This is a genomic window from Candidatus Hydrothermales bacterium, assembly GCA_039630235.1.
Classification (GTDB): Bacteria; Hydrothermota; Hydrothermia; order Hydrothermales; family JAJRUZ01; genus JBCNVI01.
This window is the reverse complement of sequence record JBCNVI010000007.1, coordinates 1-57,671: the sequence shown is the minus strand read 5'-3', so window position 1 is coordinate 57,671 and position 57,671 is coordinate 1. Positions and strand designations below refer to the sequence as shown.

The following is a 57,671-nucleotide window of genomic DNA, read 5'->3' as shown; positions in this document are numbered from 1 at the left end:
TGGGCAAACTTCTACACAGGCTGTATCTTTTACACCAATACAGGGTTCACAGATGATATAGGCCATTTTTTCCTCCTTATTTGTGCCGGAGGAGGGACTTGAACCCTCACCTCCCTTTGAAGGAGAGCGGATTTTGAGTCCGCCGCGTCTTCCATTCCGCCACTCCGGCCTAAGCTTTGAATAAAAATTATAACTTTTTGAACAAACTTTGTGCAATTTTATCTAATTTTTCATGGAACAGATATTGTATTAATTTTTAATAGAAAAGGAGTTTAAAAATGGGAAGGACTAAAAAAATAGCAATAATGATAATACTCTCTCTATCCTTAGGATGTATAATCAACGAATATCATACTCCATATAAGGATAACATACCTCCAGCTCCACCAAGAGGAGTATACTCTGTAACAGGCAACAAAAGAGTGTACCTTTATTGGCTCCCAAATACTGAAAGAGATCTTGCCGGGTATATTGTCTGGAGAGGTTTCTCCTATGAAGGACCTTATAATAAAATTGAAATCTTACCACCAAATATAACAAATTTTATAGATTATAACGTCCAAAACGGAATAACATATTACTACGCTGTATCAGCCTATGATACAGCAGGTAACGAATCTGATCTTTCACCTGAAAAAGTATTTGATACACCAAGACCTGACGGTGAAGATGTTGTTTTTAGCTATCTTATAAATCCAAATTTCTCAGGTTTCGATTTTGAACATCAAATAGTATGTCCCTATATTTCACCAAACTGTGATTTTTACTTTAAATACGATACCTCTACTCACATAGGATATATAATAGTGCCTGATACACTTACATTTGTTCAAGATATGGGTTATGCTGAAAATTTTGATGAGATAAGTTATGCACCTTTAGAGGGTTGGTCTAAACTCGGCATTTTAGAGGCAATTGAAGGACACATCTATGTTTTTTGGACTAAACATAATCATTTTGCAAAAATAAGAATTTTAAAAATTTTAAATAATAGTATGTACTTTGAATGGGCCTATCAATTAGATGAGGGAAACCCTGAACTTTCTAAACCTTCAAAGGGGTTTAAATCCCCTAAAACAGAATAAGGAGGTTAATATGAAAAAATTAATCTTTTTAACCATAGTATCCTTTGCCTTACTTCAGGCAAGAATGGTGGAACTCTGGGTTGAAGGGGGTCATAAGTCAGTCTATACAGCAGGTGAAAAGATAAAAGTTAATCTTATTTCTAAGGTCGATGGCTACCTTTACTTATTTAACATTGATCCCTCAGGAAAGTCAAAATTGATCTTCCCTGTAGGAAAACCAGTATATATAAAAGCTGGAGTTCACTACGTTTTGCCTGACGATTTTTACGATGATGTAGAGTGGTTCCCTTCTTACGAACAAGGTATCGAATACATTTACGCAGTAGTTGTACCTTATCCTATATATGATATTCCAGATGAATGCTTTGAACCTTTACCTCCCCATTCCTTTATTTATTACGACTACGATGATGTAGATTTTGTCTTAGTTTTCAAATTCAGGCCACCTTTTTGGTTTCCCAAAATTTATTTTGGTGCTTGGACGTGCTACTACGTTATTCCCAGGTATTACATCTATCATCCAGCACCCTGGTTTTGTTATGACTGCCACTACCCGCGCATCTTCTTCTACTTTTACTTTGACTTCTGTCCTATATACGAAATTAGAGTCTATGAATATAGGTATGTTTATATTCCTCGTTATGTAAAATCTATTCCAGAAAGATACAGAGTAAGGACAAGATGGGAATTTTCTAAAGAAATTACACGTGAAAGAAAAATTCGCTTGCAAGAAATTGAAAAGAATGTGAGATTAAGAGTAAAAGAAGCAGGACTTGTTGAAGGTAAAGAAGTTAGAGAAATAATTAAGATCAGAGAAAAATTACAACTTCCGGAAATAGAAGATATAAAAGAAGTGAGAAACTTTGAAAGAGAAGTTAAAACCATACGAAAAATAGAAACTGAACCTTCCGAAAAAAGAAGAATCTCTGAGGTGAAAAGAGAAAGGTTAAAATTTGAAAAAGAAAGGCCTCAGGAAAAAACTTTTGAGGATACAGAAAAAATAAGGGATTTTGAAAGAGAATCCTCTGAAAAAAGAAGAGTCCCCATAATGGAAGAGGAAAGGTTAAAATTTGAAGAAAGAACTTTTGAGGAAAAAAGAGAACTGAATAGATCTTATAGAGAAAATTCTGAATATGAAAGGCAAAGGAAAATTGAAAAGCAGAGACCCATTAAAATTCCTGGCTCTATAGAGAAGATTAATTTGAAAGGCAGGGGAGTAATACCAGAAAATAGAATTGAAAATAGAAGGTCAAGAAAATGAAAAAACTCCTTTTTCTTTTTATACCGGTTTATTTATTCTCCATAGAAGTAAGGGTAAAACCAGGTAGTGAAAAATCTTATGAAAAATATCATGAGAAGAGGATAAAAAGTGAAAGAATCTATAAAATTAAAGGAGATACTTTGGATAGAGATGGCGATGGAATAGTTGATAACTTCCTAAAGAAAATGAGAGAAAACGAAAGAAAACAGGGTACCTCTCTTAAAGACAAAAGGCAAATTAAAATTCCTGAGAAGGGTTTAAGATTAAACTACAAGTAAGAAATTTGTTTGGCGGTTATAGAGGGTCCCCTATAATAAGGGGGCTCTCTTTTTCTCTAAATGAAAGATCAATCTTAGCTATATTTGGGAAAAACGGTTCTGGTAAAACAACTCTTCTTAGAACTATTTCGGGAATACTCAAACCTCTAAGTGGTGAGGTGCTTATTGACGGTGAAAATATATTTAAAATGGATGCATTGTCAAGATCAAAAAAAATTTCCTATCTTCCACAATTTTACGAATCTGAGGTTCCCTTTACAGTCTACGAGATGGTTGAACTTGGTTTATACCCCTATAGAAACGTTAAAGAAGATAGGATAAATTCAGTTTTAAATCTATTTGATCTTTATAAAATTAGGAATAAAAAATTTACTGAAATTTCAGGGGGTCAAAAACAAAAGGTTTTATTGGCACGCTCCTTAATTAAGGATCCAGAGGTTTTTATTCTTGATGAGCCTAATTTACACCTTGATTTTGAAAATACCCTATATATTTTTGAAACAATCGTAAATAAAGTTAAAAGGGAAAACAAAATTTTAATCTTTGTTCTTCACGATTTAAATATCATATTAAGGTTTTGTGACTACCTCCTTTTAATGAAAGAAGGTAGCAATTCTCTTTTCATAGAAAAGCATAAAATTTTTGAAACGCCTGAACTCCTAAAAGATTTCATAGATGTAGATTTTGAGCTTCTTAACTTTAAAGGAAGAAATTATTTTTTTATAAAATAATTAGATGGGACTATACCTTGTAACAGGTGGAGCTGGATTTATCGGTTCAAACTTTATAAGATATCTTATAAATGAAGAAAAAAACTCAAAATTCATCGTATACGACTCCCTCACATACTCAGGCTTACCCTTTAACTTATCTCCTTTTCTAAAAGAGGATAACATTGTTGTGGTGTTGTTCGGAAAAGACTATTTTAAATTTGAAAGATCTAAAATAAAAAGTTATAAAAAGATTTATAGTAAAAAAGAACTAGAAGATCTAATAAAAAAGTTTATATCAAAAGAAGATAGATTACTTTTGATTGTAGCATCAATTACTAACTTAGAACCACTAAAAGTGGTTATGACTTTCATAGACAATTTATTTCATTTTGCCGCCGAAACCCACGTAGATAGGTCAATCATGTACCCTCATAGATTTGTGTTCACAGATGTAGTAGGTACATACTTTTTGCTTTATGCCTTTAAAGAAATAAATGGACAAAGAGGAAAATTTATACATATTTCAACTGACGAGATATACGGTGAAATCATAGAGGGAAAAGCTAAGGAAGATTCACCCCTTTATCCATCAAGTCCCTATTCCGCTTCAAAGGCTGGCGCTGACAGGTTAGTCTACTCATTTTATAAAACTTACGGTCTCCCAGTGATAATTGTAAGACCTTCAAACGTCTTTGGAGAAAGACAATTTCCCGAAAAATTTATTCCCCTTTCTATTATGAAAGTTTTGATGAAAGAAAAGATTCCTATATACGGCGACGGAAAACAAATAAGAAGCTGGATTTATCAAGAGGATGCTGTGAGAGGAATTTATTTAATCTTTAAAAAAGGAAAAATAGGAGAGGAATACAACTTGCCAGGAAATACTGAGTTAGAAAACATAAAAGTTGCAGAAATTATATGTGATCTTGCTGGAGTCGAAAAAGAAAAATTTATTGAATTTTTAAAGGATAGACCTGCTCACGACAGAAGATACTCACTCGATGGAACTAAACTGTTCTCCTTAGGTTTTAAATATAGCTGGAACTTTAATGACGCAATCAAAAAAACCTTTGAATTTTATAAGCAAAATTTTAGATTTTACAAAAAACTTCTAAAAGAAAAAAAGGTTAAAAAATTTATGGATGTTTGGTACAGTAAATTAAAGGGGGTAGATGAGGTATAATAAATTTTCTCAGCACCTTAAGGAAATCTTTAAAGAAAAAGTTTGGAAAATTTCGGTAGACGCAGGATTTAAGTGTCCACCCCAAGCTAAATGTATATATTGCTATAATCCTTCCTTTGTTCCTGAAACTGCAAGAAGATTCATTCCTTTAAAAGATCAGATAATTAAAGGGATAGAAATATTAAGAGAAAGAAAAAAAGTAAACAAATTTATCGTTTATTTTCAAGCTTATACAAACACTTATGGAGATGTTAATTATATGCGAAAAGTATACTATGAAGCTTTGAATACTCACCCTGATATAGTAGGAATATCAATAGGAACCCGCTGTGATTGTCTTCCTGATGATGTTTTAGATCTTCTCTCTGAGCTAAATGAAATTACCTACCTATGGGTAGAGCTTGGACTTCAATCTGCAAATGAAAAGAGTATGATATTAACAAAAAGAGGTCATGACCTAAAGTGTTTTGAAGAATCGGTCTTAAAACTAAAGGAAAGAAAAATAAGAATAATGGCTCATGTTATAATTGGCCTTCCCGGTGATACATACAAAGACTATATTAATACAGCCCATTTCTTAAATAAGTTAAAAATCAATGGAGTTAAAATTCACCCACTCCATGTTGTTAAATACACAGAACTTGAGAGAGAGTTTATAGAGGGTAGATACAGGCCTCTTGAGTTGGAAGAATATGTGAATATCGTATGTGATTTTATAGAAAGATTAGATAAAAATATTTTAATTGCAAGACTAACAGGCGAAGCTCCTGAGGATTTACTTATTGCACCTTTATGGTGTAAAAATAAACTAAAGTTAATTAATGATATAGAAAAAGAACTTGAAAGGAGAGACAGTTATCAAGGTAAATTCGTCTCAAAAGACTAAATGACTTGAAATTTTCAAAAAGTTAAGTTATAATACTATAACGTCGGGCTACCATACCGGAGGGGAAACACCTGTTCCCATTCCGAACACAGAAGTTAAGCCCTCCAGGGCCGATGGTACTATACCCGCAAGGGTATGGGAGAGTAGGTCGTAGCCCGGCGTTTTAATTTTTAAAAATCAGGAGGGGGGAGTAAGAAAACTATAAACCCCAGCTCCTGTTAAAACCCAAAAAATCTCAGCTGGAAGTCTACCAAGAAGTAAAGCCAAAATAAAATCTTTTATCCTTACTCCAATAAATCCGGCGAAATAACATAAAAGGTCTTTTGGTATACCAGGTAAAGGAAGTAGAAAAAGTATTGAAAGCCAAAGAAAACTCTTTGATTTTATTTTTTCTTTATACTTCTCTAATTTTTCAAATTTTTTTAATTTTAAAAATTTTTTTCCTCCCATTCTACCGAGAAGAAATCCTAAGGATGATCCTAAAAAGTTCCCAAGAATTGCAAGAAAAATTCCAGGTATAAAACCATAAAAAAAACCTATAAGAAAGGGAAATACGTGGCCAGGTAAAGGTGCAACTATTACTTGAAAAGAATGAAAAAAAACCAGTAGCAGGGGACCCCAAACCCCAACTCGATTTACTATCTCTATTACCCTCGCCTTATTGTAAGGATATAACAAAATTAAAAGTGAAACTACAAAAATTATAAATAGTATAACTATAAAAAAAGTAAAAATTTTTTTTAACATCTTTGAAAAAAAAAGCTAAAATTTTTGTTATAATTATTATACTCCAAAATATACAAAATGAGCTTTATAAAGTGGGATGAAAAATTCGCTATAGGCATAAGGGAAATTGATGAACAGCATAAGAAATTTTTTGAGATTCTCAATGAACTACATAGCGCAATGTGGCAAGGAAAAGGCAAAGAAATCATTGATAAGGTTTTAAATGAACTTAAAAACTACTCGGAATATCATTTTAACACCGAAGAAAATTTCATGAATAGATATAACTATCAAGAATTTCAGAAACATAAAGATGAACACGAATTTTTCAAAACTAAAATTAAAGAAGTATTAGATAAACATGAAAAAAGGCTTCTTGGAATTAGCATTGAGGTTTTGTACTTTATGAAAAATTGGCTAACAAATCATATACTTAACACAGATAAAAAGCTATCTACTTTGTTACAAAAATCGGATCAATAAGACTCTCTTGTAAAAGAAGGCAAAATACCAAAAGAATAAAGGATCCCAAAAAGCTTTTAAGAATTCAAGAAAAATTCCAAGTTTAAAACCATAAAAAACTACAAGAAAGGAAAATATTTGACTATTCTAGGAACAAAGCACGATTTATTATCTCTATCACCCTCGCTTTAAAAAGGATCTGTTTTGAAAATAGTTAAAATTTTAGTTATAATCATTACTGAGTTTCATAAATTGGGATGAAAAATATGCCTTAGGTGTTAAGATAATTGATGAACAACACAAAAGATTTTTTGAAATTATGAATGAACTACATAGTGCAATGAAACAAGGAAAAGAAATTATATTAATGAGATTCTAAATGAACTTAAAAGCTACTCAGAATATCATTTTAATACTGAAGAAGATTTAATGACTAGATATAAATATCAGGAATTTCAGGAACATAAAATGCTCATGAATTTTTCAAAACTAAAGTTAAAGAATTATTAGACAAACATGAAAAGGGGCTTCTTGGAATTAGCATTGAAACTATGAATTTTATGAAAAATTGGTTTACAAATCATATACTTACCATAGATAAAAAGCTAGCTACTTTCTTATTACAAAAGATTAATAAGACTTCCTTGTAAAAGAAAGCGAAACTCCAAGAAGAATACTGTTTATGATAAAATTAGTTCCACCATAAGAGAAAAATGTAAGAGGGATACCTGTTATTGGTAAAAGACCTAACACACCTCCAATATTTACAAAAAAGGCGTAAAAAATAGAGGAAAAAGTCCCAAGAATAAAGAAAGTTTCAAAACCCTCTTTCTCTTTACTCAAATTTAAAAGTGAAATAAGTAAAAAAAAGTAAAGTAAAATCAAAAAGAGGGAACCCAAGAAACCAAACTCCTCAGCAAAGGAAGCAAAGGCAAAATCAGAATAAGCCTGCGGTAAAAAAGCAAGGGACTTATGAGAACCCTTTAAAAAACCTTTACCAAAAACACCACCTGAACCAATAGCAAGTTGACCCTGCAAAACCTGCCAACCTGCACCCTTTGGATCGTCCGCCGGATTTAAAAAATACTTGAGCCTCTTTCTCTGATACTCCTTTAAAACATTGTTGTATATAAATGGAACAGTTAAACCCGGCATCAAAATTGCAAGAGAAAGTAAAATCCTATCAGAAGCTTTAAAACTTTTAATTAAAAAAACTAATAAAAACGACACAACAGAAAAAACAAAGAAACTAATAAAATTAAAAGAAAAAATCATTGATAGAAAAGAAAATATAAAAAAGAGTTTAACTCCAAGAGTAAAATTCAAAACAAGAACATATACTCCAAAAAGAAAAAGATAAAAAAGGGCAGAACCAAGATCAGGCTCAAATAAAATCAGAAAAAAGGGAATTAAGTAAAGAGTAAAAGTTTTAAACGACTTAAAATAATTACCATTTTTTATAAATGAACAGTTCATAGAATAAAAATAAATAAAAAGGGGCTTAACTGCATCAGAAACCTGAAAGGAAAAATTTCCTATGTAAAGCCACCTTTTAATACCTTCCTCCTTAATAAGAACAAGAAGAAGTAAAAAAGTACCAGCTAAAAAAAATAGATAATAAAACTCTCTCCACCTCGGTATACTTATTCTGCTAAAAATAATCAATAAAAAAAATCCAATTCCAAAATAAATTAGATGCCTTATAAAAAGATAACTTCCAAAAGAACGTGAGACTGAAAAAATATTTAATATACCTAAAAAAGAAATAAGTAAATAAATTATTAAGATTCTATTTTGAACCCTTAATATATCTTTCATTGAGCCAACTAACAAGCCTTCCAGCTATCGGAGCGGCTATCTCACCACCTTTACCTGCATTCTCCACAATTACATAAACTGTAAACCTGGGATTATCAAAAGGGAAAAAACAGGCAAACTGAGCATGATCCTCACCAAATGGATTTTGAGCTGTTCCTGTTTTTCCACCGATTTTTAAACCTGCAACATAACTTAACCTACCTGTCCCATTTTCTCCATGAACTACTCTTAAAAGAGCCCTTTTTAAAGTTCTTATATTTTCCTTTTTAAAGGGCAATTCGATCTCCTGCACCTTTAAATCCTTCAAAAGATGAGGAGTTTTTGTTTTACCCTCACATGCAATCAAAGAAAATAAGAGTGCTAACTGCAAGGGAGTCATAAGAATCTCTCCTTGACCAATTCCAAGATTTAAAACATTTCCCTCACCAAACCCATACTTTCCATATTTCCTTGTGTAAAACTCAAGATTTGGTCTAAATCCCCTTTTTTCCTCATATAGATCAATTCCCGTTTTTTCAAAAATACTTAACTTCTCCAGGTAATCTAAAAATCTCTTTAAGCCAATCCTTTTTGAAAGTTCATAAAAATAAACATCACAGGAAACTTCTATAGCTTTATAAAAATTTACATAACCATGACCCTCCTCTTTCCAATCTTTAAAAACTCTGTTTCCAAACTTATAGAATCCCTCACAGTATATAACCTTATTTGTATCTATTAAATTCTCTTCTAAAGCTATTAAAGCCGTGATAACTTTAAAGATACTACCGGGTGGGTATAAACCTTGAATACATCTATTTAAAAGTGGATTAGAAGAATCATTCACCACCTTAGCTAGCTCTTCTTTTTCAGTTTTTCCCGTAAGATAATTTAGATTATAAGAGGGTTTTGAATATAACGCTAAAACTTCACCTGTCTGAGACTCCATTACAACACAAGCACCTCTACCGTAAGGTTTAAAAATAGAATCTATATATTTTCCAAGTTCCATATCAAGGTTAACAGTTATATCTTTACCGTCAATTGGCTCAAGTGGGGGTCTTGTTTCTCTGTTATAAATTTTCCCCTTTACATCCATCAAAAGAAATTTAAAACCATCAGTACCTCTTAAAATATCATCATAAAATTTTTCTAAACCAGTTTTCCCTATTCTTAAAAGTGGATCAATCCCTCTTTTAACCTCTATCTTATCAGGGAGACCTGTGTAGCCAATAGTTTGAGCAAAAATATTCTCGTGGGGATAATACCTATATAATAAAGCGTAGACATTAAAAATCTTTGAAGAGTCTGGATCTTCTAAATACTTAACGACTTCCTCCATTTGAACATCCTCTTTATATAAGGAGTCGCCTTTTAATAATCTGAAACCTGTGCGCCAATACGCTACTTCTAATCCATTTCTATCTAAAATTTTTCCTCTCTTAGAAGGTATCCTTATCTTTTTAGACTTAAACTCAATAGCCTTTTTTTCAAAAAATTCTCCTTTTATAACTTGATAATCAAAAATTTTTAGAAAGAACAAAAGAACTGAAAGAATTAAAAAGGATTTTAAAATTTTAATTCCAAAATTCTCCTCCATGGTATAATTTCAATCAAAGAGAAAAAAACAAAAGTTAGAAAAAAGAAAGAAAAACCCTTTACAAGAGTGAGAGGGATAAATATAAAGGCATTCCTAAAAATCTTCAAAACAAAAAGTGAAAAGTTAAGTTTATTCTTAAGGTAATAATAAACCATGAAAGTTACTATCAAAAAGAAAGTGATAGGAACCTTTGAAAAATAATCGTAGAAAATTCCAAAAATAAAGAGATACAAAAAACTTAAGGGTTTTAGATTATTTACAACTATAAGAAACATAAAAATCAAAGATATATCAATGGGTAGGTCTGGAAAAAAAATTTTTGATACTGGGAGTATAAAAGATAGATTAAAAACAAAAATTAAAAAATTGTTCATCGTGAAGGTGGGACAACATAATATAAACAATACTTCTCTGGTTTCCACAAAGGAGAAACGTATAACTCAAAAAAGATATCGCTTCTTTTTTTTATTATACTGTCTACTATAAAGGCAGGGATACCCTTAGGAAAATTTTCAGTTATGCCACTTGTATATAAAGTATCACCCTTTTTTATTTCACCCCAAGTGGGATAAAAATTAACAATTCCAAATCTTCCACCGGTTCCTTGATAAATAGATAAAAGATTATACTTTGAAATTAAAGAACACTTAAATTCCTCATTAAAAACAGTTTTAACCTTTAAAAAGTTCTTTTTAACCTCTATAACTTTACCAACCAGTGCATTTTCAGTTACAACTACATCTCCCTTTTTTCCTTCTCCTTTTAAAATTAGAATTTTTGGATAAGGAAATTCATCATAATATACAGGAAAACTAACAAAGAGAGGAACCTCCTCCTTTTTCAGTTTAAACTTTAAACCTTCAAGCTTTTTACTCCTTATATAAAAAAAAGAATGTATTTCATTATAAGCAAAAAAATAAGGATAATAAACATAACTTTCAATTTTCTCATCAATAAATCCTCTAACCTTCTTACTGAATGTTAAAAGCGAAAAAAAAATTAAAAGAAAAAAATAAAGTAATTTACTCAAATATTTTTTTTCTTTCTTTTAAAAGAACCTTCTCATACATTTCAAAGTTATCAAGTATTTTTCCAGCTCCTCTTACTACACAAGTCCTTGGATCATCAGCAACTCTCACAGGAAGACCTGTAGCTTCCTGAATCAAAACATCCAAATTTCTAAGTAAAGCTCCACCTCCTGTCAAATAGATACCTCTATCTATAATATCTGAGGAAAGTTCTGGAGGTGTCTTATCAAGAGCCTTCTTTGTAGAGTCTATTATCTGAGCAAGAGGTTCTCTTAGAGCTTCCCTCACTTCCTGTGAAGTTATCTTAATTGTTCTGGGAACACCCCTTACTAAATCCCTTCCTCTAACTTCCATCTCCCTTTCATCCCCAATTGGCAAACAGTTCCCAATTTCAATCTTAATCCTTTCAGCAGTCTGATCCCCTATTAAAACGTTATACTTCCTTTTAATATACTCTATAATTGCTTCATCTAACTCATCACCAGCAACACGTATAGAGACACTTGAAACAATTCCGTTTAGTGCAATCACTGCAATTTCAGTAGTTCCACCGCCGATATCTATTACCATGTTTCCAACGGGTTCTGAAATAGGAAGACCTATTCCAACTGCTGCAGCTATAGGCTCTGAAACAAGATAGACTTCTCTTGCTCCTGCCTGAATTGCTGAATCCCTTACGGCTCTAATTTCTACATCTGTTATTCCTGAGGGAACACATATTAAAATTTTTGGATGTACAAATAAGGACTTTTTAGTTACTTTTGTAATGAAATAGTGAAGCATTTCTTGAACTAGAGCAAAATCAGCTATAACACCGTCTTTCATTGGCCTCTTTGCCACAATCTCACCTGGAGTTTTACCTAACATTTTCTTAGCCTCGTTTCCCACTGCTATAACCTTTCCAGACTCTCTTTCTACAGCAACTACTGAGGGTTCATCAAGTACAATTCCCTTTTCTTTTAGATAAATCAAAGTCGTCGCCGTTCCTAAATCTATCGCAATCTCATTACCAAGAAAGAATTCAAAAAATTTTAAAATTTTTTTCACATTTATAAATAATTTCTAATAATTCTTTCCAAATTTTTCTCTTAGAACTGTTTTGACTCTCGCAATATCCCTCTTAACTTTTCTAATATCAGTAGGTTTCTCAAGACTACCTAAAACTTTCTTAGTTCTTAGCTCAAATAATTTTTCATTTAATTCTTTTAGAATTCTTAAAAGTTCATCCTGATCAAGTTCTCTTAGTTCAGATGCCTTCACCATCCTCCCTCCTTTTGAGTCACAAATCTTGTTTTTATTGGTAACTTGTGAGAGGCTAACTCAAGAGCTCTCCTTGCAACATCTTCTGAAACACCAGCAAGTTCAAAAAGAATTCTACCTCTTTTAACAACAGCCACATAATGATCAACATTTCCCTTACCCTTTCCCATTCTCGTTTCTGCAGGCTTTTTAGTAACAGGTTTATCAGGGAAAATCCTTATCCATAACTTACCACCCTTTTTTAAATATCTTCCAATAGCTAACCTGCAAGCCTCTATCTGATTTGCCTTAATCCAGGCTGACTCAAGTGCCTTTAAACCATACTCACCAAAAGCAAGATAACACCCATCAATAGCTTTTCCTTTCCTTCTTCCCCTATGTTGTTTTCTATATTTCATTCTTTTTGGCTGAAGCATATTTAGACCTCCTCGATTTCTGGTTTTTCAAGAATATCACCTTTATATATCCAAACCTTAACTCCTATTGTTCCATACCTTGTAAAGGCAGTCGAAAAACCGTAATCAATATCTGCCCTTATAGTCTGTAAAGGAACTCTACCTTGCATATACCCTTCTTTCCTTGCAAGCTCAGCTCCTTGAAGTCTTCCCTTGCATTGAACTTTTATACCCTTTGCTCCCATCCTTAGAGCTTGGGAAACTGCTCTTTTCATTGCCCTCCTATGAGATACCTGCTGTTCTATCCTTCTTGCAATACCATCAGCAACAAGCTGAGCATCAAGTTCTGGAACTCTTATCTCTTGAACATGTATAGTAATGTTCTCATTTTTTATAAACGTAGAAAGTTCTTTTTTAACAAGTTCTATTTCTTTCCCCTTTTGACCTATAACCATACCAGGAGAAGCAGTATGAATCGTCACAGTTATCTGCTCTCCAGCTCTATCAATAACAATATCAGATACCCTTGCATCTTTATATCTTTCCCTCAGATAAGATCTAATTTTATTATCTTCCTCGAAATACTTTACATATTCAGACTTCCTATCAGCAAACCAATGAGCCTTCCAATCCTTATGTATACCGAGTCTAAAACCATAAGGATGAACTTTTTGTCCCATATTACTTTACCTCCTCTACCACAACTGTAAAATGAGCTGTGTGTCTTCTTGCAATACGCGGTACCCCTCTAAATCCAGGTCTTAAAATTCTCCAAGTTGGACCCTTATCTACTTTACAAATCTTAACCCTTAAATTTTTTAAATCAACTTCATCAAACTTAATTCCCTTTTTTACAGCATAAGAATTACATGCAGATTTTACAGCCTTATATAACAATTTAGCAGGTTTTTTCGTAAGGAAATATAAAATATCTAAGGCTTCTTTTACAGTTTTACCTCTTATTGCCTCACAAACTCTCTTAGACTTTTTAAAAGAAGTTCTTAAATACTTTATCCTTGCAACTCCCTCAACCATTTTACCCCTCTTTTTTTGTTTCTTTTGCTGCTTCCTTTTCTCTTTTACTCTTGTGTCCTCTAAAGGTTCTTGTTGGTGAAAACTCACCAAGCTTATGCCCTACCATAAGCTCTGTTATATAAACCGGAATAAACTTTCTACCGTTGTGTACCTGTATCGTTAGTCCCACCATTTCAGGGATAATGGTGCTCCTTCGTGAATAAGTCTTTATGGGCGTTGTGTCTCCACTTTGTTTTGCCTTTAAAACTTTTTTTAAAAGCTTAAGATCTACATAAACTCCTTTTTTACTTGACCTTGCCATAGTTTATTTTCTCCTTTTAATTATAAATCTACTTGAAACTTTTCTGGGATTTCTTGTTTTTTTACCCTTTGTTATTTTCCCCCATGGAGTTTTAGGAATTTTACCTTTTGTTCTCCCTTCTCCACCCCCATGAGGATGATCACATGGGTTCATTGCTGTACCTCTTACATGAGGCCTTCTACCCATCCATCTTTTTCTTCCTGCCTTTCCTATAACTATGTTCTCGTGGTCAACATTTGAAACTCTTCCTAAGGTTGCCAAGCACTTCTGGTTTATAAGTCTTATTTCACCCGATGGAAGCTGAACATGAGCATAATTTCCCTCTTTTGCCAAAATAACAGCAGCAGATCCTGCAGCTTTTACTAATTTACCACCTCTACCAGGAACAAGTTCTATATTATGAATTTCCATTCCTTCAGGGATTTCTGAAAGTGGTAAGGCATTTCCAACTTTTAAGGGAGAGCCAGGACCAGAAACAACCTCATCACCTACCTTTAAACCCTCTGGAGCAAGTATATATCTTTTTTCGCCATCTTTATAACACAAAAGGGCTATTCTTGCTGTTCTGTTTGGATCGTACTCAATACTTAAAACCTCTGCAGGTATACCAAACTTATCTCTTTTAAAATCAATGATCCTATATAGTCTTTTGTGACCCCCGCCCCTAAACCTTATAGTTATCCTACCTTGGTTGTTTCTACCAGCCTTCTTTTTTAGCGGTACAACTAAGCTTTTCTCAGGTTCTGTCTTTGTAATCTCTTCAAAGGTATATCCTGTCATAAACCTTCTTGATGGCGTATAGGGCTTATATCTTTTTATACCCATGTTATCTCCTTTTTAAACTCCTTCATATAAAGGTATTGTTTCCCCCTCTTTTAATTTAACATATGCCTTTTTCCAAGCAGACGTTCTGCCGTATAGTCTATGTCTTAACCTTTTTGGCTTTGGCTTAACATTAACAGTTCTGACCTTTTCAACTTTTACCTTGTAAAGATTTTCAATTGCCCACTTTATCTCCTTTTTATTGGCGTCTTTTCTAACTTTAAATACGTAGTAATTTGACCTCCCCCTTAAAAAGGTTCCCTTCTCAGTAATAATGGGCGAAATTATAATATCATAGGGACTCTTCACTTTTTAACCCTCCCCTTACTTTCAAAAACTCACTAAGGCCCTCATCCGAAAAAACTACAAATTTAGAATTTAAAATATCGTAGGCATTAACATCTATAGCTCTTTTACAGGTGACCTTTTCAATATTTCTAAAGGCTAAAAAGTGCTTTCTTTCATTGTCTGCGAATAGAAGAATAACCTTTGTATCATTTAAACCGAGATTACTTATAACCCTCTCCCCCTCTTTTGTTTTTAGCGCTAAATCATTTAGACCTGTTAACACCTTGATCCTTTTATCTCTTGCTCTATCGCTTAATGCTATATATAGAGCTTTTAGCCTGGCCTTATAGGGAACACTTATTGAAAAATCTCTTGGTTTTGGGCCGAAAACAACTCCCCCCTTTCTCCATATTGGAGATCTAATAGATCCGTGTCTTGCCCAACCAGTATGTTTTTGAGGCCAGGGTTTTCTTCCACCACCTCTTACCTCTCCCCTTGTTTTTGTATTTGCCGACCCCACTCTCCATCTTGATAAGTAATATTTTGTCACTAGCCAAAGTAAATGTATGTTAGGTTTCAGATCAAAAATATAGTGGGGCAATTCTCTTTCGCCAACTTCTTTTCCTGTTATATCAAAGACTTTAGCTTTCATTTCTTTTTTACCCTTTTAGGACTCCTTATAATTACAACCGACCCATTTGGACCAGGAACAGATCCTTTTAGACCTATAATCTTATTATCCACATCAACGTATACAACTTTCAGGTTATGAACGGCCTCTCTTTCATTTCCATAGTGTCCAGCCATCCTTTTTCCTTTCCAAACTCTTCCCGGATCTGTTGTTTGACCTATTGAACCAGGTCTTCTATGAGACATTGAACCGTGGGAAGCGGGTCCTCCAGCAAAATCCCATCTTTTAACAACCCCAGCAAAACCTCTTCCCTTTGTATACCCAATAACATCTACAACCTCTCCAGGCTCAAAAATTGAAGGTGAAAGTTCTGCTCCAACGCTATAAATTTGCGGATCAAATTCCCCCCTTACTTCTTTAATTAACTCAGCAGGATACTCTTCTCTATCTCCAAAAACCTTTTTAAACTCCCCTAAAAGGGGCCTTTTCATCTTTTTTGCCTTTTTTCTTCCAATACAGAGCTTTACTGCCGAATAACCGTCTTTTTCTTTAGTTCTTATTCCCATTACATATACATTATCTACATGTAGTAGTGTACAGGGAACAATACTTTCTTCAAAGGGTATTCTTGTCATGCCAATCTTTTTTGCCAGGAGTGCTTTCATCTTTCCACACTCACTTCAATCTTCACATCGACACCTGCTGGAAGATCAAGCTTTGAGAGCTTTTCAACTGTCTCTTGGGTCGGATTTATTATCTCTATTAATCTCTTATGAACACAATAAAAAAACTGTTCTCTTGAAGTTTTATGAACAAAAGGACTTCTTATTACGCTTATTAATGTTTTTTTCGTTGGTAATGGAATAGGGCCCCTTACATCAGCTCCTGTTCCACGAGCTGTTAAAGCTATTCTTTTTGCCGATTTTTCAATAAGTCTTGCATCGTAACTTTTCAACTTTATCCTTATCTTTTCTGTTATTGGCATATTTTCTACTCTATTATTTCAGTTATAATTCCTGCACCAACTGTTTTTCCACCCTCTCTTATAGCAAACCTAAGCTCTTTTTCCATAGCCACAGGATACATTAGTTCTACCTCAAGGTTAACATGATCTCCAGGCATTACCATTTCTACACCTTCGGGCAATTTAATTGAACCGGTTACATCTGTTGTCCTGAAGTAAAATTGAGGTTTATAACCAGAAAAGAATGGGGTGTGCCTTCCTCCCTCCTCCTTTGTGAGAACATATACTTGAGCCCTAAATCTGGTATGAGGATTTATAGTATTAGGCTTTGCAAGTACCATTCCTCTTTCTACCTCATCTTTACCAATTCCTCTTAAGAGAACTCCAACGTTATCTCCAGCCCTTGCCTCATCAAGAACTTTTCTAAACATTTCCAAAGATGTAGCTACAGTCTTTCTAGTCGGACCAAACCCAACAATTTCTACCTCATCTCCGGGTCTTAAAATTCCTCTTTCGACTCTTCCTGTTACAACTGTTCCTCTACCCGTAATTGAAAAAACATCTTCTATAGCCATCAGGAAGGGTTTATCTATCTCTCTTATAGGATCCGGAATATAATTATCCATTGCATCTATTAGCTCCCAGATCTTACCACAATGTTCACATTCCCTTTTGCCACAGCCACATCTCATTGCATTTAAAGCACTTCCTCTTATAACTGGAACTGCGTCTCCAGGAAACTCGTATTTTTTCAGAAGATCTCTAACCTCTTCTTCAACAAGATCCACTATTGCAGGGTCATCTATTGCGTCTACTTTATTGATGAATACAATTATATACGGTACATTCACTTGTCTTGCCAAAAGAACATGTTCCCTTGTTTGGGGCATCACTGAATCAACGGCTGAAACTACCAAAATTGCACCGTCCATTTGAGCAGCACCTGTTATCATGTTCTTTATGTAGTCATGATGACCTGGACAATCAATGTGAGCATAGTGTCTTTTTTCTGATTCATACTCAACATGGGCAAGGTTAACAGTCAAAATCTTAGTTTCATCCCTCCTAAAGAGCTTAACATCAGCCTTTGCTACTTGCTCATACTCCTGCTCTACGGCAAGACCATACTTAGATAGCACCTTTGTGATAGCAGAAGTTAAAGTAGTTTTACCATGGTCAATATGACCTATTGTACCAACATTAACATGTACCTTCTTTCTCTCAAATTTAGGCTTACTCATTTCTAAATAAAAAAATTTTGGGGATTCGAACCTTTATTTAAAATTTTTTGTCTAAAAATTAATTAAATTAATTTTATAATAAAAAATCACTTTTTTCAAGTTTAGCTGCCTTAAATGAACTAACTTTCATCCAGATATTTGCCTTTCCTTTTGTGTGTGATCTTAAAACAGTAACGTATCCGAAAGTATTTTTCAGTGGCATTTCAGCAACTATTTTTACAAGATCAGAGCCTTCTAAGGATACTTTCTCTATTATCTCGGCTTCCCGCTGCATGAGATCTTGAATCACATTTCCGATAAATTCAACAGGCACTGTTATTTCTACGTAAGAATACGGCTCAAGTAACACAGGCTCTGCCATTTTTATAAGCTCCTTTCCTGCTTCATGTATAGCTAACTTAAGACCTATCGGTGTCGTTTTCTCCAAGTTATAAACTTTTTTAAGAGCCATTCTCACATCTATTAGGGGATATCCTGCTATTACACCGAAATCGAGGATTTCCCTCATAGAGCTATAAGCAACCTCTTTTAAATCCTCCCTCAGGTTGAGACTATCATCTATCAATATTTCGTTTCTCATTGCTCCTTTAATTGGCTCAACTTGTAACATTACTTTACCAAACTGCTCCTCCCCACCAATATTTTTCTTAAATTCTTTTACTAATTCTCCGCTTAAACTTATACTTTCTCTATAGTGAACTTGAGGCTTTAAGGCTCTAAATTCAAGTTTATGGTCTCTTTTTAGTCTATCCAGTATAATTTCAAGATGAAGTTCTCCCATACCGGATATTATAATTTGACCAGTTTCCTCATCTATTTTTAAATTGAAGGTTGGATCTTCTTCTACCATCCACTTGAGTCTTTCCTCTATTTTCTTGAAATCTTTTGAGGAAATCGGTTCAATAGCCTGTGAAACAACAGGTTCTGGAAAAAGCATCTCTTCGTATAAGATTGAGTGTTCGAGAGGACAAATAGTGTCTCCGGTTCTTACCTCTTTAGGTCCAACTATTCCAACTATTTCACCACATACAGCTTCTCTTATTGCATTCTTTTTATTTGCATGGAGCCTATAAAGACGCTGCACCCTTATAACTTCATTTGTTCTTGGATTGTATACTTTCTCCCCTTGTGTAATCTTTCCCGAATATATTCTCAAATAACATAACTTACCCATATCTTCGAAAATTTGAACTTTAAAAACAACTCCACTGAAATGGTCACTCGGATCAGGACTTCTATAAATTTCACTTCTTGTTAAGGGATCTATGCCTTTTATTTTTCCTCTATCTATTGGAGATGGTAAATATTCACAGATTGCATCTAAAAGAGGTTGAATACCTTTATTTTTTAATGCTGAACCAATAAGAACTGGTAAAAATCTTTTCTCTAAGACTCCTTTTCTTATAGCGCTATTAATTTTATCTGGGCTTACAAAACCCTTTTCGTAATATTCATCTGCAATACCTTCGTCTATTTCTGACAAAGTTAAGATCATATCTTCGTAATAGCTTTTTGCTTCTCCGGCAATATTATCTATTGGCAGAACAGAGTATTCGACTCCCAGTTCATCTTTATCCCAGATCATTTTTTTGTTTTCAACGAAGTGAATGACGCCTATAAAATCGTTCTCTATGCCGATTGGCCATTCAAGTAAAAGTGGTTTAATATTAAATTTTTTTTCGATTTGGCCTAAGACTCTCAAATGGTCAGCTCCCTGTCTATCCATTTTGTTAATAAAGGCTATTCTTGGAACTTTGAACTTATCAGCCTGTCTCCATATAGTTTCAGACTGTGGTTCTACACCTTCAACTGCTGAGAATATTATTACAAGTCCATCGAGAACCCTTAAAGATCTTTCGACCTCTACTGTAAAATCAACGTGGCCTGGTGTATCTACTATATGTATTAAGTAATTTTTCCACTCACAGAAAGTTGCAGCTGCTTGAATTGTAATTCCTCTTTCTTTTTCTTGAATCATATAGTCCATTGTAGCTGTTCCCTCATCTACCTCACCCATTCTGTGTATTCTGTGAGTATAAAAAAGAATTCTCTCAGTAGTAGTAGTTTTTCCTGCATCTATATGGGCAGCAAAACCGATATTACGTATTTTACTTATATCCATTTGAAGGACCCCGAAATTTTAAATTTAAAAAGTTTGCCTCCCTTGCTTTTTCCTTTTCTAAAATTTCATAAATCTTACCATCTAAAGTGGGCAAAGGCCCTGTTTGCCTCTGCCATTTTATGAGTATTTTCCCTAATTTTAACAGCTCCTCCCTCGTTGTTTGCCGCACTCACTAACTCTCTTGCAAGCTTTTCTATCATTCCCCTTTCACTTCTTGATCTTGCTGATCTTATAATCCATTTTATAGCAAGAGAAATTTGTCTTTTTGGTCTAACTTCAATTGGGACTTGATAGGTTGCTCCTCCAACTCTTCTTGGTCTAACTTCAAGAGTTGGCTTTACATTCTCTATTGCCTTTTCAAAAACTTTTAATGGGTCCTCTCCAGTAAGTTCTTGAACTCTTTTCATAGCGTTATAGAATATTTTCATAGCAACGCTTTTTTTACCGTCCCACATCAGGTTATTGATGAATTTCATTACAAGGGGAGAATTATAAACGGGATCTGGTGGTACTTTTCTCTCAGGGGCTCTTCTTCTTCTCATCTTTTATCCCTCCTTCTTTTTTCTTTTTGTTCCATAAAGACTTCTTGAACTTGCTCTATTTGCTACACCTGCACAGTCGTAAACTCCTCTTACAATATGATATTTCACTCCAGGTAAATCTTTTACTCTACCACCTCTTACAAGAACGACTGAGTGTTCTTGAAGATTGTGGCCTTCTCCTGGTATATAGGCTATAACTTCTCTACCGTTTGAAAGTCTCACCTTAGCTACTTTTCTTAGGGCTGAGTTAGGTTTTTTAGGGCTTGTTGTGTATACGCGGATACAGACGCCTCTTTTTTGTGGACAACCTTCAAGTGCAACGCTTTTTGATTTTCTATTTTTCTTTTTTCTCTTATGCCTTACTAATTGGTTTATGGTGGGCATTAATACTAAAAAATTTCCCTTCTCAATTGGAATTGAACCAAAAATTTACAATATAAATTATAATCCTGCAGAAGAAAAAATTCAAATAAAGTCTAGGGTTTTAATTACTAAGTGGAGTTTTGAGATTTATTCCTGGTGGGGTTCTTTGGAGGGTTTATTTTATGAGGAATAAATTATTAAAGGTAATTGAAAAACTTTTGATTTTTTTTTATAATAAAGAACTGCCCGCGTAGCTCAGGCGGTAGAGCACTTCCTTGGTAAGGAAGAGGTCGCCGGTTCGAGTCCGGCCGCGGGCTTCTTTTAATTTAAAAGATTGGAATCAAAAGATAAAAGAAAAGAACTTAGAAAAGCTATTGAAATACTCAAAAAGGGAGGAGTTATAGCTATACCAACCGATACAGTCTCAGGCTTTGTAACACCCTATTGGTCAAGCGAAGGCGTTAAAAGAATATTTTCTATTAAAGAAAGAGAAACTGAAAAAAAATTTGGTCTTTTTATTTCTGATCCAAAAGAACTTAACATTTTTACAAAAAACTTAACAGAAACAAGAAAGAGACTTGTTTATAACCTATGGCCAGGTCCTATATCTTTTTTATTTAAGGCAAAAGAAAGATTACCAGATTATATAGTCCATAAAGAGAAAAAAACAGTATCTGTAAGAATCCCAAATCACTCTGTACCAATTTCCCTTTGCAAAGAGGCAGGTCCCCTTGTCCAAACTTCAGTTAACATTTCTGGTCAAAAAGAAATTAACGACTATACACAAATTGAAAAAGAATTCGGTAAATACATCGATTTTGTATACCCTCAAAACTCCCCTGGAACTCTTGCCTCAACAATTATTGATTTAAGTAAATATCCTTTTATTTTAGTAAGAAAAGGACCCATAGGAATAGCTCAAATCGAGAATATACTTTTAAGAAAAATAAAAATTTCTAAATCAATTAAAACAAATATACTGTTTGTCTGCACCGGGAATAGCTGTAGATCACCTATGGCTATGGGTATAATGCACTCACTTTTAAAGCCAGACCTAAAGGAGTTAATAGACATAAGATCAGCCGGTACTGAGGCAACCAGTGGACTTCCAATCTCTGAAAATACAATCAGAATTCTTAAGGAGAGATATAACCTAGATCTTAGCCATTATAAAACAAGAAGACTTAGTAGAGAAGACCTTGAATGGGCAGATTTTGTCTACGTTATGGAAAAAAGACATTTAAGAGAAATTCAAAAAATGGGATTTTATGAAAAAGTAAGACTATTAAACCTTGTTGACAAATCAAAAGAGATTCCAGATCCATTAGGTAAAGATTATAAATTTTATCTTTTCATATCAAAATTGATCGAAAAAAATATAAAGAGAATTATAAAGGAGTTAGAATATAGATATTCATGAGGTATAAAGAGGCTGGTGTGGACCTAAAGAAGGCCGAGGGGGTCTCAAAGTTATTTAAAGTAATTACAGGGCAAAAGGAGAGATTTTCAGGTATTTATGAGTTGGGGAAGTATTTTATTGCTGCCACCTGTGATGGAGTTGGTACAAAAACCCAAGTGGCAAGACTTGCCGGTAAATTTGAAGTTCTGGGAGAAGACATAGTAAACCACTCTGTTAATGACCTTTTGTGTCAAGGGGCAAAACCTATTTTTTTCTTAGATTACATTGCTTCATCCAGTCTTGATTTAAAAGTCGTTAAAAGGATTGCTAAGGGTATATTAAAAGCTCTAAGGGAAAACGGAAACATAGCCTTTTTAGGAGGTGAAACTGCAGAAATGCCTGATATATATAATAAGGATGAATGGGATATAGTCGGATTCTGTGTAGGAATTCTAAAAAAAGAAAACCTACTACCAAAAAAAATAAAAAAGGGAGACTTGCTTTTAGGCTTTCCATCAACAGGTCTTCATACAAACGGCTATTCACTTGCACGTAAAGTTCTTTTAGGAAAGTATGATTTAAATAAAAAATTTGGAGGAAAAACCCTTAAAAGTCTTTTACTTAAACCACATAGAAGTTATTTTAAAGCACTTTATCCTCTCATAGAAAAAAAACTTATAAAGGGTCTGGTTCATGTGACAGGAGGCGGTATAGAAGGAAATCTGAAACGAATATTACCAGAAAACTTAGGATACGAAATAGATGTAAGAGATATAGAAAGACCGATTATCTTTGACATAATTCAAAAAGAGGGAAACGTCCCAAACGACGAAATGCTAAAAGTATTCAACTTAGGAATAGGAATGATCGCAGTTATAGACAAAAAAGATCAAGAGAAGATAAAAAGCTTTTTGAGTAAAAAGGGAGAGAAATTCTATGTAATTGGTGAAATTACAAAGGGAAAAAGAAAAGTTTTATTTTAAAAGTTAAAGGAGGGGATAAAGATGACTGAGAGAGTAATAAATACACCGATAGAGGATGAGATGTCTACAAGTTACATAGATTATGCTATGAGTGTAATAGTGGGGAGAGCACTTCCTGATGTTAGAGATGGATTAAAACCTGTTCACAGAAGAATTTTATATTCAATGTACGAAACAGGACTTTTGCCGACAAAACCTTTTAAAAAGAGTGCCACTGTTGTTGGTGATGTTTTAGGTAAATATCATCCACATGGAGATATGGCGGTATACGATGCTCTTGTAAGAATGGCCCAGGACTTTTCACTAAGATACCCCCTTATTGAGGGGCAGGGAAACTTTGGCTCTATTGACGGAGATCCTCCAGCAGCCTATAGGTACACTGAGGCAAGACTTTCCAAAATAGCCTTAGAAATGCTTAGAGATTTAGACAAGGATACCGTGGACTTTGTGCCAAATTTTGATGGAAGACTAAAAGAACCCGTTGTTTTACCCTCACTTTTACCGAACTTACTTGTAAATGGTTCCACTGGGATAGCTGTAGGAATGTCAACAAATGTACCACCTCATAATTTAACTGAAACTGTTGATGCACTCATATATTTAATTGATAATCCAGATTGTAAAGATGAGGAGTTATTCGAAATTATAAAGGGACCAGACTTTCCGACCGGGGGCATAGTCTTAGGTAAAAAGGGTATTTATGATTACTTTAAAATTGGGAGGGGGCAAGTAATTATTAGAGGTAAATATCATATTGAGGAAAAGGGGAGAAAGAGAATTGTTTTTACTGAGATTCCATACTTAGTAAACAAGGCTAATTTGCTTGAACGAATTGCTGATCTTGTGAGAGATAAAAAGATTGAGGGGATACAGGATCTAAGGGACGAATCAGATAGGGAGGGCTTAAGAATTGTAATTGAACTTAAAAAAAATGTATCGGAAAAGTTAATCTTAAACCAACTTTTTAAATATACACAGCTACAGGAAAAATTTAATGTAATTATGTTAACTCTTGTTGATAACGAACCCAGAGTTTTATCTCTTCGGGAAATACTAAATTATTATCTCAAACATAGAGAAGAAGTAACAAGAAGGAAAACTGAATTTTTACTTAAAAAGGCTAAACAGAGGGTGCATATTTTAGAGGGGCTTAAGGTTGCCTTAAAAAACATTGAAGAAGTTATTGAAATAATTAAGCATTCGAAAGAGCCAAAAGAAGCAGGAGAAAAGTTAAAAAGTAAATATAACCTTACAGAACCTCAGGTTGAGGCAATCTTAGAGATGAAATTACAAACTTTGACAAAACTTGAAATTTCAAAAATTGAAGAAGAGTACGAAAAGTTAAATAGAGATATCAGTAATTATAGAAGAATTTTAGAGGAAAGAAAAGCCCTTCTTGAGGAAATTAAGAAGGAATTGATCGAATTAAAAGAAAGGTATGGTGATAAAAGGAGGACTGAAATCTTAGACGAAGAGCCGAAGGAGATAGATATAGAAAGTCTTATCAAAAAAGAGAAAATTCTCATTTTACTTTCAAAAAATGGTTATATAAAAAGAATAACGGGTTCATACTTAAAAACCCAACCAAAAGGAGCCCTAGGAAAAAGGGAAATTCCTTTAGATGAGGACGATTTTCCTGAAGATGTTTTTTACTCCTTTTCACATGATTATGTACTTTTTGTATCTAATAAGGGTAAAGTTTATACCTTAAAAGCCTTTGAAATTCCAGAGAGTGGCTTAAGAGGAAAGGGAAAACCAGTAAATACTATTCTTAATCTATCAGAAGGAGAAAAAATTGTTGATATGTTACCTATATCAGAATTTAAAAAGGGCACCTATCTTTTTTTAATCACAAGAAAAGGTATAGTAAAAAAGACAGATATCCAATTATTTGAAAATGCTGGAAAAAGGGGTATTATAGGGCAAACTCTAAAAGATAAAGATGAAACAATAAAGGGTTTACTTGTAACAGATAAAGATGAAGTAATTTTATTAAAGGAAAACGGTCTTGCCTCAAAAATAAAATCAGAAGCTATAAGACCTATGGGAAGAGCAAGTTACGGTGTAGTGGGAATAAAAACTGATGATGCAAGCTGTGTCTCAGGAGCAGTAGTAACAGAAAATGCAACTATTTTGATTGTAACAGAAAAAGGTTACGGAAAAAGATTTAAACCAGGAGAAATTCCACTAAGAGGAAGAGCTACCAAAGGTGTGATTGTTCAAAAAGTAAGTGAAAAAACAGGTAAAACAATATGGTTAAAAGCCTTTAACGAGAAAGATCAGCTTGTACTTTTAACAAGTTCATCAAAGCTCTTTAAACAAAAGGTTGAGGAAGTGCCACTAATTTCAAGGGCTACAAAAGGAACAAAGCTTATAAAAATAGAAGAAAAAGAGAGTGTTGTTGGCTGTACGAGAATTCCCTATGAGGAGGAAATAGATGCTTAACATAGTAAGTTTCCTTCTTTTAACTACAAGTCCAATAAGGGGAGCATTTTTATCCTTAATTGTTCCTGGTCTTGGACTTAAGCAAGTAAGGGAAGATAAATTGTTTTTAAAGATGGTAGCTTTGGAACTTTCTCTTTTTTCTTTTTACGTTTATGATTTAAAGAGCAAAAGAGAAATAAGGAGTGATTATAAGAGATTTGCCTATGAAAATGCATCAGCTTTTCCTCAAACTGATGATGAAAGGTATTGGAGTGCTGTTGAAAATTACTATAATTATGAAATTTATTATGAGCGTCTTTTAAGGGAAGCAAGAGCTTTGTATCCTGATGACCCCTTAAGATGGGAAAGCTATGCTAACGAGAATTCCGTACCTTACAGGTGGGCCTGGAAGGATACAACCTCTTGGGATGAGTTTCTTCACAAAAGAGAAAAAGAAAGAAAAATAGAAGCACGAATGAAAGCACTTCAGGGATTTTTGATTACCTATCATTTGGCTTCAGCAATTTACACTTTTGTCTATATAAGGAATAAAAAAATGAAATTACAGTTAAAGGGAGAAATTTTACCTTCACAGGAAAAATTTAATTTAAGATTAATTTACAGGTTTTAAGATTTGAGTTACGTAAAAAGAGAGGAATGGTTGAAAAAAGGTATTACGGAGAGGATAAAGGAGGTTAATATTAAGCCCTGTATTATTCTACACCATACGGCGACAGCAAAAAGCGAATATAAGGGAGATATTAACTATTTAGATAGGATACATAGAGAAAGAGGATTTACGTTAATTGGTTATCATTTTGTAATTGCTCCTGATGGAACCATATTTGAAGGTAGAAAGATTAATGAGGAAGGGGCACATACAAAGAGGTTTAATAATTTCATAGGAATTGCCTTAATTGGCAACTTTGAAAACGAAGATATCGAAAAAAACCAAATTTTTTCCCTTATAAAAATTATGAATTATCTAAAAAAATTTCATTTCATAAATAAATTTTCATTTCATTTTATGTTTAATGAAAAAACTGAGTGTGGGAAAAAAATCTTTGAGAAAATAGTAAAAGATAAAAATAAATACCTATTTAAATTTCCAGAGGACATAATTTATAATTTAAAGGGTTCAAATCCGTAAAAATAATCAATAAGGGGGTTCGCAATGAAGGAAAAGGTATTTATAGTGGGAGCTGGTTATGTAGGAGCCGAGACTGCAAATTATTTAGCAATGAGAGATTTTTGTGATATAGTTATGATTGATATTCTTGAGGGAGTTCCTCAGGGTAAATCACTTGATATGAGTCATGCAAACCCAATAAGATATGCTTCTCCAAACATTAGGGGACAAAATAATTATGATGGAATAGAGGAAGCAAAAGTTATTGTTATTACAGCAGGTGTTCCAAGAAAACCTGGAATGACAAGAGAAGAATTACTTGATGTCAATTTTAATATTATTAAAAGCGTTACAGAAGAAATAAAAAAGAGAAATAAAAATGCAATATTAATAGTAGTTACAAATCCACTTGATGCAATGACCTATGCAGCCTATAAGATTTCTGGGTTTGAAAGGGAAAGAGTAATAGGGATGGCTGGTGTTTTAGATTCAACAAGATTCAGAGCCTTTATTGCTATGGAACTTGGAGTAGCCTATGAAGATGTTTCAGCAATAACTCTTGGAACTCACGGTGATTTAATGGTTCCTCTGCCAAAGTATGCAACAGTGGGAGGTATCCCCGTAACCCATTTAATTCCTAAGGATAAGTTAGATTCAATCGTTGAGAGAACAAGAAAGGCTGGTACTGAGATAGTATCCCTTTTAAAGACTGGTAGTGCCTATTATGGACCAGGAGCTGCAACAGCTATAATGGTTGAATCAATAATTAAAGATAAAAAAAGAGTAGTTTCAGCTTCAGTTCTTTTAAAGGGAGAATATGGAATAAATGATATTTTCGTTGGAGTTCCCATAGTTTTAGGGGAAAAGGGAGTTGAAAAGATTATTGAAATGAAACTTGAACCAGAGGAACTTGAAGCCCTGAAAAAATCTGCCGAACACGTTAAAAAAATGCAAGAAGAAATTGATGCTAAATTGAAATAAGTAAGATCTATAAGAGCAGGGCTGGAGAGGAAAGAAGCGGCAAGTAAACTTGAATTTAATTATTTAAACTTAAAAAGAAGCCCAAAAGGAATTAGTACTAAATAACCTAACACAAGAAATATAACAGAAAACGTTTTATCTCCAAACCAGAGAAATACAAATCCTATTAGAGCAGAAACTATACCTAATACGATTAAAATATAGTTTTCTTTTTTATAGGGTAAAGTGTTTTTCATTTTTTTATTTTAAGAAAAAGAAAGTTAACTTATCAAAATTCAAGGAGCTCAAATTTTTTATCTTTGATTTTATAAAACTTTACATTCTCTATGTTTTTACCAAAAAGATAAAACTTAAAGGAGCCTTTAAAATACGCTAAATCTTTTAAGAAATTTAATAAATAAAATGAGCCAGTTATATTTTTTTCAAGGGCAAAATTTAGAATACTCCCGATGTCGTAGCCAATTGAAGCTATTTTGCTTGGATAATAACCGTATTTAGATTTAAACTCAGAAATAAACTTTTCTGAGACAGAGTTATCCCATATACCGGCACTGGCAAAAATTACTCTTTCTTCCACGTACCTATTAGACTTAATTGCAAAATCCTCTGTTGTAAATTTTCCAGTTGTAAGTATTTTGGATCTTAATCCCTTAAAGACAATTTGAGAAGAGAAAGATAAAAGGGACTCCTCTGTTCCTGAAGGAAAAACAATAACTTCTGGACCACTTGTATCTTGAAAAAAATTAATTATCTGATCTATTTTATTTTGAAAATCAAGTGAATCAACTGAAAAAAATTGGTAAAAAGTCTTACCTCTATTTCTGAGTAAATCTATCAGCAAAGATGTAATACTTTCTCCCTCATCGGTTTTTGGTAAAAGAACACATATTTCATTAATATTATTTGGCACAATAAATCTTTCTATAAGTGCTTTAATTTCAAGATAAAGTGAGTTTGAAAGAGTTATAATATTTTCTCCATATTCACAGGCTCTAATGTAAGATAGGGCAGGGACTATAAACACTTTATCTCCTTTTTTTGCAAAATAAGGAAGAGCTAAGTAAAGGCTTTTACTCAAAAGAGGTCCTATTAAGATTTTAAAGTCATAATCGTAATTAAAATGATCTTCAAGTAATTTATATGTATATAAAGGATCATCCCTCGTATCAAAAACCTTATAATTCTGATGTTTAAATGAAAGTTCAAAACCCTTTAAAAATTCTTGTCCCAACAAACTATCTGGTCCTGAAAGTGGAAGGTAAATAAAGATATCTTTTGATTTTTTTAACCTAAAAATAGGTTCTGTTTCTTTTTCTTTTTTTGTGTAAATTTTTGCAATTTCCTTAGTTTTTTTATGTTCAGGAAACTCTCTTTTTAAAACTTCAATGATTTCCTCTTGAGCCCTTAAATCTCCTTCTTGTTTTGCCTTTTCGTAAGCTATAAATAAAACATCTGGATAAATTTCAAAATCTCTGAGCTTATTAATATTTCTCAATAATTCTTTTAAAGATAATTTTTTTGAAAGATCTAAAGCTTTTGTTTCAGCCTCTTTAAAATAGGGTGAGTCTCTGTATTTCAATATAGCAATATAGCTTTCGAGGGCTCTAACTAAAAAATTAATTTTTTCATAACTTTTTGCAAGCATGTATAAAACTTCTGCCCTATGTTCACTTTTAGGGTAAGTGCTCAAGAATATATTTGAATAAATTATGACAGAGTCGTGTTTTTCAAAAGAATATAAAAAAAAAAAAAGATAATCGATTTTTTCTCCTCTTTCACCCCTTTTAAGCAGACTTCTTATTTCACTCTCTGCTTCTTTTATCCTGTTAGATTTTATCAGCTCGATTATTTTAACTTCACCTTGGCTTAAAAGAAATGCTAATAGCAAGAGCTTCATATATTATCTAAAAAAAGACCCCTCCCATTTTTGGGAGGGGCCCTTCCCTTTTATATATACCAGAACCGCTTTTACCCCTTATTCAGTAACAACAAGTTTCAGATTACCTTTTGTATCTCCGTTATATCTCAGGAAGTATATTCCAGATTTGAGGCTTTCCACCTTTATCTCATTGCTTCCCTCTTTAACGTAGATGGTCTTAGATGTAATTCTTCTTCCAGAGAGATCGAAAATATCGAAAGCCATCTTACCGTTCACAGGGGATACAAACTTTATAGTTCCGTTAAATACATTTCCATTAAGGGTGAGCTTTCTTGAAGCAAAATTATCCATAGATTTCTCAAAAATCTTAAGCACAGGAACATAACCTGTTAAAATATAAGTGGGAACCGTACCACCAACTATATAAACATTATAATGAAGATCTAGTCCAGCATTAGTACCATCCCATCCTCTTGGCACATTAAATAAAAGCCATAAATTATAGTTACCAGGAGCAGTTACATGTTTTATTGTATGAACTTTATGCTCAATCTTATCATCGGTTGGTTGATTACTTACATCTCTAGTGATATTAATAGGTGCAGACCAAGTAGCTCCTCCATCAGTTGAATATTTTACATAAATATCAGTCCATCCATACCTCCTATTAGGAACATGGTCAATTGTATGATACGCAACATATGTAACAAAAAGTATATTTCTGACATGGTCTATTGTAAGCTCAATATTTGTAAAGAAGATTAACTCGTCAGGATCTATTACTGTATAAGTAGCTGTAGGTGTCACAATATACGCACCATTTCCAGCCTCAAAAGTATCGGCTGCTCCAAAAACTATAGGATTTGTAAACCTACATGTAGTTGTTAAAAGAGCCATAGGTGTTGTTGCATTAAAGAGGGCAAAATCCCAGTAATTTACATACCAGAGAGTATTAACAATGTAATCTACTCCTTGGAATCTAAAGGTATCTATTGGAATAGCAAAGTAAAGGGGAATATTAGTCCAAGTAGCGCCATCATCATAAGAAACTTTAACAGTTTCAGGATCTACAAGAGCTGCAAGTGCTCCATCCCAATAATCCATTAGCCATACACCAGGGGTATGTGCAGGGAAAATTTGAGCAGGTGGATCAGGATCAACAAATCCAAGTCTCCACCACCAATGAGTGAAATAGTTATTATCCTGTCCTACAAGGAAATTAACATAATTTCCCATATCGTTTGAAGCGTTTCCAAAACTCCTGTAACCGACAAATCCAGGTGTTGTAATGAAGTAAGTTAGTATATTTCCTTGAGGTAGAGAACCATCAGATGGAACAGTAGAGATTGCACCTTCAAATGGAGTTCTCACTGTTGAGTATGTAAGAATAAAGGTATCGCTATTACCCATCCAGGGACCTACGTTAGGATATCTGCCGGCTCCATCAATGTTGTATGGCCATATTCTTGTCCAAGTAGCACCACCATCCTTTGAAAAAACAAGAGCTAAACGACCAGTTCCTGGATAAGCTGGGTTATCAGACAATCTTCTATAAGTAAAAAAGACACAAGATTGATCAGGTGATGTATTTATTGGTTTTGGAGCTGTATATAAAGTTGAGTACTGATTAGGCATCGTATCTATATAACTAATTGGTATCGTTGTATAAACTGGAGGAGCTGAAGGATAAATATCTGAGGTATTTTTCAAGTCCTCACGATCAATTATAACATGTTCCATAACAGTAGGCCTTATTGTTCCTGCAAGGAGGAATCCTACAAAGAGTAAACTAAGCACCCCCTTTTTATTATAACTCATTTAAAACCTCCTTTTTTTTAGGGATTTGAACCCCCTCTTTGAATTTTTGCAATCTCTATTATATCTAATCATTCATCAATTCTTCAATTTTTAGAAGAATTTTCAAATGTGTTGTAGGATCAAAGGGATCTTCAGGATAATCAATCCAACCTGATAACTTTAATATATCAACTGCATTTGCATATAAACCTTCCTTAAAGTAAACATAGGCAGCAGATCCAATAATGTTTGTAAACTTTATAAAGGGATAGTGAGGAAAATAGAAGGCTCTACTTCTTCTTACAAGTGAATAGAGATACTCTGCAGACAAAGACCTTTTATCTTGAGCCAGGTAAATTAAACCAATCCCCGCCCATGCCCATGAGAATATATCATCAGTAGAACTTTGTGGTTTATAGTAAGTATAGTCAATATAAGTTATAGTGTCAGGCGGTGTCCCTTTGAAATACACAAGAGTATCATCAAAATATATGGGACTGTGAACATCAGCTGGAGCCTCAATAACATTCGATACCCATACAATATTTCTCTTTTTCGTCCTTATCGCCCAAGTAGCTCCATAGGGCAAAGATCTTGAAGTTATAATAGTAGCAACCTCCTTAAACTTCTTTTCAACAAGAGATATTCCATCAATCGCAAGAATTAGAGAAAAGTAAGAAAGAGCAGAAGACAAGTCATAATTCTTTTTTGAAACCAAGGTATAACCCTTACCAAGAAGAGCCTCTCTATCACGTAAATTAAGGGTTATAAGAGAATCAAACAGAAACTCAGCAACATCAAACTCTCCCCTATCATAGTGCTCCCAAGCCTGTTGAAGCAGAAGATCCCTTGAAGGCTCTACCCCAAATTCAGGCTCTGCCCTCTTACACGAAATTAAGGCAAATACTATAACTAAAACAATAGTAACATACTTTATTTTTCTCATTTTCTCCCCCTTAGTTTGAACCAAGAACTATTAATTTTTTCCTTATCATTGAGAATCCTTTAATATCAGCCTTTATAAAGTAAATACCATTTGAAGGAAATCTTAACTCAAACTCATAAATTCCAGATTCCTTCTCCCCGTTAAATACATCGAAAACTTTTCTTCCAGCTAAGTCGTAAATAGAGAGCGTCACATCTGTCTTAATTGGAACATAAAGTAACATCTTGCCCTTACTTTCTCTCCAAAGTCCATCAACCTTTAACACTGGTTGATTCTTTACAGTTCCACCTGCTCTTACTTGGAAAATACCGAAAGCATTTGTTTCAAATACAAATTTACCCTCAGATCTATCAACAAATCCTTCCACAGGAACCCATCCAAGTTCTTCATCGTATCTAAATACACCGCTACCTTCTTTTGTTAAAGCTGGATCTTTAATTTCTACTATAAAAGTTTGACTCAATTTCCTTCCCCTATTTCCAATTACAAAAACGTCAGATATCCCCTCATTAGAACCTGGTACAATAAATTCTGTACCTTCCCTATCAAACTTTGAGAGAGTTAGGAATAAATTATTAACGTTATTTGGAAAGCTCACCTTTACTGAACCATCCGAACTTGCATATATGCCTCCTCCCTCAACATAATAGGTAGGAACAGATAAAACAACCTCTGTCCCATTTCCGGTTGTATCTTCAACGTAAGCGGTAAAGGTATAAATCGTTGACTTTCTTGGGATCTCCTTTGAAGTAGTGTAAAGAGCTATAGGAGCAGCAGCCGCTAAGTTAGTAAGATTTTCTTCTTTCGCTACTAACTTCCCTCCCTCAGTAATTTTAAGAATTACACCTTCTTCTTTTGCATCCTTAAAAATCTTTCTCCTACTCCATACGTAAACATCTACAAAGTTATCAACCATTGGGTTCTGGAGTACAATCATAATAGGATGAGGAGCCTCAGTATCTCTACCTCTTGCAGTACTATAAACCCTTCTTGGATTTTTATTTACAACAACTATCTTTTGTCTTTTAACTGTCTGATTATCTAAGAGCTCTATGGAGTAGATATTTTTAGAAGAATCAACAGGCAAAACTCTTACAACTTCAATCGTAGTATCTCTGATATTTCCATGAACATCTCTAACAAATTTATATCTAACATCGTAAACTTCCATATATGTAAACCAGTTTCCTTGTCTATCGTAATAGGAAGCTTCATCGGATACACTTAGCTTAAGTATATGTTTTTTAGCATCTGGATTGTGCCTATAGATTATATAAGAATAGGGCTCCTGTTCTATAAAACCGTATCTTTCTGAAACAGTAGCCTCCTCGCGAGGGAAAGGATTTATAAGTCTAAAGTGGTAATCCCTATTATTATCAAAGGTTCTATCTATAGCATTCGCTAGGGCCCAAGAAGTTATGTAAGGATTGAATCTCTTCCATGTACTTGATGTATCCTCAAAAATTTCTTTTATTTTCGCTAGTCCATATCTTTCCTTTATATATTCAAAAAGTGTAAAGACTCTTGCTGTACTGAACTCATTTGCTTCAGGTTCACCAAGTCCATGGTACTTAGAAATATTAAACATGTTTACGTTTGTTCCAGTTGAATCGTAGTATGCGGAAAGATCAAAAAGTCCTGGAACACCTGTTATAAGAGGATTATTGTAAAGAATAGAATCTGTCCTTGACTTATAATTAGCAACAAGAAGTGCAGCTAAACCCTTCCTTACAAGTTTATCTTCATTAGGCTTTAAAACAAAAAGTCCCCTATTAACAAACTGATAGTTAAATACAAACTTCTTCTCTATAGTAGAAAGTGAGAGAAATCCACCAACCTTTCCGAGTACCTCAAAACCTACCTTAACGTATATTGCGTCCTTTAGTTCTTGAAGAGCCTCTGAGTGCTTGTCATGAAGAGTAAATAAAGTAACAGGCATAATGTCTGAGGGTTTATAAGGAGGACTAGCATTAGGATCAGGAGGTGTAACAAGATAGGGATTTATAACAAAGTGAATATAGGATTCTGGATAATCTCTGCCAAAATAGTCTCTAAACATTTTTTTAATTTCCTCTATATCGATATAAAGGGTGTCATTAAATAAAGCTTTAAAGGAATTTACGAAAGCGTTAACAATTTCGTCTGCTACATTAACACCAATTAATTTTGAAGCTTCTGGACTCTGTGGATCATACTTTTCATCTATTCCAGGGTTAAAATTCCATACATAATTTCCACCACCAATATCTTTTAAATAAAATAAGCCTGCTTCACAAGCATACCATAATCTATTAAACACGTCAGGCTCAATATCAAAACCATTTAGTGAACCATACGCTTCAAATATCTCTAAACCCTTTGTAAGATGATTACCTTGATCATCATATACACCTTTACCTTTTATTACTGCAAAATAAGTTCCCAAACCAGGATAACTACCAGTAGGTTTTTCAGTCACAGCTAAAACATTTTTACCTTGAAATGCAGATATCGGTGTAAATGTTAGACCGTTATCAACTGAATAATAAGCACCACTAGTTGTAGCAAGATAAATTTTTGCACCTGGCACTCTGTTCCCCTTAACAGAATTGACTTTGTAATTATTGATCTGCGTCCAACTAGTTCCATCCCATCTAAAAAGACCAGCTGGTGTAACTGCAAGAATAAATGAACTTGTTGCATAGAGCATCTTAACCGAATCAGTTAGATCCCCAAGTTTATTCCATTTTAAGTAATACTCTAATCTTCCTACTACTGTATCCCTCCTTATAAAGTTTATGGTATCGAGCTTGCTAAAATATACTCCCTCAGTTGTTCCAACATAAACAAAAGTGTCAACTTTACCTACAATTAAAGAAACTGAAAGAGCCTTAATTGGATTTTTCACAAGTGTATCAATAAGAGTGTTATAAGGTAAAGTATCGTTAATATTATCCTTGAATACAAAATTCTCCCTTAATAATGAATCTAAAGTTACACTGAAAATTTTAATTTTCCCATCTGAAGTAAGAGCATATATCAATTCAGGAGAAGGTATATATATACCTCCTGTTCTTCTGTAAGATAAAGAAATATCAACTATATCTCCTTCAAGTGGTCTTGAAAAGGCAAGTACATTTGTATTATCTAAACTTGCAGTTCTGTAAGCACCAAGACCATCTACAATAAGCCACCCGTACTTTCTCTGAGGTAAAGTACCTGAAATTCTGTTTATTATAAATTTTTTGACCGGGATTTTATCATAGGGAGTCCATACATAAAAGCGCAGCTTCCTTAAAGATCCCCCCTCCTCATAAGTTACTGAATCGATATGTCTTAAAATTATAGTATCAGCATAGAAAGCAAGAGTTATCCCCCACCTCAAAAAGATCTGACTTTTACTCTCACCAAGAGTATAAGAAGAATATAGCCCAGAGAAAAGTATTGCTAATAGAAACAAAAATTTACTCCTCATACTTCACCTCCTTTAGTATATAAAGTTAATAGAAAATCTGTGAACAAAAGGTAATATACCCATATCATTGAATGAGTAGTTTAGCTTTAAAGTTCCAAACTTAACTTTTGTATTAAGACCAAAACCTAGGGAAAGCCCTCCTTCATTAAACTTCTCTTCTATTACTCTTTCACCGATCAAAACAAAATATCCAGTTGAAAAATAAAAAGTATTAAAATCAAACTTTAAACCACAGTGGAAACTTTCATTGTAATCTGTTGGGTGCAAAAGCTCAAGTGTACTTGTTATTTTCAAAAACTTTGAGATATAAGGGTCAAGAGCAAGACCTAACCTGAAAGTGGTAGGCAAGGGATAACTTGTGTAAAACCTTTTATATTCGTTCATCTGACCACCTTCATATAAATATTGTATATATTCTCCTGAAGGCTTTAAGTCTGGACCCAAATTAACAAAAGCCATTCCTAATCTAATTGTATAAAGACCTGTATTAAAAACTGTTCCAGCATCAAAGGCTATACCCCTTGTCTTTGAAATTGAACCATAACTTTCTCCTACATATTTTATTGAAACACCAGAAGCAAACCTATCCGTAAAATATCTGGAATAATTCAAACCAATTTGATAAGCATTGTAACTAAAGTATTTACCTGTAGGGCCTTCTACAGTCCACTCCTCCATATCACCAGAGAAGAATCCCGAAACGAAAAATCCAAAATTTCCATAGAGCCCTTGACTTTTAACAATTGAAAAGTAGGGAACCCTTGTGTCCTCAAACCACACTGTATAACCAGTATATAGCTCTAAACCCTTAACATCAGCTGTTCCAGAGGGATTCCAAAATACACTGGAAGCACCACTAGAAATGGCTGTATAGGCACCACCCATACCCATCGCCTCAGGAAGAAGAGGTATAGATAGAAAGTCTGCACCTACATTTCCCACCTTCTGCTGCGCATAAACAAATGAAGCTAATACAGAGAAAAGCACTAAAAACCTCTTCATTTTTATCCCCTCCCCCTTAATCAAGAATTACAAATTTACCTATCTTTGTCTTACCTTCAGGCGTCTCGATCTTATAATAATAAAATCCTGATGAAACTTTAACATTATTCTCATTCAAAAGATCCCATACTTCTGTTCCTGTCAAATTGTTATGGTTTAATAGCTTTACAAGTTTTCCACTTGCTGTGAATATATAAATCTTGCATATTGGAGGAAGGTTCTGAAATTCAATCTTACTATAAAGTTCTGTCGCTGACCATTTTGCTGAACCTACAAAAGGATTTGGAACAACCCTAACTTTTGAAAGATCGCCTTCTTCAGCAGGTTCAGTTGTTATGTAAAGAGGTATAGCACTACCATCTGGCGATTTTTTGTAATTTGTTTTCGGTGACTCAAGAGAGTCAACATCCATAGCAGTTACAACATAGAAATAAGGAAAACCAACTTGAGCAGTTGTATCAATAAATGTATGAGAAATATTTCCAAATTGATCTCTTTTAATTTCTGCTAAGAGAGTAAACCCTCTTGGTTCAAAAACACTTCTATATACCCTATAGAGCAGAAAATCTGGCACTCCCTTTAGAGGATCCACATAAGTTTCAGCAGAGTTATCCCATACAAGGAGTACTCCTTTTTTAGTTAACTGATACTTAAGAAGTGGAGTAGGTGGAGGTATAGGTATTTTCCAGTGATCATCCTTTGTAGGATCAAACTTAGGAGGAGTAGGATGAGCAGGATCACCAGGATTTCCCGCATAATACGCTCTATAAGCCCACTCAAGGGTCTGTCTTGCCCCTCTTAAAAAGCCTCTTCCCCAGTAATTATCCATACCTCCATTTAGACCCTGTCCTACACCGGCAATCCATACAAACTTAAGTGTATCTCCACTTTTTAATGTATATGGACCTACAGTGTTTAAGAACCTATAATCAAACTCAGCAGCGTTAAGATCAACAGGATGAGGAGCGTATCTATAATTCTGTGTTGCTGGATGTTTTCCCTTCATATACCTATACCTATCTAAATCAGTCCCAGGATCAGACTCCCAGTTCCACCACTGGTGAGAGAAAGGCCTAATTATTCTACAGGTATCACCATTAACTACCCATATAGAATCCGAGGGTGATGGAGGCGCATATATGAAAGCACCAAAGTTATAACCAGCCGACCTTCCTCCCTCTTCTCCTGTATCGTCTCCAGGTACAGCTGGATCATCTGCATCATAAATATAACTCATACCATAGGGAATTAAATAACCTATAACTGTATCGTACTCACCATCTGGTTTTCTAACTGGTATTTTTGAAGCACAGGCAGTACACGTTCTAATATGCTCCATCTCATGATCACCCCAAATAAAGTAATCATCAGGTATACCATCTGAAAACTCTATATAACCATCTTCTTGCCCATAGAAGCTTACCTTATCCACATAAGGTGGAAATCTAAAGTCAGATCTCCATTCGTTTGCTGTCCATCCTGTAAAATGAACAAGATCATCTATATGAGGTTCACTTGCATCTGCTCCAGAGACATCACAATCATACCACATCCCAACAAAGAATGAATCAAGTTGATCCCCTATACCAGGAATATCAGATGAATCCTTATCAAAAGTAATATACATTTCGTAGGCAATAAAATCATTGTAAGGATCATTTGGCCATGTTAAAACTCTCCATAACACTTTTACACCAAGATGTCTACCAGGACTGTTTCTCGGGTTTGACTTTGCATCATTAAAGACTACCACAATATCAAAAACTGACTTTCCAGGTCCTAAGTAATCCTTAAAGTTTATCTGTGGGTTCCACTCGTTTGCAGTGTAATCAGCTTGCGTAACATAATACTCTCCCCTTACTTTTGCTCCAACGAGAAAGTAAGCAAGCCAGAGGTAGTAGTTATTTACAGCTGCACCACCTGGCCAGGTAAAACCCCAAAGGTTAGCAGCAGCTTCCCCACCTAAAAATCCAAAATTACTCATCCAATTCCAAGCCTCAGGAATTGTCTGATTGTATATTGCCCTTGGTCCCTTGAAAATAGTAAATTCTTTCCTTTGAGGAGCAAGCTTATGAAAAGCATACACATTAAAGCCTAGAAGTGCTACAAGAAGAAGTCTTTTCATCTTTTACCCCCTTTTTTAAAATCCACCAATTTGTACATAAAAGCCTATTCTTGTCTGTCTCCTCGGTGACCATACACTGATATCTTTAACCTCACCTTCAGGGTCCCCAAACTGATCATACCAATTTGCATCTTCAATACCAAGTAAGTTTCTATGGTTAAATAGGTTGTAAATATCTAAGAAAAGTTGTAAATTACCTTTACCTCTAAGTAAAGGAAAGTTCTTATACACTCTTAGATCAGCACTTTGTGTTGATGGAAGTCTCCTTGCGTTTATAAGTTCAATAGCATCCCTTTCTGATCTTATAGGAGGTGTCCATGGATAACCTGAACCATAGCTATACTGAAGCGAAATACCGTAATCAGAGAGTCCTAAGAACTTCCTATTCTTAGGTACTATCCATGAAATAACAGCATTTACAGTATGGGTTTGATCCCAATCAAGAGGTGACTCCCTTGGAGGAAGAGGATAGCCAAGCCACTGCCAATAATAACCTAAATATGGAGAGGAGAAAGATCCTCTTGCTACCTGGAATGTATAATTTATATTTAAAGAAAGATAAGGAATAAAGGTACCACCAGGTCTTTTAATTATCTCAACCTCTATTCCTCTTGAAGAACCATAATCCTCGTTATAGAAAGTTGTAACGTTTGTTAGTGGATCTACTCTATAGAACTTTGTTCTTGCCCAATTTTGAATATCTTTATAGAAAGCTGTAACGTCTACAATAAACTCAGGAGTAAATCCATGTTTTACTCCAAGCTCATATGAAACAGTCTTTTCTGGCTTGAGCTTTGGATTACCAATTATCGGAAATGCACCCGTTACTACATAATTAAAGTTTGTCTGGCTGTATTGTGGAATCTGATAATAATGACCATAGGTGAAATGCAAAACGTCCCTTTCAGTAATTGGATGAGAAACACCGATTCTTGGAGAAATGATCCAATATGGTTTTGTATTTTCAGCTATTGCAAGATACTTTACTCCATAGACAGGATCAATTACAAAGGCTTCCTGTGGCTTTGTTTCAAGTATGGGTGAATAGTAACCATCGTTGTCTACATAATCAAACCTCACTCCGACTCTTGCATACATTCCCTCCATTTCAATTTTATCTCTTATAAAGAATGCAACCTGATAGGGCCTTACCCTGTGCGAATTTAACCAATCTACAAAAGTATAGGTAGTATCAAAATATCTTCTTGCAAGTGGCGGGTTCACCATCTGGAGATAAATGTTACCTCCTGAAGCAAAGTCAACATCGTATACCATAAGATTAATTTTCTTATACTCGGCTCCCATAAGTATCTCATGTCCCGGAGCAGTCTTTGTTTTTTTAGTAAGCTGAGCTGTCATCTTCCAAGACACAGTAAAGTGAGAGTTTCTTAAGTAACCCCACTGATCCCTTTCAAAGTTATGAGGATAAGGCAAATAGAGATTACCTACAGAAAGAAGTGTCCTTAATATCCTTGAACCCTCTGGCAGAGAAGCCATCCTCTGAGTTTCAAAGAATCTCCAATCATCATCCAATGGATAAGGATAATACACACCTTGCATATCTACAAAAGTGTCTATCCTTCCATCTGGAAGCTGTACTTCAATTACATCAAAATCTTGAACAAAACTTTGACCCCATCCGTACCTGTTTAAGGGGGCGTTCGTATCAGTTGGCCACCACTGAGGATGTGCTGCACTCTGTCCAGGATAAAAACCATAAACAAAATCCTCCCACCAGAAGAATGGAAGTTCCACATAACCCTCTTTCTCGTTAACATTGAAATCTTTTCTTGTTAGCTTGGTCATCTTTGCTATAGAATCAATTCCATACCAGTAGTTAGGATCTATAACCCATGTACCCCTAACAGAGTCATAATAAACTCTCTTAAAGTAATCAATATCTATTTCGGCAAATCCATCAAGGTCTCTATCATCAAAGTCATCTACACCGTCCCTGTCCATGTCTTCAAACACGTTTCTTTTCTGTGCTCTCTGGAAAAATCCAAAAGTTATCTCATTCATATACTTTTGAGCTACAAGCCAGTTTATTCCACCAGAGAAACTTATCATACGCCTAAAGAATTCATAACTTAAATCAGGTAACAATCTAAACTGAGGATCATAGAATCTAAACCTTTCAAATCTGTAAAAACCTGTAAAGTAAAGAAGTAGATAAATTGAAGGTCTTACATCCAACCTCCATGAAAGCCCATAGTTTCTCATCCTCTTTTTCTCATCAGCGTAAACTGGAAATCTTCCCTTATGTGTAATATAATCACCACTTATTAAAAAGTTAGCAGCCTCTCTCCTTACAAAAGGAATCGGTCCTGAGAATGAAAACTCATTAAATATTTCTTCTCTTCTATGTCTTTTTCCCTTAGCTGTTTTCATGTCCCTATTTATACCAAGCAGAAAGTCCCTGATATAGTCACCCTTTTCTGCATTTAAGAAGCTGTTTATTCCCTCACCAAGAAAACTTAAATTTGTAGTTGAGAATCTATATTCAGTACTATATTTATCTCCTCCACTTTTTGTAACAACGTTTATCATGCCACCTGCTGCACTTCCTTGATCCACATCAAATCCACCAGTTGAAACTCCAGCTTCCTCCATTGCAAGAAGTGGTATTCCAGGAGCTGTAAAAGCTGTAAAGGGATCTCTTACTTCAACACCGTTTACAACATAAACAACTTCATCAGGTCTTGATCCTCTTATATGGAGGCCTCCTCTTTCTACAACACCAACAGAAATTTCTACAACGCCTTGGATACTCATTACAGGAATGTGAGCCACCTCTTCTTTCTTCATAATCTTTCTTGATTCAGGAAGATCAGCCCTGATCAGTTCCTCTTTTGCCTCTACAACAATAGGAGGAACTTCCACAGTTGTTGGTTTTAATGCTATATTTACTTCAACAGTTCTATCGGCTTCTACCACTACTCCCTTTATGATGCTTGGCTGATAACCCGCATAGGTTACCTCAATATCATATTTACCAGGTGGAACCTTTAAAATCACGAAGTATCCATGATCATCAGTATAGGCGCCCAATTGGGTTCCAACTAGTCTCACAATTGCAAAGGGCAGACCCTCTCCGGTCGTTGCGTCGGTAACACGACCGGAGATTTTTCCTGTTGTTCCTGCCCACAGGAAGTTTACTAAAATTCCTGCGAGCAGGAGAATACTTTTTATTTTTAACCTCATATTACCCCCCCTTCCCCTATTTTGTTAATCTAAATATAAAAGGAATAACAACCCTAACTGAAACTGGTATGCCTGCCTGTTTGGCAGGCTTAAATAAACATTGAAAAGCTGCCTTTTCCACGGCTTCTCTAAATATTTCGTTATCAACAAAAATTTTCTCTATCTTTATAACTCTACCGTCTGGACCAACTATAACTAAGGCTTTAGCGCTACCTTGTATCCCTAACTTTCTTGCAACTTCTGGATACTCTGGCTCAGGCTTTTTTATTAAAACAGGTTTTTCCTCTACTTCAAATTCATTAAAGATCTGACCTGGTTCAGGCAAAGGTATGTCAATCTCTACGTCACCAGCTGTGCCCTCCTCTATCGTCTCCTGAACGTTTTCTTCTTCTTCCTCCTCTGCTTCTTCAATTTCTACAGGCAATTTTGGTTTTGGTGGTGGTTGAGGAAGCTCAATCTCCTCGAGCTTTTCTTGAATATTCTCCATGAGTATGTCTCTCTGCCCCTTTGGCACATAGGGATTAACACTAACCCTTACCCCTAAAAATAGCACAATAAAAAGGATAAGGGTTAGTGAAAGGGCTATTTGGGTAACAAGGTCGTTCTTCTCTCTTGGGTCAAGCATAGTTTTATTTTATAAAAAAAATAAGATATTTTTCAACAAAAACTTCATCTTTTCTCAAAATCTGTTCTAAAACTTATCCTGAGGGCTTTTGCCTCTCTTAGTGATTCAGTTACCATATTAACGTATTTATATTTAACTCTTTTATCAGCCATTATCATCGTAAGAAGTTGAGGATCTTCAAAGATTAGTCTTCTAAATTCTTTTTTTATAAAACTTGTGTCTACTGGTAAATCGTGTACGAAAAGGTCTCCTTTAGAAGAAATCCAAATGTAAGCAAGGTGTTTGTGCTTTCTTATCCTCTGGGTCTGTTCAGCTTGAGGAAACTGAATAACTTTAAGTCCTCTTTCTTTTCTAAAAACAGTTGTTAACATGAAAAATATTATAAGTAAAAAAGCTATATCAGCCATAGAAGCAGTGGGTATAACTACCTTAGGCTTTGCTATTCTTTCTATCTTCATGTTTCTTCCCCTATGCCCTTAATTGATATTTTCCTTGGTATTTTTTCATTATCTTCAAAGACGCCGTTATCGTTTTTATCAAGAAGCCCCTTTTTCCACATTATTGAGTCTACCTCTTCATAGGAGAGCAAAACCTCATCGAATACATCTATCATCACATTATAGTCAGAATTGATGTTAGTCTTAATAAAAATTACGATCTTATCTGGATTATTGAGTATTTCGCCTTTAATCCTTTCCCTTAGCATGTTAAAGGGAGTTTCAGTCAGTTCATCTTTGAAAAAGATTTTTCCTTCAGGATTTATAAATATGGATAAAAGATTTTCTTTTTTAATTTTTACAACTCTTTCTTCAGACTTTTCTGGCAGAATAATTTTTAGGCCCCTGTCCCTAGAGAATATGGTAGTAACCATAAAGAATATGATGAGCAAAAAGGCTATATCAGCCATTGAAGCAGTAGGTATCTCTGCTTCGTACTTAAATTTTCCCTTTAAAAGTGGCATAATTTTATTTTACCTTAGCTTCTAAAACATATTCAATTAAAGTGTTTGCTGCCTCTTCCATTTCTCTTGAAAAGGCGTTTATCCTGGAGGAGAAAAAGGTGTGGAAAATTGCTACAGGTGCTGCTATCAAAAGGCCTGTGGCAGTCGTAATTAAAGCTTCAGAAATCCCAGCAGCTACAAGGGTTGGTTCAACTTCTCCAGCAGCTGCTACTGCTTGGAAAGCTCTTATCATACCAGTTACAGTTCCTAAAAATCCTAAGATGGGAGCTATAGTTGTAAATGAGGCAAGCCAAAGCATTCCTCTATCAAGAAAGGCAAGTTCAGAGGTTGCTCTTCTTGCAACATTTTCCTCTATTATTTCTTTGGAACTTCCAGCCTTTTCAAGAACAGCCTGACAAATTTTTGCAACAACAGAGGAATTTTTTGAACAATAGTCCATGGCACTAGATAAACCCTCTGTTTCAAGTAAGTCAATAACGTTAACAACAAATCTTCTTGGATTTGTTCTTAGTCTAAAAAGGGTGTAGAATCTTTCAATGATTATAACAACTGAGAGTATGGCAACAATTAGCAAAAGCCACATAACTCCACCACCCTTATGGAAATAGTCTACAAGGCTCTCTATTACGCCTTGCTGACCTATCAAAAATAGTGTTATAATTCCACTCATTTTTTAAAATTATCTTTATGGAATTGAACCTGAAACCTTCTTAAAAAGACTATCATTTTGATACCCAATAAAGATAGATAGATGTTGCTAAAAATGAAAAGAAAGCTCCTATTAAAAAAAATAGGTTCTCAAAAAAGCTGAGTTGAAAAGAGCTTAAAATAATTTCAAATAGTTCAAAACCAGCTACTTTTAATCGTGGATAAACAAAAATAATTTTATAAAAGTGAATTAGAGATACAAGGAAAAGAAAAAAGGCACCAATAAGTGGGAAAATAGATAAAAACTTAGGTTTTTTCAAAAGTGTAAGCATTCTGGAAAGTATACTGGAGAAATAGAAAAGTGAAAACATAAATAAAATTGTGCCAACAAAAAAGAGAATTTCTGCTTTTATATCAAATCTCATCTTTTAAATCCTCCCCTTACTACATTTAAAAAACTTCTCAAGCTTATAAAAGTTAAGAGGGAACCAATAAAAAAAAGACCGTAAGAGATTAGGCTTTCAAAGGGAGTTAACTTTACTTTACCTTGAAGAGCTGAGTAGAGTGAAAATATTCCATAGAGAAAAAGACCAGTAGGAGCTACCATTATGAAAAACCACCCGGTTTTGAGTTTTAAAACCTTCTCAAACCTCCTTGCAATTATGCCAGCAAACATAAAGGAAAGCCAAAGTAAAAATATGGCAAGAAGGAGTATAAGGTTAGAAAGTCTTATATATAAAAACTCTTGCTGAGGGGTTAAGTCAAACATAATTTATTTTAATAAAACTTTAAGAAAAATATCAAGCAAAAAATCATTTTTCTTCTCTTTTTATTTTTCCAAACTCCATATGTATAACTCTTTTCACTTTTATTCTTTCAATTAGGGAATAATTATGAGTAGCCATTAAAATTGTAGTTCCCTTTGAATGGATCTCTTGAAGATAGTACATTATCTCCTCTTGAGCACTTGGATCTATGTTTCCTGTCGGTTCATCAGCTATAAGTATCACAGGTTCTCTTACAAGAGCCCTTGCTATTGCTAACTTCTGCTTTTCACCTCCAGAAAGTTCATGTATACTTTTTTCAGCTTTTGAAAGCATTCCAAGATTATATAGAACATTTAAAGCTTTTTCTCTTGCTTTCTTTGAAGATTCACCTATTGCCTCAAGAGCAAGTGATACGTTTGATAAGGCATTTCTATCAGGCAGAAGCTTAAAATCTTGAAAAATTACTCCTATTTTTCTTCTCAAAAAATTTATCTCTTTTCTTGTAACATGTCTTGAAGAAAAGTTTAAAACTCTTACCTCACCCTCGTCAGGAAATTCAGCCATGTATATGTGTCTTAAAAGTGTTGTTTTTCCAGCGCCTGTAGGACCTACAATAAAAACAAATTCTCCCTTTTTAATCTCTAAATTTACATCACAAAGTGCTCTAAATCTTCTCTCATAGAGTTTTGAAACCTTTATACATTGAACTACAGCATCCATTACATTCCCAGGGGTGCCTTTATACCCATAGAATTGAGAGTAAATTTTAGAAAATTTTTGAGTGATTTTACAACAAAGAGCCTTTTTTGAGTTTTACTTAGATCTTTCTCATCAACAATCCTTTCTGACTGATAAAAAGAATGAAATAGGGAAGTAATTTCAATTAATCTTGTAGGAAGAAGATGAGTGTAAAAGTTTTTACAAATTTTAGAGTAAATATTTTGAGATAGAAAGACCTTTTTTAGAATTTCTCTTTCTTTTTTATCAAGATCAAATTTTTCTGGAATTTCAAGACTTTTAATACCCTTTTTGTTTGCAAACTCAATAACCTGATTTGATCTTGCATGAGCGTATTGAACATAGTAAAGGGGGTTGTCAACGCTCATTTTTTTTGCGAGTTCTAGGTCAAAATCTAGTGGTGAGGATGGGGCTCTTAAAAGTAAAAAAAATCTTGCAGCGTCTTTACCGACCTCTTTAATTAAATCATCGAGAGTATAAATTTCTCCCTTTCTTTTACTCATCCTGACGATTTCGTTTCCCCTTTTTAAGTTTACCTGTTGAACTATAAGAACTTTAAAGTTATTAAAAGATAAAACTTTTAGAGCGCTTTCCATTCTTTTTATATAACCGTGATGATCAGGACCCCATAGGTTAATTAAATATGTATAGCCTCTTTTTATCTTTGAAAGATGATAGGCTATGTCAACGGCAAAATAAGTGTATTCTCCGTCAGATTTTATAAGAACTCTGTCCTTTTCGTCACCAAAGGTTGTGCTTTTAAAAAACAGGGCTCCGTCTTTTTCGTAGGTATATTCACTTAATTTTTTTAAGGCTTCCTCTAATAGGCCACTTTTTCTTATTTCACTTTCGTAATAAAAATTTTTAAATTCGGTTTTAAATTTTTTTAGTGATTTTTTTTGCATCTCTATTATTTTTTTTAAAGCAAATTCTCTTAAGTTTAGGTTCAGGTTCTCTTTTAGGTATTGAATTGCCAATTTTTTCAGGTATTCACCATGATAGCCCTCTTCAGGAATTTGAAAGTTTTCACCCTTTATCTCTTTGATTCTCTCTTTAAGAGAGATCTCTAACAGGTCAATTTGCTTACCCTCATCGTTGTAGTAGTACTCAGAGTCACATTCATATCCTGAAATGGTGAAGGATTTGCAGAGAAGGTCTCCTATGCAGGCAGCTCTTGCATTTGCCACATTTAGTGGTCCAGTAGGATTTGCTGAAATATACTCAACCAAAACTTTTTCATCCTTTTTTTTCTCCTTGAAAAACTTTGATGGATTTTTAAAAAGAACTTTAATAGAATTAACTATTAAGTTATCGCTTAATTTTATATTAACATATCCATTAACGAGTTCTACTTTTTCAAAAAAGTCTATCTCTTTAAGTTCATTAATTATTTTTTCTAATTTTGATTTACTTTCACTTAGGATTCCAAAGGCTGGAAAAGAGATATCGGTGTCGATTCCCTTAACCTCTGGTTCAGATACTTCTATATTAATATTTTTTTCTAAACTGCTTAAAACAATTTTTTTTATAAGTTCTTCAATCTCTGAGAGTCGTGTCATATTTTATTTTTCTACTATTTTCGTATAGGGATTCAAGGTCATAAAAGGCTCTTGTTTTTTCATCGAATATGTGGATTATTACATCTCCTGCATCAACTAAGACCCATTTGCCGTTTTCGTAACCCTCTATGTGATGGATCTTTATACCCCTTTTTTTAAGCTTACTTTCAATCTCATCAGCAATTGCTCTTGCGTGATCCTCAGATAGAGATGTGGCTAAAATAAAGTAATCGCATATCCCCTTGAGTAAATTTCTCACATCAATGATGAGAATATCCTCTCCCTTTTTGTTATATATAATTTCGGATATGTACTTTACTATCTCCAAATTAAATGTAGATCCTTAAAAATTTTTTTATAGTCTTTACCGATTATAAGAGAAACATCAGTTAGTTTTTGGGGATCAGGTTCAAAGTCTATTCTTTTAATACCTGTAAATTTTGCTAGAACTTTTGCATACTTTTTATCAGGACTTATTCTCTCAACAATTACAGTTTTAGATAAAGTATCTGAGGCATTATCAAATCTTATAACATCAAATCCCATTCTTCTTAGTTCCATAGATATAATTCTTGCGAGATGCATCTCTCCAGTAGCATTTAAAACTTCAACCCTTATCTCTGATGGTTTAATACTTTCCTCTTTGAAACAAAAACCCAAAATTAACAAAATAAAGAAAATAACTTTAGACATTTTTAATTTTAAATTTAAAACATTTCTTTTTTCCAATATTCTTCTATTTCTCTTTTTAATTTTTCGTCCTCAGCCAATATGAAAGCTCTTTTAAAGTAAAGGTCCTTTTTTTCTTTAGGAGATAAAATGGCTGCTTTTAGAAGCATTTTAGCAGCTAGATTCCTATTTTCTTTGAAGTTTTCAGCAGCTTTTTCATAAAGTAAAATGGCCTTTGCATCATTTCCTTTGAACTCTTCTCTTTGAGCTAAAAAATAATAAATATAAGGGTTCTTATTTACCTGTGCTCTAACTAAGTAATCGATTAACGTATCAAGGAGAAAAATGTTTCTTTCAAGTATTGCTATCTCTCCGAGCTTTATAATTGCCTTATAGGAAATTGAGTCATAAACAGAGATCAAATCTTTAAAAAATATACTTGCCTCTTTTGTTTTACCTCTTTTTAAGTAGAACTCACCTAGTTTTAAAAAGAAAACCCTCCCTGTCTCATTATTTTTTATTTCAAAATCTTTAAGATAAGATAAGATTTTATCATCGTCAAAGTTTCTTTCTATCATATAATCAAAGGCTAGTAAGGCACTGAAGGTAGAAAGAGGACCCTTTGTGTTTTCTTTTAAAATTTCCAAAAACAAACTGTCGTTTTTAACATACCTTTCAACTTCAAAAAGTTCTTTAAGGTAAAATTTTTTCTCCTCATTTTCGGAGGTAAGTTTTATTAAGTTTACGAGGTTCTCTTCGCACTCTTTAAATTTTCCCCTTCCTTTTAAATAAAAGTGATAATCTAATCTCACTTTTTTTATGTAAAGAGTGTCTTTAGCTTTATTTAGGAAATCTAGGTAAAAGTTTTCCTCTTTTACTTCCCCCAATTTTAATTTTACAAGGAGAGAGTAATAAAGATCCTCATCAGATTTTGTATTTTCATGGGCAAATTCAAAATACTTTTTACTTTCTTTTAGATTTCCCCTTTTTAGTAACAGTTTACCTAGGTTTTTACTTACAAGGGATTTTCTTTTGAGATTTTTTTCTTTTAAAAAAATTTCATTTAGTTTTTCCTTATTTTCCATCAAGAAGTATATCTTGGTTTTTAAATTAAAGAAACTGTCATTTTCTGTATTTTCAAATTTTTTGAGAAGTTTTTCAGCTGTTTCATATTTTCTTTTTTTGATGAGTTTATTTTCAGTAAAGTATCTTATAGAGTCTCTTTTTTGTATATCCCTTTCCCTTAATATTAGTGTCTCAGCTGAATCTATATTCCCTTCAAAAACATAGGCTGCATAAAAGTAAGGTATAAGTCTATCTATGAAAGGGCTAACTTCTTTCTTTAAATTAAGGACCTTTGAATACTCTCCCCTTTCAAAGTGAATAGTTAAAAATCTAAGATACATCTCTTCTTTATAGGGAGTTAGTGGACACTCATCCCTTAATTTTTCAAGATAAAATAGCTCCATCTTTTCATTTTCCTTGAGTCTTTCTATAAGGCTTAAAAAATAAAGAACGTCATCATATAGTGCGCTTTGATAAATACTTTTATTTTCTAAAATTTTTTTAAACAATTTTTCAGATTCTATGATCTTACCTGAATAAAATTTTAAAAGGGAATAGGAAAAAAGAACCTCTGTCTGTGCTCCAGAGATATCTAATTCCAAATCTTTTTTAAAATTTAACGCATTTAAAATATAGGCAAAATACAAAAAAGTATCTTTTAAGTTCTTTTTCTCAAAGAATATACTATCTATATTTTCAAAAATTGTAAGAAGATCGATAACTTCTTTTTCTAAGAAGGGAAAATAATTTTTATAGTTTAAAAGTTTTTCTTTTTTCAGCTCTATACCTGCAAGTAAAAAAAGTGGCAAAACTTTTATAGAATCTTTAAAATCAGAAATTTCGAGAAATTTTTTTAGGTAAAAATATACTGATTCAGGTTGAAAAATTGTCTCTACCGCTTTTTTGTAATAAAAAAACCTTTTAGATTCAAAATCAATGTAACATTTATTTTTTTGTAATATTGTGGAAAAAAAGAGAATACTACTTAAAAGGAAAAATTTTGAAAATAGAGCCACCTATTTCTTTATAGAGTTTATTTAATTTTTCATCATTTTTAAAAACTTTTAGTCCTCTTTCTAGAATCTCCTTAGCTTTACCCTTTTCTCCTATTGCAAGATACGATCTTGCCAAAAGGTAAAACTGTTCAGAGTTATTAATCTTGTCCAAGTAATGATCAAAAATTTTTAAAACTTCAAGAACCTCTGATTTATTTCTTCCGGATCTCACATAACTTAAGGCAAGATAGGCTCTTGCCTCTAAAAGCTCTGGATCTAATAAGATAGAAGACTTAAAATACATAGATGCCTTACTATATTCTCCCTTTTCAAAGGCTTCAAGTCCCATCTTAAAAGTATTTTTTGCTTGAACTTTTTTTGCCTTTGTTTGAGGAGGAGTAAATTCTCCCTTTTTTAAAAGTTCATCATACTTTTTCCTTTTTTCTGAATCAGATAAGACATTATAGGCTTCATTTATAAGGGTAAATCTTTCAACTGCCTTTTTATATGCCTCCTCTCCTTCTTTTTTGAATCTATCAGGATGAAACTCTCTTACAAGTTTTCTATAAGCCCTTTCTATTTCTTCGCTTGTTGCAAAAGTTTTAATACCTAAAATTTCGTAATAATTTTTTTCCATGCTAATTTATTTTATCAACTTTTTTTTCAATTTATCAATTATTTATATCACAAACTTAAGTTAGCCTTCAAAGGGTAGAAATAAAATTGGGTCAAGAGCTTTTCCACCGTATCTTATTTCAAAGTGAAGGGTATAGTGTGAACTAAATATAGAAAGGCCTACTTCACCGATAGGTTCACCTTTAGAGACGGCTTTTCCAGGAGATACATAGACTCTTGAGAGTCCAGAATAAACTGTAAAAAAGCCGTCTCCATGATCAACAATAACTGTAAGGCCATAACCCATAAAGTAGTCAGAGTATACAACAATACCTGCATCTGCTGATACTACCTTTTCTCCTGGTTTAGCCTTAATGTCGATTCCGTTGTTTTTAACTTTTGTTTTATATTCTGGATGCCACAAAGTGCCAAAGTATGATACGATTTCCCCTTTTATAGGCCAACCAAATTTTTTTCTTGGTATACTCTCTGGTAGTTCTCTTTTTAATTGAGCCACTCTTTCTTTTTCAATTTTTTCAAGAAGTTTTTCAAATTTTTTAACTTGTTCAACAAGCTCTAACTCAAGTTTCTCTTGATCTTTTCTTTTTTTTCTTATTTGACTTAAAATTTTTTCCTTTTCCTTTTTTGAACTTTCAAGTTCCAATTTCTTTTCTGAGGTTATTTCCTCTATTTCTAAAAGGTGTTTAACTTTTTTATCGTAAACTTCCTTTTTTTCTCTAAGGTCTTTTAAAAGTAAACTGCCTTTTTTAAGTACTTCTTCTTTGAACTCTATACCCCTTTTGACAGCTAAAATCCCTGTATAGTAACTTAAAAAGGATCCTTGACCCTTAATTATATTTAAAGGGTTTATTCTGCCGTATTTATAAAGGGATACTAAAAAATTCTTTATAAATTTTTTAGTCTTTTCTAGTTCGAGTTCATTTTCTCTAATTAGATTTTCGAGTTTAAAAACCTGGTATTCAAGTAAAAGGCGTTCATTTATAAGTGATTTTTCAATCTCGTTTAATATATTAATTTCTTTGTTTAGAGATTCTAATGAGTAAAGTGTCCTTATCTCTTCTTTTTCAAGGATCTTTCTTTCTTCACGAATTTTTCTTAACTCAGAATTTAAAGAATCTAATTTTGATTTTAAGCCAGTTTCTAAGAAAATAAGAAGAAGAATCATATTTCCTTAAGATCGGAGAGGGCAACTTGGGATGAAAGAAAACCAAGTAAAGCTCCGAAGGCAATGTTTATTATTAATACTGGGAAAAAGTACTCTAAGGTTATACCAAAAATTTTCTTTAAAAGATGTATAAAAGTAAAAATAAAAAGGTTAGCTAAGAGGGATCCAAAAAGTCCATAGAGAAAACCCTCAAGCGCAAAGGGAGATCTAATGTATTCTTTATCTGCACCAATTAGATAAAGAATTTCAATTAGATTAATTCTTGATCTTATAGTTAGACGCAATGTTTGAAGAATTGTTAAGGAAAGGAGAAATAAAAGGAAAAAAAAGAAGAAAATATCGATAAATACAAGAAATAAGAGAACTTTAAAAACTTTGAGAATATATTCTTCGCCAAAGTATACTTCTTTTACAAAGGGTAACCTTAGAATGAATGATTTTAGATCTTGAATTTCTCCGACCAAAAGCATGTATGGTTTTAAATGTAGTGTAAACTTTGGAGGGAAAATTTCCTCATCGAATAAAAGGAGTAAATCTTTGTATTCCGGGAATTCTTGTGCAAAAATTTTTTTCCCCTTTTCTGAATCTACGTATTCAACCTTTTCAACTCCCCTTAAAGATTTTAAAATGTCAGATAGAATATTCAAGGTTTTTTTATCGAGATTTTCAACAGGGTATACTTCAAACATTATATTTTTTGATCTTTCGTAAATTATACTAAACGAATTCAAGGTTAAAATTACGAAAAACATAAAGAAAAAAAGGGAAAAGGCCATTATAAAAATACTTGTAAATGCCATTCTAAGATTATTTTTTATTCCTAAAAGAGTCTCTCTGAAGATAAGGCTAAATGACATATATAATATTTTAACGATATAATTTAGGAGAATGCATGTTATTGACTTTATAATTTTACTTTTTTTCCTTATCTCACTTTTAGCAGGTGCTCTTTTAGGTATTTGGCGTATAGTTACTGGTATTTTTTCCCTCGCCTTTTCCCTTTTTTTATCATACAACCTTTCTTTTGAGTTAAAAACCATTTTGCCAAAATCTGTTCCCTTCAGAGACCTTGTTTCCTTTTTTTTAATTTTTTCCCTGTCGATAACTTTGCTTTCCATATTCTTCAGAATAGGGGAGAAAGCAATAAAAGGACTGGGCCTTTCTTTTTTAAATAGAATTTTAGGTGCCTTACTTTTCTTTATAGTTTCTATCTTAATAACTCTTTGGTTAATACATTTACTTGATAGTCTTTCTCTTTCATACTTACTTAAAGGAACAAAAATTCCTGAAATTTTAGTAAAAATTGAATCGTTATTGTTTAAAAAGTATAAATGAAAATTTTGATGGTCTCTGATGCCTATTATCCTTTTCCCGGAGGTGTTTCAGAACACATGTATAATCTATCAAGACACTTAAGGGAAAGGGGACACTATGTAAAAATCCTAACAGCTCACTATGAAGGAGAAAAAGAAGAAAAAGATGTTATAAGAGTTGGAAAGATTAAAATTTTACCTCTAAACTTTACACAGGTAACATTTACTTGGGAAAAGGATTTAAGAAGAAAATTAAGGGAGATTTTTAAAGAAAATTTTGATGTCGTACACACCCACGGGCCCTTAGGACACAACTTGCCCTACCATGCACTTATTTTTTCTCGATCAAAAAACATAGCTACCTTTCACACAGCCTTTATAGGATTTAATTTTTATAGATTAGCAAGAATTTTTTATAAGGAAAGCTTTAAAAGGTTAGAAAGTGTAATATGTGTATCGAGGAAAGCTCTAAGAGAAATTAGAAAATACTTTCCCTTTGGTAAATATGTGATAATTCCAAACGGAGTTGATACAAAAAAATTTAGTCCTCAGGGAGAAAGAATTAAAAAGAAGGGGGATGTAGTTCTTTATGTTGGTAGATTTGAGCCAAGGAAGGGGCCTTTTATATTTTTAAATGCAGCTTTACTTTTAAGAAAAAGAGGCTACAAAGAGGTTGAGTTTTGGATGGTGGGAACAGGTCCTCTTTTTGAATTAGCGAAAAAATTCTCTGAGGAAAATAATTTAAATGTAAGGTTTTTTGGATATGTAGAGCCAGAAAGGCTTCCTGTTATTTATAGGAGTGCAGATATTTATGTCTCTCCGGCTATAGGGGGTGAAACTTTTGGGATTGTTTTAATTGAAGCTATGGCATCTGGATTAGCTGTTATATGTTCTGATATTGAGGGATACAATGAAGTTGTAAAGAACGAACAAAACGGGCTTTTATTTAAAAATAAAGATGAAAGGGAACTTACAGAGAAAATAGAGCTTTTGATAAATGACAAAATTAAAAGGGAAAGATTAAAAGAAAGGGCACTTCTCTTTTCAAAGAATTTTGATTGGGGTAAAATAGCTGAAAATGTAGAAAAGGTTTATAAAGGTTAAAATTCAAAAGCTACAAACAGTGTAAAGTCCAAAAGTATAAAACAAACTTCTCACCTATTCCAAAAGCAGGACCATTATCTTCTGAAATTTTAGAATTATAGCCGAAATAGATCCTGTAAGATTTTCTGGAGTTGTATTACGTTCGTCATGAAAGCCTCTAGTAGGGAAAATTGAACCCCTTCTTACACTTAAGGATCCTCTTGTTAATCTTTTTTGATTTTTCCTCTATAGAGACCCGATTATCTCTTTCTTTTAATTTTTATAGATCCGTTAACAACGTCACATTTTATATACTGCTTATTCTCAACCTCTTTATATCCAATATCTCCATAAATCTCTCCATTTTTTACTTTACAATCTACCTTAGTGAAATCGTTTATAAATAAATAGGCATTACCGTTTACTATATTTACGTTACAGTTTACTTCTTCGTTATGTGAAACAAGCATTTCCATATTTCCGTTCACTATCTCAAATTCTCCGCTCCCCTTATTTCCTGAAGGTTTACGTACCCGTTAACACAGGAAACATCGTATAATTTACTATGTAAATTTGAAATTAAAATTACACCATTTACAATGGATGTTTCTAATTCTTCCAATCTTGTGCCTTCAGGAAGAGTGACCTTAATTTCAACCTTCTTCTCTTCTAATTTTTCAAACCTTTTTTCTTCAGAAAATTTTATTATGATTTTTAAATCTCTTTCTTCTTTATTTTCTCTTTTTATAATTTCTACTTCTTTAGCCCACTCCAGAAACTCTTCCTTTTCTCCCTTTGCGCTCTTTTTTATGAGCATAACAGGCGTTTTAACATGCTGAGAATAATTAAAAACGATACTGCCATCCACATTTTCTATATCTATATTTCTATATCTATATTTTCAGGTTAAAAAAGGAATGTGTAGTAAGGTTGAATCAGTAAATACCTTTTTTAAAACGAAGAATGTGATTATTAGCTGCATTTTATCCCCTCCTTTTTAAATTTTAAAAAGATACTGAAATTTTAAAAAGATTTGATGATTAGACCCTTTTATTCCAAAGGGTTTGTCTAGTTTTGCTACATTTACATTTGCTCCGATGTAAAAAACTGTAAAAGGAATAGGTTCGTAAGAAAATAGGGGAAAAATAACTAAATTTTTCGTTCTCGTGTAAAATTGAGAGATACTTCTAAAGCGAAGAGAGGGCATAATCTGATATGTAATTTTATTTACTAAAGTGGTTTCGTCATATATCGTAGATTTCCACGGCTTATCATACAGAAAATATCTTTCCACCCTCCATTCAACTGTTAGATTCGAAATTATGTTAATTGAAGAAGAAAAAATAAGATAATAAGAGTAGGCAGGGGTAAGATTAGAATAATTTATTGTTCTTCTGAAAATATTTTTTAATTCTAAGCTAATTTTTTTGAAATAAGAATTTATGTTTGAAGCAGAGAATTCAAATAAATTGTTAAACTCTTTTCCCCCATAAAAACAATGAGGAATAGAATAATATTCTATAAAAAACATATTTTGTCCCTTAAAATGGAATTCGACGCGTGGCCCAAGTAATCTTATTTTTTCGATTTTTTCAAAATTTTCGTTTCTTGAAAAAATAAAAAGTAGGTGCGTTGAAGTAATTCATAATTTATCAGGGTAAAAATTAAAACCTATACCCGCTGTAATTGAATGGAAATTATTTTTGGTAATATATCCAAAACCCGATCTAAAAGTTGGGGAAATACTTGTATACCTTAAAAAAGAGTTAAAATATTTAAAAAGCATCCCAGTATTTAAAAAGTGCGAAAATCCACTTAAATTTTCACCATTAAATTCTTCACAAATTGTAGACTCCCGTGGCTCTCTAACGTTAGAATACCCAAATTCATAATGAATATAATAGTGCGTATGAAATCTGCTTCTTAACTCAAAACCAAATAAACGATTAAAACTCTGAAACCTTTTATTAGCCCTATCACTTACTTCTCTATGAGCAAGTAATAATACTACATACGACTCTTTGTTTATAATTTCTCTTTTTATTTTCAAAATATTTAACAAAGACAAATTGTTCGTAAATGCAACCCAGCTTCTATATTCTGAGGGAACAATATAAGAAGTGTATTTATCAGCTGCAGAAAGAAATATTAATTCTTTCTCACTAAATTTGCCCGTAAGTTTAAGAGCGTAAATAGGTGAGAGTATGCTTCTTGTATATATCAAATTCAGGGGCGTTTCAAGTAGCTCCTTTCCTTCCATAAAAAACGGTCTTTTTTCCAAATAATATAGGGCGTAGGAATTATTTACATCTATCTGAGGGGCATCAGTTTCTATCTGAGCATAATCGGGATTAATTGTAAAATCACAAATCAAATCTAAAAATATATTCCATTTTACAGTTAGTCCTGTATTACTGAATTTTATTCTATCTGTTAGATATTTTAAATCCTTTCTATAGCCACTTTGAGAAAGGACAAGGAATAATAATGATCCCTGCTTGTCCCAAAAAGGAAGGATTATTTCTATCAATTGGTGCCCAAGAAAATACTTCAGACTCACCTCTTGGCCTAAACCTTCTTAGGTGGATCCTCCACTTTTGCTCTTTAGCGGAAGGAAATTTTAAAGAAGAGAAGTAGATTTTAACTTCAGCCACCCAAAAACTATCATAAATAGCAGTTTTACTTTCAAATTGAGTATCCCAAGAAAAATCTACATCTCTTTCCGGAGTGTATATTCCATCATATTGAACTCCAGAGGGATTTACAGCAAATACATATGCATTCTTTAAACGATTATAAGTATCTATAAAAACACTCACTCTATCATTAGGTATAGGAGAAAATTCATCTCTTTTGGCATAACCTGCTCTTATCGAATTTATTTCCTTTTCAAAACATTTAAATCCCAAATAAATCCATTCTTCACTATTACCCTATATATACTACTGTAGGGACAGAGGCCTCTTTCCATTCCTCTTGAGGTTCTATTTGAGTAAAGTTTTCAAATTTCGCACTATTTAACTCTTCATAAGAAGAAATCATTCCATCAATCTCACATTTTTCCATATAAGGAAGAGTCACAATTAATTTTTCACCTGTATGAGGTTCCCATTGGAAAAGAACAAAATAGATTAAAAAAAT

The 57,671-nt window shown here is 33.5% G+C and carries 62 protein-coding genes, 2 tRNA genes and 1 rRNA gene (1 of these 65 running past the window's edge); 16 read left to right on the top strand and 49 right to left on the bottom strand.

The annotated features are described in order from the left end of the window. A protein-coding gene (locus ABDH49_07245) for a 4Fe-4S binding protein (protein MEN3046756.1) crosses the window boundary here: on the bottom strand, positions 1-66 show its 5' end (the start). Its footprint begins 204 nt before the window's first position; the window shows 66 of its 270 coding nt (coding positions 1-66); the start codon lies at positions 64-66; the stop codon falls past the left edge of the window. Between the two features lie 17 nt (positions 67-83). Next, a tRNA-Leu gene (locus ABDH49_07240) sits at positions 84-169 on the bottom strand. A 109-nt stretch (positions 170-278) separates the two neighbouring features. Here ABDH49_07240 and ABDH49_07235 point away from each other — a divergent pair. From ABDH49_07235 to rrf, 7 genes are all read left to right on the top strand, one after another. Next, positions 279-1,085, top strand: coding sequence for a fibronectin type III domain-containing protein (locus tag ABDH49_07235; protein MEN3046755.1), 807 nt, complete (start codon positions 279-281; stop codon positions 1,083-1,085). 10 nt (positions 1,086-1,095) lie between these two features. Further along, the gene (locus ABDH49_07230; GenBank protein ID MEN3046754.1) at positions 1,096-2,346 is read left to right on the top strand and encodes a DUF4384 domain-containing protein; all 1,251 of its coding nucleotides are present in this window, start codon (positions 1,096-1,098) and stop codon (positions 2,344-2,346) included. After that, positions 2,343-2,624 (top strand): hypothetical protein, encoded by a 282-nt coding sequence (locus tag ABDH49_07225; protein ID MEN3046753.1) that lies wholly within the window; start codon positions 2,343-2,345, stop codon positions 2,622-2,624. Before ABDH49_07230 ends, ABDH49_07225 begins: the two co-directional genes overlap by 4 nt. Positions 2,625-2,629: 5 nt before the next feature. Then, positions 2,630-3,355 carry an ABC transporter ATP-binding protein gene (locus ABDH49_07220; GenBank protein ID MEN3046752.1) on the top strand — a complete coding sequence of 242 codons (726 nt, stop codon included), beginning with the start codon at positions 2,630-2,632 and terminating at the stop codon, positions 3,353-3,355. A gap of 4 nt (positions 3,356-3,359) precedes the next feature. Beyond that, complete coding sequence (locus ABDH49_07215; GenBank protein ID MEN3046751.1) at positions 3,360-4,520, top strand: GDP-mannose 4,6-dehydratase; 1,161 nt, start codon at positions 3,360-3,362, stop codon at positions 4,518-4,520. Then, positions 4,510-5,406: a TIGR01212 family radical SAM protein gene (locus tag ABDH49_07210; protein ID MEN3046750.1), complete on the top strand. Its 897-nt coding sequence runs from the start codon at positions 4,510-4,512 to the stop codon at positions 5,404-5,406. Before ABDH49_07215 ends, ABDH49_07210 begins: the two co-directional genes overlap by 11 nt. A 43-nt stretch (positions 5,407-5,449) precedes the next feature. After that, a 5S ribosomal RNA gene (gene rrf, locus ABDH49_07205) occupies positions 5,450-5,566 on the top strand. Positions 5,567-5,583: 17 nt separating this feature from the next. Here rrf and ABDH49_07200 read toward each other — a convergent pair. Further along, the gene (locus ABDH49_07200) at positions 5,584-6,153 is read right to left on the bottom strand and encodes a VTT domain-containing protein (GenBank protein ID MEN3046749.1); all 570 of its coding nucleotides are present in this window, start codon (positions 6,151-6,153) and stop codon (positions 5,584-5,586) included. A gap of 57 nt (positions 6,154-6,210) precedes the next feature. Between ABDH49_07200 and ABDH49_07195 the strand changes: the two genes are divergently transcribed. After that, positions 6,211-6,615: a bacteriohemerythrin gene (locus ABDH49_07195; protein MEN3046748.1), complete on the top strand. Its 405-nt coding sequence runs from the start codon at positions 6,211-6,213 to the stop codon at positions 6,613-6,615. Between the two features lie 609 nt (positions 6,616-7,224). Here ABDH49_07195 and rodA read toward each other — a convergent pair. The 18 genes from rodA to rpsL form a co-directional block, all read right to left on the bottom strand. Further along, positions 7,225-8,412, bottom strand: a complete 1,188-nt coding sequence (gene rodA, locus ABDH49_07190; protein MEN3046747.1) for a rod shape-determining protein RodA — start codon at positions 8,410-8,412, stop codon at positions 7,225-7,227. Continuing rightward, the gene (locus tag ABDH49_07185) at positions 8,384-9,991 is read right to left on the bottom strand and encodes a penicillin-binding transpeptidase domain-containing protein (GenBank protein MEN3046746.1); all 1,608 of its coding nucleotides are present in this window, start codon (positions 9,989-9,991) and stop codon (positions 8,384-8,386) included. Before ABDH49_07185 ends, rodA begins: the two co-directional genes overlap by 29 nt. A gap of 370 nt (positions 9,992-10,361) precedes the next feature. Further along, complete coding sequence (locus ABDH49_07180; protein ID MEN3046745.1) at positions 10,362-11,021, bottom strand: rod shape-determining protein MreC; 660 nt, start codon at positions 11,019-11,021, stop codon at positions 10,362-10,364. Beyond that, positions 11,014-12,057 (bottom strand): rod shape-determining protein, encoded by a 1,044-nt coding sequence (locus ABDH49_07175; GenBank protein MEN3046744.1) that lies wholly within the window; start codon positions 12,055-12,057, stop codon positions 11,014-11,016. The genes ABDH49_07180 and ABDH49_07175 overlap by 8 nt, the downstream gene beginning before the upstream one ends. Before the next feature lie 24 nt (positions 12,058-12,081). Then, on the bottom strand, positions 12,082-12,282 hold the full coding sequence (gene rpmC / locus ABDH49_07170) for a 50S ribosomal protein L29 (GenBank protein ID MEN3046743.1): 201 nt from the start codon (positions 12,280-12,282) through the stop codon (positions 12,082-12,084). Beyond that, on the bottom strand, positions 12,276-12,695 hold the full coding sequence (rplP, locus tag ABDH49_07165) for a 50S ribosomal protein L16 (protein ID MEN3046742.1): 420 nt from the start codon (positions 12,693-12,695) through the stop codon (positions 12,276-12,278). The genes rpmC and rplP overlap by 7 nt, the downstream gene beginning before the upstream one ends. 2 nt (positions 12,696-12,697) lie before the next feature. Beyond that, positions 12,698-13,354, bottom strand: coding sequence for a 30S ribosomal protein S3 (rpsC, locus tag ABDH49_07160; protein MEN3046741.1), 657 nt, complete (start codon positions 13,352-13,354; stop codon positions 12,698-12,700). Position 13,355: 1 nt separating this feature from the next. Next, positions 13,356-13,709, bottom strand: coding sequence for an uL22 family ribosomal protein (locus ABDH49_07155; protein MEN3046740.1), 354 nt, complete (start codon positions 13,707-13,709; stop codon positions 13,356-13,358). 1 nt (position 13,710) lies between these two features. Beyond that, the gene (rpsS, locus tag ABDH49_07150; GenBank protein MEN3046739.1) at positions 13,711-14,010 is read right to left on the bottom strand and encodes a 30S ribosomal protein S19; all 300 of its coding nucleotides are present in this window, start codon (positions 14,008-14,010) and stop codon (positions 13,711-13,713) included. A gap of 3 nt (positions 14,011-14,013) precedes the next feature. Next, positions 14,014-14,835, bottom strand: coding sequence for a 50S ribosomal protein L2 (gene rplB / locus ABDH49_07145; GenBank protein ID MEN3046738.1), 822 nt, complete (start codon positions 14,833-14,835; stop codon positions 14,014-14,016). 12 nt (positions 14,836-14,847) lie between these two features. Beyond that, positions 14,848-15,141 carry a 50S ribosomal protein L23 gene (gene rplW, locus ABDH49_07140; GenBank protein ID MEN3046737.1) on the bottom strand — a complete coding sequence of 98 codons (294 nt, stop codon included), beginning with the start codon at positions 15,139-15,141 and terminating at the stop codon, positions 14,848-14,850. Further along, positions 15,125-15,772 carry a 50S ribosomal protein L4 gene (gene rplD / locus ABDH49_07135; GenBank protein ID MEN3046736.1) on the bottom strand — a complete coding sequence of 216 codons (648 nt, stop codon included), beginning with the start codon at positions 15,770-15,772 and terminating at the stop codon, positions 15,125-15,127. Before rplD ends, rplW begins: the two co-directional genes overlap by 17 nt. Next, entirely contained in the window at positions 15,769-16,416 is a 648-nt protein-coding gene (gene rplC / locus ABDH49_07130) for a 50S ribosomal protein L3 (GenBank protein ID MEN3046735.1), read from the bottom strand. Before rplC ends, rplD begins: the two co-directional genes overlap by 4 nt. Beyond that, positions 16,413-16,736: a 30S ribosomal protein S10 gene (rpsJ, locus tag ABDH49_07125; GenBank protein MEN3046734.1), complete on the bottom strand. Its 324-nt coding sequence runs from the start codon at positions 16,734-16,736 to the stop codon at positions 16,413-16,415. The genes rplC and rpsJ overlap by 4 nt, the downstream gene beginning before the upstream one ends. A 5-nt stretch (positions 16,737-16,741) precedes the next feature. Further along, on the bottom strand, positions 16,742-17,956 hold the full coding sequence (gene tuf / locus ABDH49_07120) for an elongation factor Tu (GenBank protein ID MEN3046733.1): 1,215 nt from the start codon (positions 17,954-17,956) through the stop codon (positions 16,742-16,744). Positions 17,957-18,029: 73 nt separating this feature from the next. Next, positions 18,030-20,078, bottom strand: coding sequence for an elongation factor G (gene fusA / locus ABDH49_07115; GenBank protein MEN3046732.1), 2,049 nt, complete (start codon positions 20,076-20,078; stop codon positions 18,030-18,032). 74 nt (positions 20,079-20,152) lie between these two features. Further along, complete coding sequence (gene rpsG / locus ABDH49_07110) at positions 20,153-20,620, bottom strand: 30S ribosomal protein S7 (GenBank protein ID MEN3046731.1); 468 nt, start codon at positions 20,618-20,620, stop codon at positions 20,153-20,155. 3 nt (positions 20,621-20,623) lie between these two features. Next, a complete protein-coding gene (rpsL, locus tag ABDH49_07105; protein ID MEN3046730.1) occupies positions 20,624-21,004 on the bottom strand; it encodes a 30S ribosomal protein S12 in 381 nt (126 codons plus the stop codon). Between the two features lie 223 nt (positions 21,005-21,227). Here rpsL and ABDH49_07100 point away from each other — a divergent pair. The 7 genes from ABDH49_07100 to mdh all read left to right on the top strand — a co-directional run bounded on the left by ABDH49_07100 (position 21,228) and on the right by mdh (position 27,899). Further along, positions 21,228-21,300: transfer RNA gene (locus tag ABDH49_07100), tRNA-Thr, on the top strand. Between the two features lie 17 nt (positions 21,301-21,317). Further along, entirely contained in the window at positions 21,318-22,403 is a 1,086-nt protein-coding gene (locus ABDH49_07095) for an L-threonylcarbamoyladenylate synthase (protein MEN3046729.1), read from the top strand. Next, positions 22,400-23,365, top strand: coding sequence for a phosphoribosylformylglycinamidine cyclo-ligase (gene purM, locus ABDH49_07090; GenBank protein MEN3046728.1), 966 nt, complete (start codon positions 22,400-22,402; stop codon positions 23,363-23,365). The genes ABDH49_07095 and purM overlap by 4 nt, the downstream gene beginning before the upstream one ends. Before the next feature lie 21 nt (positions 23,366-23,386). Then, complete coding sequence (gene gyrA / locus ABDH49_07085; GenBank protein ID MEN3046727.1) at positions 23,387-25,810, top strand: DNA gyrase subunit A; 2,424 nt, start codon at positions 23,387-23,389, stop codon at positions 25,808-25,810. Then, a complete protein-coding gene (locus tag ABDH49_07080) occupies positions 25,803-26,420 on the top strand; it encodes a hypothetical protein (GenBank protein MEN3046726.1) in 618 nt (205 codons plus the stop codon). Before gyrA ends, ABDH49_07080 begins: the two co-directional genes overlap by 8 nt. 3 nt (positions 26,421-26,423) lie before the next feature. Further along, positions 26,424-26,939, top strand: coding sequence for a peptidoglycan recognition family protein (locus ABDH49_07075; GenBank protein ID MEN3046725.1), 516 nt, complete (start codon positions 26,424-26,426; stop codon positions 26,937-26,939). A 24-nt stretch (positions 26,940-26,963) separates the two neighbouring features. Then, positions 26,964-27,899 carry a malate dehydrogenase gene (mdh, locus tag ABDH49_07070; protein ID MEN3046724.1) on the top strand — a complete coding sequence of 312 codons (936 nt, stop codon included), beginning with the start codon at positions 26,964-26,966 and terminating at the stop codon, positions 27,897-27,899. A 59-nt stretch (positions 27,900-27,958) separates the two neighbouring features. On the opposite strand, the gene ABDH49_07065 is transcribed toward mdh, so the two are convergent. From ABDH49_07065 to ABDH49_06960, 22 genes are all read right to left on the bottom strand, one after another. Further along, complete coding sequence (locus ABDH49_07065; protein MEN3046723.1) at positions 27,959-28,135, bottom strand: hypothetical protein; 177 nt, start codon at positions 28,133-28,135, stop codon at positions 27,959-27,961. 32 nt (positions 28,136-28,167) lie between these two features. Further along, positions 28,168-29,796, bottom strand: coding sequence for a hypothetical protein (locus ABDH49_07060; protein MEN3046722.1), 1,629 nt, complete (start codon positions 29,794-29,796; stop codon positions 28,168-28,170). Between the two features lie 78 nt (positions 29,797-29,874). Further along, a complete protein-coding gene (locus tag ABDH49_07055; protein ID MEN3046721.1) occupies positions 29,875-31,596 on the bottom strand; it encodes a T9SS type A sorting domain-containing protein in 1,722 nt (573 codons plus the stop codon). A gap of 64 nt (positions 31,597-31,660) precedes the next feature. Beyond that, on the bottom strand, positions 31,661-32,521 hold the full coding sequence (locus ABDH49_07050; GenBank protein ID MEN3046720.1) for a hypothetical protein: 861 nt from the start codon (positions 32,519-32,521) through the stop codon (positions 31,661-31,663). 10 nt (positions 32,522-32,531) lie between these two features. After that, the gene (locus ABDH49_07045; GenBank protein ID MEN3046719.1) at positions 32,532-35,975 is read right to left on the bottom strand and encodes a T9SS type A sorting domain-containing protein; all 3,444 of its coding nucleotides are present in this window, start codon (positions 35,973-35,975) and stop codon (positions 32,532-32,534) included. A 12-nt stretch (positions 35,976-35,987) separates the two neighbouring features. After that, positions 35,988-36,977 carry a PorV/PorQ family protein gene (locus ABDH49_07040; GenBank protein ID MEN3046718.1) on the bottom strand — a complete coding sequence of 330 codons (990 nt, stop codon included), beginning with the start codon at positions 36,975-36,977 and terminating at the stop codon, positions 35,988-35,990. 16 nt (positions 36,978-36,993) lie between these two features. Further along, positions 36,994-39,102 (bottom strand): T9SS type A sorting domain-containing protein, encoded by a 2,109-nt coding sequence (locus ABDH49_07035; GenBank protein ID MEN3046717.1) that lies wholly within the window; start codon positions 39,100-39,102, stop codon positions 36,994-36,996. Between the two features lie 15 nt (positions 39,103-39,117). Next, complete coding sequence (locus tag ABDH49_07030; GenBank protein ID MEN3046716.1) at positions 39,118-42,306, bottom strand: TonB-dependent receptor; 3,189 nt, start codon at positions 42,304-42,306, stop codon at positions 39,118-39,120. A 16-nt stretch (positions 42,307-42,322) separates the two neighbouring features. After that, a complete protein-coding gene (locus tag ABDH49_07025; protein MEN3046715.1) occupies positions 42,323-42,931 on the bottom strand; it encodes an energy transducer TonB in 609 nt (202 codons plus the stop codon). A gap of 44 nt (positions 42,932-42,975) precedes the next feature. Then, entirely contained in the window at positions 42,976-43,389 is a 414-nt protein-coding gene (locus ABDH49_07020; GenBank protein MEN3046714.1) for a biopolymer transporter ExbD, read from the bottom strand. Further along, on the bottom strand, positions 43,386-43,892 hold the full coding sequence (locus ABDH49_07015; GenBank protein MEN3046713.1) for a biopolymer transporter ExbD: 507 nt from the start codon (positions 43,890-43,892) through the stop codon (positions 43,386-43,388). Before ABDH49_07015 ends, ABDH49_07020 begins: the two co-directional genes overlap by 4 nt. Positions 43,893-43,896: 4 nt before the next feature. Next, positions 43,897-44,562: a MotA/TolQ/ExbB proton channel family protein gene (locus ABDH49_07010; GenBank protein MEN3046712.1), complete on the bottom strand. Its 666-nt coding sequence runs from the start codon at positions 44,560-44,562 to the stop codon at positions 43,897-43,899. Positions 44,563-44,614: 52 nt separating this feature from the next. Further along, positions 44,615-44,965 (bottom strand): hypothetical protein, encoded by a 351-nt coding sequence (locus ABDH49_07005; protein MEN3046711.1) that lies wholly within the window; start codon positions 44,963-44,965, stop codon positions 44,615-44,617. Then, on the bottom strand, positions 44,962-45,309 hold the full coding sequence (locus ABDH49_07000; protein MEN3046710.1) for a hypothetical protein: 348 nt from the start codon (positions 45,307-45,309) through the stop codon (positions 44,962-44,964). The genes ABDH49_07005 and ABDH49_07000 overlap by 4 nt, the downstream gene beginning before the upstream one ends. A gap of 43 nt (positions 45,310-45,352) precedes the next feature. Then, positions 45,353-46,027, bottom strand: a complete 675-nt coding sequence (locus ABDH49_06995) for an ATP-binding cassette domain-containing protein (protein ID MEN3046709.1) — start codon at positions 46,025-46,027, stop codon at positions 45,353-45,355. After that, positions 46,027-47,604 carry an arginine--tRNA ligase gene (gene argS / locus ABDH49_06990; protein MEN3046708.1) on the bottom strand — a complete coding sequence of 526 codons (1,578 nt, stop codon included), beginning with the start codon at positions 47,602-47,604 and terminating at the stop codon, positions 46,027-46,029. The genes ABDH49_06995 and argS overlap by 1 nt, the downstream gene beginning before the upstream one ends. Continuing rightward, a complete protein-coding gene (gene rsfS, locus ABDH49_06985) occupies positions 47,582-47,932 on the bottom strand; it encodes a ribosome silencing factor (GenBank protein MEN3046707.1) in 351 nt (116 codons plus the stop codon). Before rsfS ends, argS begins: the two co-directional genes overlap by 23 nt. Further along, the gene (locus ABDH49_06980) at positions 47,923-48,297 is read right to left on the bottom strand and encodes a LytR C-terminal domain-containing protein (protein ID MEN3046706.1); all 375 of its coding nucleotides are present in this window, start codon (positions 48,295-48,297) and stop codon (positions 47,923-47,925) included. Before ABDH49_06980 ends, rsfS begins: the two co-directional genes overlap by 10 nt. Before the next feature lie 14 nt (positions 48,298-48,311). Continuing rightward, entirely contained in the window at positions 48,312-50,354 is a 2,043-nt protein-coding gene (locus ABDH49_06975; protein ID MEN3046705.1) for a hypothetical protein, read from the bottom strand. Continuing rightward, positions 50,320-50,970 carry a DnaJ domain-containing protein gene (locus ABDH49_06970; GenBank protein ID MEN3046704.1) on the bottom strand — a complete coding sequence of 217 codons (651 nt, stop codon included), beginning with the start codon at positions 50,968-50,970 and terminating at the stop codon, positions 50,320-50,322. Before ABDH49_06970 ends, ABDH49_06975 begins: the two co-directional genes overlap by 35 nt. Before the next feature lie 60 nt (positions 50,971-51,030). Further along, positions 51,031-52,134 (bottom strand): peptidoglycan DD-metalloendopeptidase family protein, encoded by a 1,104-nt coding sequence (locus ABDH49_06965; GenBank protein ID MEN3046703.1) that lies wholly within the window; start codon positions 52,132-52,134, stop codon positions 51,031-51,033. Beyond that, positions 52,131-53,252 (bottom strand): permease-like cell division protein FtsX, encoded by a 1,122-nt coding sequence (locus ABDH49_06960; protein MEN3046702.1) that lies wholly within the window; start codon positions 53,250-53,252, stop codon positions 52,131-52,133. Before ABDH49_06960 ends, ABDH49_06965 begins: the two co-directional genes overlap by 4 nt. Before the next feature lie 213 nt (positions 53,253-53,465). Here ABDH49_06960 and ABDH49_06955 point away from each other — a divergent pair, with 213 nt between their 5' ends. Beyond that, positions 53,466-54,551, top strand: a complete 1,086-nt coding sequence (locus tag ABDH49_06955) for a glycosyltransferase family 4 protein (protein ID MEN3046701.1) — start codon at positions 53,466-53,468, stop codon at positions 54,549-54,551. A 239-nt stretch (positions 54,552-54,790) separates the two neighbouring features. Here the strand turns inward: ABDH49_06955 and ABDH49_06950 are convergent, their stop codons facing one another. From ABDH49_06950 to ABDH49_06925, 6 genes are all read right to left on the bottom strand, one after another. Next, complete coding sequence (locus tag ABDH49_06950) at positions 54,791-55,006, bottom strand: hypothetical protein (protein ID MEN3046700.1); 216 nt, start codon at positions 55,004-55,006, stop codon at positions 54,791-54,793. Between the two features lie 11 nt (positions 55,007-55,017). Continuing rightward, positions 55,018-55,398: a hypothetical protein gene (locus ABDH49_06945; protein ID MEN3046699.1), complete on the bottom strand. Its 381-nt coding sequence runs from the start codon at positions 55,396-55,398 to the stop codon at positions 55,018-55,020. Positions 55,399-55,527: 129 nt separating this feature from the next. Continuing rightward, positions 55,528-56,061: a hypothetical protein gene (locus tag ABDH49_06940; protein ID MEN3046698.1), complete on the bottom strand. Its 534-nt coding sequence runs from the start codon at positions 56,059-56,061 to the stop codon at positions 55,528-55,530. Between the two features lie 111 nt (positions 56,062-56,172). Beyond that, positions 56,173-57,090, bottom strand: coding sequence for a DUF5916 domain-containing protein (locus ABDH49_06935; GenBank protein MEN3046697.1), 918 nt, complete (start codon positions 57,088-57,090; stop codon positions 56,173-56,175). Beyond that, the gene (locus tag ABDH49_06930) at positions 56,984-57,439 is read right to left on the bottom strand and encodes a carbohydrate binding family 9 domain-containing protein (protein MEN3046696.1); all 456 of its coding nucleotides are present in this window, start codon (positions 57,437-57,439) and stop codon (positions 56,984-56,986) included. The genes ABDH49_06935 and ABDH49_06930 overlap by 107 nt, the downstream gene beginning before the upstream one ends. Before the next feature lie 19 nt (positions 57,440-57,458). Further along, positions 57,459-57,671: hypothetical protein (locus ABDH49_06925; protein ID MEN3046695.1), on the bottom strand; the 213-nt coding region annotated here is incomplete at its 5' end.

Bases quoted from the DNA above. Each gene is read 5' to 3' on its own strand.
- ABDH49_07020 (MEN3046714.1), bottom strand. From the start codon at position 43,389: ATGAAGATAGAAAGAATAGCAAAGCCTAAGGTAGTTATACCCACTGCT.
- rplC (MEN3046735.1), bottom strand. From the start codon at position 16,416: ATGAAAGCACTCCTGGCAAAAAAGATTGGCATGACAAGAATACCCTTT.
- rplB (MEN3046738.1), bottom strand. From the start codon at position 14,835: ATGGGTATAAAAAGATATAAGCCCTATACGCCATCAAGAAGGTTTATG.
- ABDH49_07010 (MEN3046712.1), bottom strand. From the start codon at position 44,562: ATGAGTGGAATTATAACACTATTTTTGATAGGTCAGCAAGGCGTAATA.
- rodA (MEN3046747.1), bottom strand. From the start codon at position 8,412: ATGAAAGATATATTAAGGGTTCAAAATAGAATCTTAATAATTTATTTA.
- ABDH49_07040 (MEN3046718.1), bottom strand. From the start codon at position 36,977: ATGAAGAGGTTTTTAGTGCTTTTCTCTGTATTAGCTTCATTTGTTTAT.
- ABDH49_07195 (MEN3046748.1), top strand. From the start codon at position 6,211: ATGAGCTTTATAAAGTGGGATGAAAAATTCGCTATAGGCATAAGGGAA.
- ABDH49_07065 (MEN3046723.1), bottom strand. From the start codon at position 28,135: ATGAAAAACACTTTACCCTATAAAAAAGAAAACTATATTTTAATCGTA.
- ABDH49_07080 (MEN3046726.1), top strand. From the start codon at position 25,803: ATGCTTAACATAGTAAGTTTCCTTCTTTTAACTACAAGTCCAATAAGG.
- rplP (MEN3046742.1), bottom strand. From the start codon at position 12,695: ATGCTTCAGCCAAAAAGAATGAAATATAGAAAACAACATAGGGGAAGA.
- purM (MEN3046728.1), top strand. From the start codon at position 22,400: ATGAGGTATAAAGAGGCTGGTGTGGACCTAAAGAAGGCCGAGGGGGTC.
- ABDH49_07230 (MEN3046754.1), top strand. From the start codon at position 1,096: ATGAAAAAATTAATCTTTTTAACCATAGTATCCTTTGCCTTACTTCAG.
- ABDH49_07225 (MEN3046753.1), top strand. From the start codon at position 2,343: ATGAAAAAACTCCTTTTTCTTTTTATACCGGTTTATTTATTCTCCATA.
- rpmC (MEN3046743.1), bottom strand. From the start codon at position 12,282: ATGGTGAAGGCATCTGAACTAAGAGAACTTGATCAGGATGAACTTTTA.
- rpsJ (MEN3046734.1), bottom strand. From the start codon at position 16,736: ATGCCAATAACAGAAAAGATAAGGATAAAGTTGAAAAGTTACGATGCA.
- ABDH49_07035 (MEN3046717.1), bottom strand. From the start codon at position 39,102: ATGAAAAGACTTCTTCTTGTAGCACTTCTAGGCTTTAATGTGTATGCT.
- ABDH49_06980 (MEN3046706.1), bottom strand. From the start codon at position 48,297: ATGTCTAAAGTTATTTTCTTTATTTTGTTAATTTTGGGTTTTTGTTTC.
- ABDH49_07055 (MEN3046721.1), bottom strand. From the start codon at position 31,596: ATGAGTTATAATAAAAAGGGGGTGCTTAGTTTACTCTTTGTAGGATTC.
- rpsG (MEN3046731.1), bottom strand. From the start codon at position 20,620: ATGAGAAGAAGAAGAGCCCCTGAGAGAAAAGTACCACCAGATCCCGTT.
- ABDH49_07045 (MEN3046719.1), bottom strand. From the start codon at position 35,975: ATGAGGAGTAAATTTTTGTTTCTATTAGCAATACTTTTCTCTGGGCTA.
- rplD (MEN3046736.1), bottom strand. From the start codon at position 15,772: ATGAAAGCTAAAGTCTTTGATATAACAGGAAAAGAAGTTGGCGAAAGA.
- ABDH49_07030 (MEN3046716.1), bottom strand. From the start codon at position 42,306: ATGAGGTTAAAAATAAAAAGTATTCTCCTGCTCGCAGGAATTTTAGTA.
- ABDH49_07155 (MEN3046740.1), bottom strand. From the start codon at position 13,709: ATGGTTGAGGGAGTTGCAAGGATAAAGTATTTAAGAACTTCTTTTAAA.
- ABDH49_07005 (MEN3046711.1), bottom strand. From the start codon at position 44,965: ATGAGATTTGATATAAAAGCAGAAATTCTCTTTTTTGTTGGCACAATT.
- rpsL (MEN3046730.1), bottom strand. From the start codon at position 21,004: ATGCCCACCATAAACCAATTAGTAAGGCATAAGAGAAAAAAGAAAAAT.
- ABDH49_07060 (MEN3046722.1), bottom strand. From the start codon at position 29,796: ATGAAGCTCTTGCTATTAGCATTTCTTTTAAGCCAAGGTGAAGTTAAA.
- ABDH49_07015 (MEN3046713.1), bottom strand. From the start codon at position 43,892: ATGCCACTTTTAAAGGGAAAATTTAAGTACGAAGCAGAGATACCTACT.
- ABDH49_06970 (MEN3046704.1), bottom strand. From the start codon at position 50,970: ATGGAAAAAAATTATTACGAAATTTTAGGTATTAAAACTTTTGCAACA.
- tuf (MEN3046733.1), bottom strand. From the start codon at position 17,956: ATGAGTAAGCCTAAATTTGAGAGAAAGAAGGTACATGTTAATGTTGGT.
- ABDH49_06950 (MEN3046700.1), bottom strand. From the start codon at position 55,006: ATGGAAATGCTTGTTTCACATAACGAAGAAGTAAACTGTAACGTAAAT.
- ABDH49_07215 (MEN3046751.1), top strand. From the start codon at position 3,360: ATGGGACTATACCTTGTAACAGGTGGAGCTGGATTTATCGGTTCAAAC.
- fusA (MEN3046732.1), bottom strand. From the start codon at position 20,078: ATGGATATAAGTAAAATACGTAATATCGGTTTTGCTGCCCATATAGAT.
- ABDH49_07025 (MEN3046715.1), bottom strand. From the start codon at position 42,931: ATGCTTGACCCAAGAGAGAAGAACGACCTTGTTACCCAAATAGCCCTT.
- ABDH49_07210 (MEN3046750.1), top strand. From the start codon at position 4,510: ATGAGGTATAATAAATTTTCTCAGCACCTTAAGGAAATCTTTAAAGAA.
- ABDH49_06940 (MEN3046698.1), bottom strand. From the start codon at position 56,061: ATGTTTTTTATAGAATATTATTCTATTCCTCATTGTTTTTATGGGGGA.
- ABDH49_06960 (MEN3046702.1), bottom strand. From the start codon at position 53,252: ATGGAAAGCAAAGTTATCGACAGGGAAAAAATTAAAAAAAAGGAAACA.
- ABDH49_07200 (MEN3046749.1), bottom strand. From the start codon at position 6,153: ATGTTAAAAAAAATTTTTACTTTTTTTATAGTTATACTATTTATAATT.
- ABDH49_07000 (MEN3046710.1), bottom strand. From the start codon at position 45,309: ATGTTTGACTTAACCCCTCAGCAAGAGTTTTTATATATAAGACTTTCT.
- gyrA (MEN3046727.1), top strand. From the start codon at position 23,387: ATGACTGAGAGAGTAATAAATACACCGATAGAGGATGAGATGTCTACA.
- ABDH49_06995 (MEN3046709.1), bottom strand. From the start codon at position 46,027: ATGGATGCTGTAGTTCAATGTATAAAGGTTTCAAAACTCTATGAGAGA.
- mdh (MEN3046724.1), top strand. From the start codon at position 26,964: ATGAAGGAAAAGGTATTTATAGTGGGAGCTGGTTATGTAGGAGCCGAG.
- ABDH49_07185 (MEN3046746.1), bottom strand. From the start codon at position 9,991: ATGGAGGAGAATTTTGGAATTAAAATTTTAAAATCCTTTTTAATTCTT.
- ABDH49_07050 (MEN3046720.1), bottom strand. From the start codon at position 32,521: ATGAGAAAAATAAAGTATGTTACTATTGTTTTAGTTATAGTATTTGCC.
- rpsC (MEN3046741.1), bottom strand. From the start codon at position 13,354: ATGGGACAAAAAGTTCATCCTTATGGTTTTAGACTCGGTATACATAAG.
- ABDH49_06965 (MEN3046703.1), bottom strand. From the start codon at position 52,134: ATGATTCTTCTTCTTATTTTCTTAGAAACTGGCTTAAAATCAAAATTA.
- argS (MEN3046708.1), bottom strand. From the start codon at position 47,604: ATGACACGACTCTCAGAGATTGAAGAACTTATAAAAAAAATTGTTTTA.
- rpsS (MEN3046739.1), bottom strand. From the start codon at position 14,010: ATGGCAAGGTCAAGTAAAAAAGGAGTTTATGTAGATCTTAAGCTTTTA.
- ABDH49_07235 (MEN3046755.1), top strand. From the start codon at position 279: ATGGGAAGGACTAAAAAAATAGCAATAATGATAATACTCTCTCTATCC.
- ABDH49_06955 (MEN3046701.1), top strand. From the start codon at position 53,466: ATGAAAATTTTGATGGTCTCTGATGCCTATTATCCTTTTCCCGGAGGT.